Source organism: Aeromicrobium sp. IC_218 (genome assembly GCF_004336805.1).
Taxonomy (GTDB): Bacteria; Actinomycetota; Actinomycetes; order Propionibacteriales; family Nocardioidaceae; genus Aeromicrobium.
Window position 1 is genome coordinate 1 of the sequence record NZ_SJXM01000005.1, and the last position, 57,159, is coordinate 57,159.

The 57,159-nt window shown below is 73.6% G+C and carries 51 protein-coding genes, 1 rRNA gene and 1 riboswitch (1 of these 53 only partly in view); of the genes, 14 read left to right on the forward strand and 38 right to left on the reverse strand.

The genetic code is table 11. The features are described from left to right. The 3 genes from E0W78_RS07355 to E0W78_RS07365 all read right to left on the reverse strand — a co-directional run. Window positions 1–119, reverse strand: a 16S ribosomal RNA gene (locus tag E0W78_RS07355); the annotation flags it as partial. A 497-nt stretch (window positions 120–616) separates the two neighbouring features. Continuing rightward, window positions 617–1,135: a gamma carbonic anhydrase family protein gene (locus E0W78_RS07360; RefSeq protein ID WP_131403223.1), complete on the reverse strand. Its 519-nt coding sequence runs from the start codon at window positions 1,133–1,135 to the stop codon at window positions 617–619. A gap of 13 nt (window positions 1,136–1,148) precedes the next feature. Then, entirely contained in the window at window positions 1,149–2,159 is a 1,011-nt protein-coding gene (locus E0W78_RS07365) for a hypothetical protein (RefSeq protein ID WP_131403224.1), read from the reverse strand. A 60-nt stretch (window positions 2,160–2,219) separates the two neighbouring features. On the opposite strand from E0W78_RS07365, the gene E0W78_RS16850 reads away from it, so the two are divergent. Continuing rightward, a complete protein-coding gene (locus E0W78_RS16850) occupies window positions 2,220–2,633 on the forward strand; it encodes a DUF2530 domain-containing protein (protein ID WP_242686267.1) in 414 nt (137 codons plus the stop codon). 42 nt (window positions 2,634–2,675) lie between these two features. Here the strand turns inward: E0W78_RS16850 and E0W78_RS07375 are convergent, their stop codons facing one another. Beyond that, window positions 2,676–3,452: a DUF3027 domain-containing protein gene (locus tag E0W78_RS07375; RefSeq protein ID WP_131403225.1), complete on the reverse strand. Its 777-nt coding sequence runs from the start codon at window positions 3,450–3,452 to the stop codon at window positions 2,676–2,678. Between the two features lie 87 nt (window positions 3,453–3,539). On the opposite strand from E0W78_RS07375, the gene E0W78_RS07380 reads away from it, so the two are divergent. Then, entirely contained in the window at window positions 3,540–4,931 is a 1,392-nt protein-coding gene (locus E0W78_RS07380) for an MFS transporter (RefSeq protein ID WP_242686268.1), read from the forward strand. On the opposite strand, the gene E0W78_RS07385 is transcribed toward E0W78_RS07380, so the two are convergent. From E0W78_RS07385 to E0W78_RS07470, 19 genes are all read right to left on the reverse strand, one after another. Then, entirely contained in the window at window positions 4,928–5,323 is a 396-nt protein-coding gene (locus E0W78_RS07385) for a cold-shock protein (protein ID WP_019144760.1), read from the reverse strand. The genes E0W78_RS07380 and E0W78_RS07385 overlap by 4 nt on opposite strands. Before the next feature lie 69 nt (window positions 5,324–5,392). Beyond that, entirely contained in the window at window positions 5,393–6,400 is a 1,008-nt protein-coding gene (locus E0W78_RS07390) for a YihY/virulence factor BrkB family protein (RefSeq protein ID WP_131403226.1), read from the reverse strand. Beyond that, window positions 6,397–6,780, reverse strand: coding sequence for a type II toxin-antitoxin system PemK/MazF family toxin (locus E0W78_RS07395; RefSeq protein ID WP_242686269.1), 384 nt, complete (start codon window positions 6,778–6,780; stop codon window positions 6,397–6,399). Before E0W78_RS07395 ends, E0W78_RS07390 begins: the two co-directional genes overlap by 4 nt. A 38-nt stretch (window positions 6,781–6,818) precedes the next feature. Further along, window positions 6,819–8,408, reverse strand: a complete 1,590-nt coding sequence (locus tag E0W78_RS07400) for an AMP-binding protein (protein WP_131403227.1) — start codon at window positions 8,406–8,408, stop codon at window positions 6,819–6,821. Between the two features lie 105 nt (window positions 8,409–8,513). After that, complete coding sequence (locus E0W78_RS07405) at window positions 8,514–8,912, reverse strand: DUF779 domain-containing protein (protein WP_131403228.1); 399 nt, start codon at window positions 8,910–8,912, stop codon at window positions 8,514–8,516. A 4-nt stretch (window positions 8,913–8,916) separates the two neighbouring features. Further along, entirely contained in the window at window positions 8,917–10,440 is a 1,524-nt protein-coding gene (gene adh, locus E0W78_RS07410) for an aldehyde dehydrogenase (RefSeq protein ID WP_131403229.1), read from the reverse strand. A gap of 89 nt (window positions 10,441–10,529) precedes the next feature. Continuing rightward, on the reverse strand, window positions 10,530–11,813 hold the full coding sequence (locus E0W78_RS07415) for a GAF domain-containing protein (RefSeq protein ID WP_131403230.1): 1,284 nt from the start codon (window positions 11,811–11,813) through the stop codon (window positions 10,530–10,532). A gap of 51 nt (window positions 11,814–11,864) precedes the next feature. Then, a complete protein-coding gene (locus E0W78_RS07420) occupies window positions 11,865–12,566 on the reverse strand; it encodes a hypothetical protein (protein WP_242686270.1) in 702 nt (233 codons plus the stop codon). A gap of 95 nt (window positions 12,567–12,661) precedes the next feature. Continuing rightward, window positions 12,662–14,293 (reverse strand): chaperonin GroEL, encoded by a 1,632-nt coding sequence (gene groL, locus E0W78_RS07425; protein ID WP_131403232.1) that lies wholly within the window; start codon window positions 14,291–14,293, stop codon window positions 12,662–12,664. 190 nt (window positions 14,294–14,483) lie between these two features. Continuing rightward, window positions 14,484–15,740 (reverse strand): hypothetical protein, encoded by a 1,257-nt coding sequence (locus E0W78_RS07430; protein ID WP_131403233.1) that lies wholly within the window; start codon window positions 15,738–15,740, stop codon window positions 14,484–14,486. Further along, a complete protein-coding gene (locus E0W78_RS07435) occupies window positions 15,737–16,171 on the reverse strand; it encodes a hypothetical protein (RefSeq protein ID WP_131403234.1) in 435 nt (144 codons plus the stop codon). The genes E0W78_RS07430 and E0W78_RS07435 overlap by 4 nt, the downstream gene beginning before the upstream one ends. Then, window positions 16,168–16,329 carry a hypothetical protein gene (locus tag E0W78_RS16520; RefSeq protein ID WP_165570439.1) on the reverse strand — a complete coding sequence of 54 codons (162 nt, stop codon included), beginning with the start codon at window positions 16,327–16,329 and terminating at the stop codon, window positions 16,168–16,170. Before E0W78_RS16520 ends, E0W78_RS07435 begins: the two co-directional genes overlap by 4 nt. Continuing rightward, window positions 16,326–18,134: a hypothetical protein gene (locus tag E0W78_RS07440; RefSeq protein WP_131403235.1), complete on the reverse strand. Its 1,809-nt coding sequence runs from the start codon at window positions 18,132–18,134 to the stop codon at window positions 16,326–16,328. Before E0W78_RS07440 ends, E0W78_RS16520 begins: the two co-directional genes overlap by 4 nt. Before the next feature lie 105 nt (window positions 18,135–18,239). Beyond that, window positions 18,240–18,440, reverse strand: coding sequence for a cold-shock protein (locus E0W78_RS07445; RefSeq protein WP_131403236.1), 201 nt, complete (start codon window positions 18,438–18,440; stop codon window positions 18,240–18,242). Between the two features lie 112 nt (window positions 18,441–18,552). Beyond that, entirely contained in the window at window positions 18,553–18,831 is a 279-nt protein-coding gene (locus E0W78_RS07450; protein ID WP_131403237.1) for a MoaD/ThiS family protein, read from the reverse strand. A gap of 26 nt (window positions 18,832–18,857) precedes the next feature. Next, window positions 18,858–20,120 carry a threonine synthase gene (gene thrC / locus E0W78_RS07455; RefSeq protein WP_131403434.1) on the reverse strand — a complete coding sequence of 421 codons (1,263 nt, stop codon included), beginning with the start codon at window positions 20,118–20,120 and terminating at the stop codon, window positions 18,858–18,860. 16 nt (window positions 20,121–20,136) lie between these two features. Then, a riboswitch (SAM riboswitch) is annotated at window positions 20,137–20,249 on the reverse strand. Window positions 20,250–20,321: 72 nt separating this feature from the next. Continuing rightward, window positions 20,322–21,125: a trehalose-phosphatase gene (gene otsB, locus E0W78_RS07460; RefSeq protein WP_131403238.1), complete on the reverse strand. Its 804-nt coding sequence runs from the start codon at window positions 21,123–21,125 to the stop codon at window positions 20,322–20,324. A gap of 7 nt (window positions 21,126–21,132) precedes the next feature. Next, complete coding sequence (locus E0W78_RS07465) at window positions 21,133–21,702, reverse strand: LytR C-terminal domain-containing protein (RefSeq protein ID WP_131403239.1); 570 nt, start codon at window positions 21,700–21,702, stop codon at window positions 21,133–21,135. Between the two features lie 13 nt (window positions 21,703–21,715). Further along, window positions 21,716–22,003: a DUF3263 domain-containing protein gene (locus E0W78_RS07470; RefSeq protein WP_019144742.1), complete on the reverse strand. Its 288-nt coding sequence runs from the start codon at window positions 22,001–22,003 to the stop codon at window positions 21,716–21,718. A 109-nt stretch (window positions 22,004–22,112) separates the two neighbouring features. On the opposite strand from E0W78_RS07470, the gene E0W78_RS07475 reads away from it, so the two are divergent. From E0W78_RS07475 to E0W78_RS07495, 5 genes are all read left to right on the forward strand, one after another. Then, the gene (locus E0W78_RS07475; protein WP_131403240.1) at window positions 22,113–23,105 is read left to right on the forward strand and encodes a Gfo/Idh/MocA family oxidoreductase; all 993 of its coding nucleotides are present in this window, start codon (window positions 22,113–22,115) and stop codon (window positions 23,103–23,105) included. A gap of 9 nt (window positions 23,106–23,114) precedes the next feature. Further along, window positions 23,115–24,548 (forward strand): trehalose-6-phosphate synthase, encoded by a 1,434-nt coding sequence (locus E0W78_RS07480; protein ID WP_131403241.1) that lies wholly within the window; start codon window positions 23,115–23,117, stop codon window positions 24,546–24,548. Between the two features lie 49 nt (window positions 24,549–24,597). Continuing rightward, entirely contained in the window at window positions 24,598–25,920 is a 1,323-nt protein-coding gene (locus tag E0W78_RS07485; protein ID WP_131403242.1) for an MFS transporter, read from the forward strand. Beyond that, window positions 25,917–27,350, forward strand: a complete 1,434-nt coding sequence (locus tag E0W78_RS07490) for an aminotransferase class V-fold PLP-dependent enzyme (protein ID WP_131403243.1) — start codon at window positions 25,917–25,919, stop codon at window positions 27,348–27,350. Before E0W78_RS07485 ends, E0W78_RS07490 begins: the two co-directional genes overlap by 4 nt. A gap of 130 nt (window positions 27,351–27,480) precedes the next feature. After that, window positions 27,481–28,062: a GNAT family protein gene (locus E0W78_RS07495; protein WP_242686272.1), complete on the forward strand. Its 582-nt coding sequence runs from the start codon at window positions 27,481–27,483 to the stop codon at window positions 28,060–28,062. Here E0W78_RS07495 and E0W78_RS07500 read toward each other — a convergent pair. Continuing rightward, the gene (locus E0W78_RS07500; protein ID WP_131403244.1) at window positions 28,032–29,252 is read right to left on the reverse strand and encodes an MFS transporter; all 1,221 of its coding nucleotides are present in this window, start codon (window positions 29,250–29,252) and stop codon (window positions 28,032–28,034) included. The two genes, E0W78_RS07495 and E0W78_RS07500, sit on opposite strands and share 31 nt — an antisense overlap. A 66-nt stretch (window positions 29,253–29,318) precedes the next feature. On the opposite strand from E0W78_RS07500, the gene E0W78_RS07505 reads away from it, so the two are divergent. Genes E0W78_RS07505 through E0W78_RS07515 form a run of 3 tightly spaced genes read left to right on the forward strand, consistent with a single transcriptional unit; the run spans window position 29,319 to window position 32,290 of the window. Further along, window positions 29,319–30,467, forward strand: a complete 1,149-nt coding sequence (locus tag E0W78_RS07505; RefSeq protein WP_131403245.1) for an MFS transporter — start codon at window positions 29,319–29,321, stop codon at window positions 30,465–30,467. Further along, window positions 30,464–31,144: a uracil-DNA glycosylase gene (locus E0W78_RS07510; RefSeq protein ID WP_131403246.1), complete on the forward strand. Its 681-nt coding sequence runs from the start codon at window positions 30,464–30,466 to the stop codon at window positions 31,142–31,144. Before E0W78_RS07505 ends, E0W78_RS07510 begins: the two co-directional genes overlap by 4 nt. 9 nt (window positions 31,145–31,153) lie before the next feature. After that, complete coding sequence (locus E0W78_RS07515; RefSeq protein WP_131403247.1) at window positions 31,154–32,290, forward strand: AI-2E family transporter; 1,137 nt, start codon at window positions 31,154–31,156, stop codon at window positions 32,288–32,290. Window positions 32,291–32,493: 203 nt separating this feature from the next. Here the strand turns inward: E0W78_RS07515 and glgB are convergent, their stop codons facing one another. The 6 genes from glgB to E0W78_RS07545 form a co-directional block, all read right to left on the reverse strand. Next, a complete protein-coding gene (gene glgB, locus E0W78_RS07520; RefSeq protein ID WP_131403248.1) occupies window positions 32,494–34,455 on the reverse strand; it encodes a 1,4-alpha-glucan branching protein GlgB in 1,962 nt (653 codons plus the stop codon). Continuing rightward, complete coding sequence (locus tag E0W78_RS07525; protein WP_131403249.1) at window positions 34,452–35,831, reverse strand: phosphotransferase; 1,380 nt, start codon at window positions 35,829–35,831, stop codon at window positions 34,452–34,454. Before E0W78_RS07525 ends, glgB begins: the two co-directional genes overlap by 4 nt. A 5-nt stretch (window positions 35,832–35,836) precedes the next feature. Next, entirely contained in the window at window positions 35,837–37,651 is a 1,815-nt protein-coding gene (gene treS, locus E0W78_RS07530) for a maltose alpha-D-glucosyltransferase (protein WP_131403250.1), read from the reverse strand. A gap of 46 nt (window positions 37,652–37,697) precedes the next feature. After that, entirely contained in the window at window positions 37,698–39,662 is a 1,965-nt protein-coding gene (locus E0W78_RS07535; protein ID WP_131403251.1) for a maltotransferase domain-containing protein, read from the reverse strand. 62 nt (window positions 39,663–39,724) lie between these two features. After that, window positions 39,725–40,396 carry an alpha/beta fold hydrolase gene (locus tag E0W78_RS07540; RefSeq protein ID WP_131403252.1) on the reverse strand — a complete coding sequence of 224 codons (672 nt, stop codon included), beginning with the start codon at window positions 40,394–40,396 and terminating at the stop codon, window positions 39,725–39,727. Window positions 40,397–40,456: 60 nt separating this feature from the next. Further along, a complete protein-coding gene (locus E0W78_RS07545) occupies window positions 40,457–41,590 on the reverse strand; it encodes a helix-turn-helix transcriptional regulator (RefSeq protein ID WP_131403253.1) in 1,134 nt (377 codons plus the stop codon). A 254-nt stretch (window positions 41,591–41,844) separates the two neighbouring features. Here E0W78_RS07545 and E0W78_RS07550 point away from each other — a divergent pair, with 254 nt between their 5' ends. Beyond that, on the forward strand, window positions 41,845–43,224 hold the full coding sequence (locus E0W78_RS07550; protein WP_131403254.1) for an FAD-dependent oxidoreductase: 1,380 nt from the start codon (window positions 41,845–41,847) through the stop codon (window positions 43,222–43,224). A 48-nt stretch (window positions 43,225–43,272) separates the two neighbouring features. Here E0W78_RS07550 and glgX read toward each other — a convergent pair whose 3' ends face one another. The 4 genes from glgX to E0W78_RS07570 all read right to left on the reverse strand — a co-directional run bounded on the left by glgX (window position 43,273) and on the right by E0W78_RS07570 (window position 48,892). Then, window positions 43,273–45,396 carry a glycogen debranching protein GlgX gene (glgX, locus tag E0W78_RS07555; protein ID WP_131403255.1) on the reverse strand — a complete coding sequence of 708 codons (2,124 nt, stop codon included), beginning with the start codon at window positions 45,394–45,396 and terminating at the stop codon, window positions 43,273–43,275. A gap of 141 nt (window positions 45,397–45,537) precedes the next feature. Next, window positions 45,538–47,259: an AMP-binding protein gene (locus E0W78_RS07560; protein ID WP_242686273.1), complete on the reverse strand. Its 1,722-nt coding sequence runs from the start codon at window positions 47,257–47,259 to the stop codon at window positions 45,538–45,540. Between the two features lie 46 nt (window positions 47,260–47,305). Continuing rightward, the gene (locus E0W78_RS07565) at window positions 47,306–47,860 is read right to left on the reverse strand and encodes a DinB family protein (RefSeq protein WP_131403256.1); all 555 of its coding nucleotides are present in this window, start codon (window positions 47,858–47,860) and stop codon (window positions 47,306–47,308) included. A gap of 60 nt (window positions 47,861–47,920) precedes the next feature. Beyond that, the gene (locus tag E0W78_RS07570; RefSeq protein ID WP_131403257.1) at window positions 47,921–48,892 is read right to left on the reverse strand and encodes a DMT family transporter; all 972 of its coding nucleotides are present in this window, start codon (window positions 48,890–48,892) and stop codon (window positions 47,921–47,923) included. Window positions 48,893–48,931: 39 nt separating this feature from the next. Here E0W78_RS07570 and E0W78_RS07575 point away from each other — a divergent pair, with 39 nt between their 5' ends. Further along, window positions 48,932–49,474, forward strand: a complete 543-nt coding sequence (locus tag E0W78_RS07575; protein ID WP_131403258.1) for a CGNR zinc finger domain-containing protein — start codon at window positions 48,932–48,934, stop codon at window positions 49,472–49,474. Next, on the forward strand, window positions 49,471–50,256 hold the full coding sequence (locus E0W78_RS07580) for a GNAT family N-acetyltransferase (protein WP_131403259.1): 786 nt from the start codon (window positions 49,471–49,473) through the stop codon (window positions 50,254–50,256). Before E0W78_RS07575 ends, E0W78_RS07580 begins: the two co-directional genes overlap by 4 nt. A gap of 4 nt (window positions 50,257–50,260) precedes the next feature. Here E0W78_RS07580 and treZ read toward each other — a convergent pair whose 3' ends face one another. Next, window positions 50,261–51,988 carry a malto-oligosyltrehalose trehalohydrolase gene (treZ, locus tag E0W78_RS07585; protein WP_131403260.1) on the reverse strand — a complete coding sequence of 576 codons (1,728 nt, stop codon included), beginning with the start codon at window positions 51,986–51,988 and terminating at the stop codon, window positions 50,261–50,263. Continuing rightward, the gene (locus E0W78_RS07590) at window positions 51,985–52,989 is read right to left on the reverse strand and encodes an aldo/keto reductase family protein (protein ID WP_131403261.1); all 1,005 of its coding nucleotides are present in this window, start codon (window positions 52,987–52,989) and stop codon (window positions 51,985–51,987) included. The genes treZ and E0W78_RS07590 overlap by 4 nt, the downstream gene beginning before the upstream one ends. 112 nt (window positions 52,990–53,101) lie before the next feature. Here E0W78_RS07590 and E0W78_RS07595 point away from each other — a divergent pair, with 112 nt between their 5' ends. Continuing rightward, window positions 53,102–54,292, forward strand: coding sequence for a serine hydrolase (locus E0W78_RS07595; RefSeq protein ID WP_131403262.1), 1,191 nt, complete (start codon window positions 53,102–53,104; stop codon window positions 54,290–54,292). 233 nt (window positions 54,293–54,525) lie between these two features. On the opposite strand, the gene E0W78_RS07600 is transcribed toward E0W78_RS07595, so the two are convergent. Continuing rightward, window positions 54,526–55,113 carry a methyltransferase gene (locus E0W78_RS07600; protein ID WP_131403263.1) on the reverse strand — a complete coding sequence of 196 codons (588 nt, stop codon included), beginning with the start codon at window positions 55,111–55,113 and terminating at the stop codon, window positions 54,526–54,528. Between the two features lie 71 nt (window positions 55,114–55,184). Next, a protein-coding gene (gene treY, locus E0W78_RS07605) for a malto-oligosyltrehalose synthase (RefSeq protein WP_131403264.1) crosses the window boundary here: on the reverse strand, window positions 55,185–57,159 show its 3' portion. 305 nt of this gene lie beyond the right edge of the window; 1,975 of the gene's 2,280 nt are visible here — the last part of the coding sequence; its start codon lies off the right edge, out of view — the gene reads right to left on this strand; its stop codon occupies window positions 55,185–55,187.

The following is a 57,159-nucleotide window of genomic DNA, read 5'->3' on the forward strand; positions in this document are numbered from 1 at the left end:
TCACGTGTTACTCACCCGTTCGCCGCTCGTGTACCCCCGAAAGGGCCTTACCGCTCGACTTGCATGTGTTAAGCACGCCGCCAGCGTTCGTCCTGAGCCAGGATCAAACTCTCCGTTGAAAAACCCCACAAAGGGGCCAACATCGTTTTGATTCCTGACAAAAGGTTTGCTGACAAACAATTTGTCGGAATTAACCAACGCCAACAACAACCAGCAAGCTGGTCACTGCCGACGGGGGTTTACTACTAATTAATCTCGTCGACTATTGCACACTGTTGAGTTCTCAAGGATCAGACGCACACCACCCAGAAACCCCTCACAAAGAGAAGCCCTAGACGGGGCCAGACCACACGTCCCGCGTTTTCGGCGACCTGCCCAGAACACACCAAAGGTTCGGGATCAGCCGTTTCGGTTGAGACCTGCTACGCCCACCGGACAGCCGACCCTTTCAGGCCTTCCGCCCCGCCGTGCGGCGCAACAAAGAGAACATTACACGGGCCCCTGCCGGATCTCCAAATCGGGGTCGGTCCCCTGATGCGGTGGCCGTCCGATGCCCCGAAACGACCGGAATTCCGGCCCGCCGAGTCCCGATCGGAGGCGTCCGGGACGCCTGGGATCAGTCCGTCGAGCTCGCAGTGCGATGCAGGTCACGGTGCGCCTCGTAGATGCGCGCGTTCTCGTGCAGCTTCTCGACCTCGGCGTCCGAGAGCTCGCGCCGGACCTTCCCGGGGACGCCCGCGACCAGGGACCGGGGCGGCACGTCCATCCCCTCGGTCACGACCGTGCCGGCGGCCAGCAGGCACTCGTCACCGATGGTTGCGCCGTTCATGACGACGGCTCCCATGCCCACCAGGACGTGGTCGCCGATCGTGGCGCCGTGCACCACGGCGCCGTGCCCGACGGAGACGCCCTCCCCCAGCCGGACCGGCTTGCCCTTGTCGACGTGGAAGACGCAGTTGTCCTGCACGTTCGAGCGGGGGCCCACGACGATCGGCTCGTTGTCGGCGCGCAGCACGGCGCCGTAGAAGACGCTGGCGCCGGGACCGAGGGTCACGGCGCCGACGAGCGTGGCGTTCGGGGCGACCCAGGCCGTGTCGTCGACGTCCGGCGTGCGGTCGGGAAGCGGGATCAGCATGACCCCAACGTACTCAGGCGCGGCGTCGCCGCAGCCCCACCACGAGGAGGGCGACGACCACGAGGACACCCGCGGCGACCGCCGCCGCGACGACGACGTCACGGGTCTCGACGGGGTAGGCCGACGCCGTCTCCGAGACGGGCTCCGAGCCGGGCGCGGCGACGACGTCGGCCGTCCCCTCCGCGTCGGACGCCGGCAGGGCGACCCGCCACAGCGGCTGGGACGTGCCCTCGCTGCCCACCAGGACGCTGCGTCCGGACGGCTCGGCCGCGACCGTCTCCCCCTGCCGGGTGACGGGCGCCCTCAACGAGGTCACCGGCCGCCAGTCGGCGTCGAGCACGACCAGCGAGACGTACGTGCGCAGCACGACGCGGTCGGACTCCGGCACGGCGGTCGCGTCGGTGACCAGGCCCGGCACGTCGGCGGCCACCTCGCGTGCCTGGTTGCTGCTGTCGGCGTCCAGGTCGCCGACGGCGAGCTCGAAGCGGCTTCCCCCGGCCAGCGCCTTCTCCAGCAGCGAGACCGTGCCGTCACGGACGACGATCGCCTCGACGTCGGGCGACCGGTCGCCGTAGTCGACGCGGTACGTGGTGGGACGCACCCGGTGGTCACCCTCCCCGGGCTCGTCGAGGACGTGCAGGGCCACCTCGTCGCGGGCACCACGGTTGTCGCCGGTGTCGGCGACCCACAGCCGGCCGTCGTCGTCGAGGGCCATCGCCTCGACGTCGGTGGTCTCGGCGCGCAGCCGGGTGACGCCCACGACCTCGCCGGTCGAGACCCGGACGGCGAACACCTCGGCGTCGTGGCCGGAGTCGTTCACCGTGTACGCGAGGTCGGGGTGATGCCGGCTGACGGCCAGGCCGCTGGACTCGCTGATGCGCGGGTCGTCGACCACCGAGACCCGCTGCGGCTCGTCGGCGGGTGCGGACGCCTGGGCGTCCTGCACGAACGAGGCCACGACGACCACGACGAGCAGGAGCACGAGGAGTCCGGGGATCAGCAGCCGCCGGTAGCGAGGATTCATCCTCGCCAGTCTCTCAGGAGCCGCCGCGGACGTCGCGGGACGGGCGGTACTGTGTGGGGCGTGAGTGACGGCGAGGACTGGGAGATCCACGAGGGCGACGGACCCGCGACGATCGAGCGCAAGCTGGGTCACCGCGAGCGTGCCCGCCTGGAGCGCATCGCCCGCCGCCACGAGTTCGGCCGGCCGGAGCTCACCGAGCTCGAGCTCGGTCGCACCACGCACCGGGTCGCGCAGGTCGAGCCGATGGACCTCGACGGCGTCCGCACCATGACCGTCGGCACCATCGTCTGGGGCGTCGCGATCATCGGGCTGCTGCCGTTCCTGGGCACCCTGGACGACGACGGCCGCACCTGGTGGCTGTGGACGTGCGTGGCCGGCTTCGGGCTGGGCCTCATCGGCGTGGAGTACTGCCGCCGGCGCCGCAAGGCGCTGCGCTCGCAGGTGCCTGCCGGCGGTCGCCGCCGCCGGGTCTAGCCGGCCGTCCGGAGAGGTCCGGACGGTCCCCGCAGGGCGCGCTCAGTCGAGCTCGACGACGTCCGGCGTGGTCGTGTCGAGCACCGGGTCGGGCAGGGCCTGCGCCGACGTGCTGCGCCGCACCGTGGCACCGGAGTGCGCGCCACAGCCGTGCGACAGCGCCACGACGCGTCCGTCGTCGTTGGCCTGACCGTTCGCGCACACGCCGAAGCTGGACGACAGCGGGCCGGCCAGGCTCACCAGGAAGCCGCAGCCGCCGCAGACGCCCGGCGCCTGCTGGGCCAGCGGCACGTCGGGACCCTGCTCGCCGGCGTACCAGCGGTCGGCCGCCTGCACGCGGCCCTCGAGCGAGAGCACCACGCGGCGGCCGAGGCCGACCTCGCGGGCGAAGTAGCGGTCGGGGGTCTGCTCCTCGCCGTCGCCGGCGGTCCAGGACGGGACGAGCCGGACGTCGTCCTCCTCGGGCGGCAGCAGGTCGCCGGGGCCGAGGTCGCCGGGGCGGATGCGGTCCTTGTACGGCTTCCAGGCCGGGGCGACGATCGCCTCGTCGCCGGGCAGCAGCACGACGTCGTTGACGGTGACCTGCTCGCTGTCGGGCGCGCGGGTGACGTCGGCGGCCCAGTACCAGCCGCGGTAGCCCGGCAGCAGGCAGGCGAAGACGTGCGTGGCCAGCAGCGGGCCGGCGGCGCGGACCTCGCGGTGCTCACCGACCGCGGTCGCCTCGGTGCCGTCGAGGACGGCGGCACGGGCCACGTCGACGGCGGCGGCGAGCACGGGGTCGACGGACGCGCGGGCGTCGTCGTTCGCTGCGGCGGACATGTGTCGATTCTCCCCCAGGCACCACGGCCCGCCCAAACCGGGGCGTGGACGCCGCGCGCGGGCCGCGCGCTGCGGCAGGATGGACGCGTGCCCGAGTCCCCCGCCCCCGACGAGCGCACCTGGCCCGAGCGGCTCGGCGCGGCGACCACCCAGGCGGCCCGTGCCGTCGGAGCCGTCGGCCGGGGCACCGGACGCGGCACCCGGCGGGCCTTCGTCCAGGCCCGCCGCTTCACGCACGCGAAGGGTGCCGGCGAGAGCGGCCTGTCCCGGCTGCTCGAGCTGCACGCCTTCAACACCGCCGGCGACGCCGCCGTCGCCGTCTCGCTGGCCGGCAGCCTGTTCTTCACCGTGCCGACCGACGAGGCGCACGGCGACGTGGCGCGCTTCCTGCTGCTCACGATGCTGCCGTTCGCCATCGTCGCGCCGCTGATCGGCCCGTTCCTGGACCGGTTCCGGCGCGGACGCCGCTGGGCCATCGGCGCCACGCTGGCCGTGCGCGCGTTCTGCGCGTGGGTCGCGGCCGGCGCGGTCATCACCGAGTCCACCGCGCTCTTCCCGGCCGCGCTGGGGTGCCTGGTGGCGTCCAAGGCGTACGGCGTCACCCGGGCGTCCGCGGTGCCCCGGCTTCTCCCCCGTGAGTTCACGCTCGTGAAGGCCAACTCGCGCATCTCGCTCACCGGCACCGGCGCCGCGGCCATCTCCGCCCCGATCGCCGTGGGGCTGGCGGCGATCGGTCCGCAGTGGACGCTGCGCTACGCCTTCGGCCTGTTCGTCGTCGGCACGGTGCTGGCCGTCCTGCTGCCGTCGCGGGTCGACTCCACCGAGGGCGAGCAGGACGTGCTGGACGACCAGCCGCGCCAGCGCCGTCGCCGGGTGCGCATCAGCCCGGACGTCGTCGTGGGCCTGCGCTGCAACGTCGGTCTACGGTTCCTGTCGGGCTTCCTGACCATGTTCATGGCCTTCGTGCTGCGCTCGGACCCGTTCCCCGGCTGGGAGGACCGCGTCACGATCCTCATGGCGCTGGTGATCGGCGCCGCCGGGGCGGGCAGCACCGTCGGCGTGCTGCTCGGGTCGGCGCTGCGGACCCGCCGGCCGCAGACGACGGTGCTCGTGGTGCTCGCCGTCGACGTCGCGGTGCTCGCCCTCGCCGCGCTCGCGTACGGCCTGGCGACCGCCGTGGCGCTCGGGCTCGCGGTCGGCCTGTGCCAGTCGCTGGGCAAGCTGAGCCTGGACGCGCTCATCCAGCGTGACGTGCCCGAGACGGTGCGCACGAGCGTGTTCGCCCGGTCCGAGACGGTGCTGCAGCTGGCCTGGGTGCTCGGCGGCTTCGCCGGGCTCGGCCTGGCCCTGCAGACGCCGCGCCTGGGCCTGAGCGTCGTCGCCCTGCTGCTGGTCGGCTGGCTGGCTCTGGTGGTCTGGCAGCTGACGCAGCGCGAGCGGCGTCCCGCGGGGCAGGACGCCGCCGCGGCGAGCCGCTAGAGCTCGAGCTCGTCGGCCAGCGCGCGGAGCAGCTTGGCCGTCGGCTTGGCCGTGCGGGCGTCGGGGTGACGGCCGTGGCGGTAGCCCTCGCCGAGGCGGTCCAGCAGGCCGATGAGGTCCTCGACGATGACGACCATGTCCTCGGGCGCCTTGCGGCGGGCGGCCGCCTGGTTGCGCGCGACCGACGTCGCGGGCTCCAGCAGGCGCACCTGCAGGGCCTGGTCGCCGCGGCGCCCCTGGGCGATGCCGAACTCCACCCGCTGCCCGGGCTTGAGCGACGGCACGCCGGCGGGCAGGGCGTCGCTGCGGACGTACACGTCCGCGCCGTCGTCCTGGCTCAGGAATCCGAAGCCCTTGTCAGCGTCGAACCACTTCACTTTGCCCGTGGGCATGGCGTTCCTCACTCTCGGCTGGTGCGAAGCCTCAGCCTAGTGATCGGGTCCAACTCCCTCGACCCCGGCTCAGGCGGACCCGATGGGCGTGCTGGCGTCATGCTCGTCGTCCTCGTCGCGGAAGTGGACGTCGATGGACTGGAAGCCCTTGTGCCGCTGCGCCTTGGCGTAGAGCGCGTACGCCCGCCGGTCGGCCTCGGTGAGGTGGACGCGGTCGGTGAACGGGGTCAGCAGCGCCCGCGGGAACAGTCGCCGGGCGATGACGACGTTGATCTCCAGGCCGAGCACGACGGCGCAGGACGCGAGGAAGATGAACGCCATGAGGCCGAGGACGACCGCGAAGACGCTGTTGAGCTCGCTGGCCCGGCTCACGACGCCGCTCACGTAGGCCTGGCCGCCCTGCTGCAGCGCGATCCAGGCGGCACCGACGAACGCCGCACCGGGGGCCACGCGCATCCAGCCCGGACGCACGACGGCGAACAGCCGGAACAGCGCCATGAAGACGAACCAGATGAGCGCCCAGGTGACCGGGATGAGCAGCCGCGACACCCACGCGGCCTCGTCCTTGAACGGCTCGAGCGTGGGCAGCACGGAGGTCAGGACGGTCAGCGCCACGACCGCGAGGCCGACGATGCCCACGAGCAGCAGGCTGCGCAGCCGCATGAGGAAGGGGTTGGCCCGGCTGTTGCGCGGCACCGACCAGGCGACGTTGGACGCGTTCTGCAGCGACTGCCCCACGCCCAGCGAGCCGTAGAGGGCGGCGAGCACACCGACGACGATGGCCGACCCGCTGCCGCTGATGCCCTCGGGCCGGGCCAGCTGCGGCCCGACCACGGGGATCTGGCTCACCGCGCTGTCGAGCAGCGTCTCCTGCAGCTCGACGTCGCCCTGGAGCAGGAAGCCCAGCACCGAGGACGCGATGAGCAGCAGCGGGAAGATCGCGGTGAACGCGTAGTAGGTGATGACCGCGGCGAGGTAGGGGCCCTGGTCGTCGAAGTACTTGTAGACGACCGCGAGCGGGAAGCCGACGACGCGGTGACGGCGCTGGAAGCCGTCGACGGTCCCGACGGCGCTCACGGGATCGGCAGGTAGGGGCGCACCGCGGCCGCGACCTGGTCGAAGACGGGACGGGGCATGACGGCACCCTCGCGGCGGACGTCGCTGGCCTGTACCCGGACGAACCGGTTGAGCCGCACCTCGCTCGGGCGTCCGGCCGCGTCCCACGCGCCGGTGCCGACGTCCATCCAGAAGCGTCCGGCGCGGGCCTCCTGGGCGGCGTCGCGGTCGTGGTCGTGGCTGGTCATGGGCAGGACGACCAGCGCGTCGCCCTCGCGGGCCAGGACGAGCACCGGCCGGTCCTTGCCGCGGGAGGGGTCCTCCTCGTAGGGGACCCACGCCCACACGACCTCTCCCGGGTCGGCGTCGCCGTCCGGGTCGGGCGCGTAGACGATCTCCACGGCGGCAAGCCTGCCACAGCGGACCGGACCGGGCCGGTTCAGACGTGCGGCGGCAGCTCGCGGCGCATGACCTTGCCGGTGGGGTTGCGCGGCAGCTCGGCGAGGAAGACCACGTGCCGCGGCACCGCGAACCGCGCCACGTGCTGCTTGGCGTGGTCGACGACGCCGCCGTGGTCGAGCTCGTGCCCGTCGCGGACCACGACGTACGCGGCCAGCGTCTGGCCCCACTGCTCGTCCGGCACGCCCGTGACGACCACCTCGGCGACGGCCGGGTGCTCGGCGAGCGCGTCCTCGAGCTCGCGCGGGAAGACGTTCTCGCCGCCGGACACGATCATCTCGTCGTCGCGGCCAGAGACGAACAGGCGTCCGGCCTCGTCGAGGTGGCCGACGTCGCCGGTGCTCATGAGGCCGCCGGCGAAGTCCTTGGTGCGCCCGTCGGTGTAGCCGCCGAACGGCATGTCGTTGCCGACGTGGATGACACCGGTCTCGCCCGGGGGCACCTCCTGGCCGTCGGGGCCGAGCACCTTGACCGTGGTGCGCCTCGGCGGGACGCCCGCGGTGCCGGGGGCGGCGCGCAGGTCGTCCGGGCTCGCGATGGTCACCCACGCCGTCTCGGTGGCGCCGTAGAAGTTGTAGATGGAGTCGGTGAACCGGTCCATGAAGCGGATCGCCAGGTCGCCGGCCAGCGCCGAGCCGCTCGTGGCCGTGATGCGCAGGCTCGAGACGTCGAGCCCCCGGGTGGCCTCGTCGGGCAGGTCGGCCATTCGCTGCAGCATGATCGGCACCGCCACCAGCACCGACGCCCGGTGCTCGGCGACGTCGCGCACGGTCTGGGCGGGGTCGAACCGGCGGCGCATGACGTACGTGGGCGTCGCGATGAGGCCGAAGCCGAAGTTGAGCAGGCCCCAGGAGTGGAACAGCGGCGCCGCGACGACGACCGTCGCGCCGGCCTCGTAGGGGATGGCGCCGAAGAAGGTGAGGATCGGCCGCAGGTTCTTCGGCTCCTCGCGGCGCGAGCCCTTCGGGGCGCCCGTGGTGCCGGACGTGAAGATGATGATCTGGCCGTGCCGCTCGGGCTTGCGGACGCGCTTGGCCGGGTGGGCGGCGGCCAGCGACGAGACGGTGGGCAGCTCGGTGCCGCCGTCGGACCAGGCCAGCACGAGCATGTCGCGGTCGAGCGGCGCGCACAGGCCGAGGAACTCCTCGTCGAGGACGACCATGACCGCGCCCTCGCGCTGCACGAGCTCCTCGAGCTGGCGACCGCTGGCCATGGTGTTGAGCAGCAGCACCTTCGCACCGACCTGCATGGCGGCCACGAGGGTCTGCACCATGAAGCGGTGGTTGCGGCACAGCACGGCGACCGCGTCGCCCTCGCCCACGGCCCGGGCCCGCAGCGCGGCGCTGAGCCGGTCGACGTCGTCGGCCAGCTCGCGCCAGGTGGTCTCCCCCGCGTCGTCGGCGATGGCGACCTGCTGCGGCGCGCGGTGCGCGTTCGCGTGCACGCCCGACGGCAGGCCGGGGCCCCACGTCAGCAGCTCGCGGCCGGCAGCCAGCATCCGGTGCGGGGCCTGCGGCCGCAGCATCCCGATGCGGTGCAGGACGGTCAGGGGTCCGGCGGAGCGTCCCATGCTTCCCTCTCGTCGACGGTGACCTGAGTCACCGTAACAACGACGATGTCAGATGCCGGTGACGGCGAGGAGAGATGGGTCACGACGGGGCGTGCGTCCGAGTCGTCAGGCCTCCTGCGCGGCGAGCTCGGCCGTCTCGTCCTCGGTGAGGACGCGCGAGCGCACCAGGAAGCGGAACCCGGTCGGCGACTCCAGCGAGAACCCGGCCCCGCGGCCGGGCACCACGTCGATCGTCAGGTGCGTGTGCGACCAGTAGGCGAACTGCTCGCGCGAGATCCACACCGGCACGACGCCGGCCGCGTCGTTGTCGGCGGTCCCGACGTCGAGGTCGCCCAGGTGGACGTCGGCGGCGCTGGTCAGGAACGTCCCCTGCGGGAAGCACATGGGCGCCGACCCGTCGCAGCAGCCGCCGGACTGGTGGAACATGAGCGGGCCGTGCTGCGCCCGGAGGCCGCGGAGCAGGTCCGCGGCCTCCGGGGTCAGCGCCACGCGGCTGACGGTCATCGGCTCAGAAGAAGCCGGCGGCGTCGGGCGAGTAGCTCACCAGCAGGTTCTTCGTCTGCTGGTAGTGGTCGAGCATCATGTGGTGGTTCTCCCGGCCGATGCCCGAGGACTTGTAGCCGCCGAACGCCGCGTGCGCGGGGTACTGGTGGTAGCAGTTCGTCCACACGCGTCCGGCCTGGATGGCCCGGCCGGCCCGGTAGGCCCGGTTGGTGTCGCGCGACCACACGCCGGCGCCGAGGCCGTACAGCGTGTCGTTGGCGATGCTCATCGCGTCGTCGAAGTCGTCGAACCCGGTCACCGAGACGACGGGGCCGAAGATCTCCTCCTGGAAGATCCGCATCTTGTTGGTGCCCTGGAAGATCGTCGGCGCCACGTAGTAGCCGCCGGACAGGTCGCCGCCGAGGTCGGTCCGCTCGCCGCCGGTGATGACCCGCGCGCCCTCGTCGATGCCGATCTGGATGTAGCTGAGGATCTTCTCGAGCTGGTCGTTGCTGGCCTGGGCGCCGATCATCGTCTCGGTGTCGAGCGGGTTGCCCTGCTTGATCGCCTTCGTCCGGTCGGTCGCCGCGGGCAGGAACTGCTCCAGGATCGAGTTCTGGATGAGCGCGCGGCTCGGGCACGTGCAGACCTCGCCCTGGTTGAGCGCGAACATCGCGAAGCCCTCGAGCGCCTTGTCGTAGAACGCGTCGTCGGCCGACGCGACGTCCTCGAAGAAGATGTTCGGGCTCTTGCCGCCCAGCTCCAAGGTGACCGGGATGAGGTTCTGGCTGGCGTACTGCATGATCAGCCGGCCGGTCGTCGTCTCGCCGGTGAAGGCGATCTTGCGGATGCGGCTGCTGGACGCCAGCGGCGCTCCGGCCTCGACGCCGAAGCCGTTGACGACGTTGAGCACGCCCGGCGGCAGCAGGTCGGCGATCAGCTCGACGAGCAGCATGATCGACGCCGGTGTCTGCTCGGCCGGCTTGAGCACCACCGCGTTGCCGGCGGCCAGCGCGGGCGCGAGCTTCCAGGTGGCCATGAGCAGCGGGAAGTTCCACGGGATGATCTGGCCGACGACGCCCAGCGGCTCGTGGAAGTGGTAGGCCACCGTGTCGTCGTCGAGCTGCGACAGGCTGCCCTCCTGGGCACGGATGGCGCCGGCGAAGTAGCGGAAGTGGTCGACCGCGAGGGGCAGGTCGGCGGCCATCGTCTCGCGGACGGGCTTGCCGTTGTCCCACGTCTCGCCGACGGCCAGCATCTCCAGGTTCTGCTCGATGCGGTCGGCGATCCGGTTGAGGACGACCGCCCGCTCGGCCGGCGAGGTGCGGCCCCACGCGGGAGCGGCCGCGTGCGCGGCGTCGAGGGCCAGCTCGACGTCCTCGGCGGTGGACCGGGCCACCTCGCAGAACACCTTGCCGTTGACCGGCGACGGGTTCTCGAAGTACTGGCCCTTGACCGGGGCGACGTACTCGCCGCCGATCCAGTTGTCGTAGCGGGACTTGTAGCTGACGACGCTGCCGTCGGTACCGGGCTGGGCGTAGACGCTCATGGACGCTCCTCGGTGCGAGTGGGGGTACGTCCGGGTCAGGACGTGGCCGTGACGCTAGTCACAGCGACGTTGCGCGGACGTTGCAGCGCTCAGCCGAGCTCGGCGTCGAGCGCGTCCAGGTGCGCGGCGACGTGGGCGGCGCGCGGCGAGCCGGACGGCAGCACCCGGAGCGCGTGCTGCCAGACGTCGTAGTCGTCGCGTCCGTGCGCGGTGTCGGCGAAGGCCAGCACGGTGTCGGCGTCCGGGCAGGCCAGCACGTGGCTGCGCAGCCGCTCGTGCAGGCTCGCCCGCAGCCGGACGACGCCGGGTGCGTCCGAGGCGGGCAGCACCGGCCCGCGGTACCCGGCGACGGCCCGGCGCAGGCTGCCGTCGCGCAGCGCGTCGCGGACGTCGTCGAGATCGGTGCGCAGCGGCTCGGCCAGCCGGTACGGCCGCGACGTGAGCCGCACCGACGGCAGGGCGGCGCGCAGCCGCGAGAGCTCGGCCCGGACGGTGACCGGCGCGTGCTCGTCGTCGCTGAGCGCGACCCCCAGCTCGCCCGACGTGAGGCCGTCCGGGTGCGCGGCCAGGAGCAGCAGGATCTCGCCGTGGCGCAGCGACAGCCGGCTGGTCGAGCCGCCGTGCCGCAGCTCGGCGGTGCGCGCCCCGAGGACGTCGAGCCGGGCCGGGGCCGTCCAGCCGGTGACGTGACGTGGGCCGGAGCCGGACAGCCGCTCGATGCGCAGCTCGGCCTCGGCCGCCGCGACCGTGGCCCGCACCAGCGAGAGGCTCTGGGCGCCGGCGACCTCGTCGCCGCCGGTCAGGTCGAGGACCCCGAGCAGGGCGCCGGTGTCGGGGTCGTGGATCGGGGCGGCCGAGCAGCTCCAGGGCGTGACCGGGCGCGCGAGGTGCTCGGGGCCGAAGATCTGCACCGGACGGTCGAGGGCCAGGGCGGTGCCCGGGGCGTTGGTGCCCGCGCTGGCCTCGCTCCAGTCGGCGCCCTCGACGAAGTGCATGCCCTCGGCCCGCGCCCGCAGGGTCGGCGAGCCCTCCACCCAGAGCAGCCGGCCGGCGGCGTCGCTCACCGCGACGAGCAGCCCGGCGTCGGCGGCCGGGTCGACGAGCAGCCGCCGCACCACCGGCATCACGGACGCGAGCGGGTGCGCCGCGCGGACGGCGGCGAGCCCGGCGTCGTCCAGCCGGATGCTCGGCAGGGATGCCTCGGGGTCGAGCCCGGTGCCGACGCTGCGCCGCCACGACTCGGCGACGAGCGGTCTCAGGCGGGGGTCGGCGGTGCCGGTCTGCACGAACGCGTCGTGCGCGCGGCGCAGCTCCCGGACGAGCGCGACGGGGTCGGCGCCCGGCGGCACCGCGACGTCCTGGCTGCGTCCCATGACCGGAGTGTACGCACCCGTGTGACGTGGGTCACCCTCGCGAGAGGATGGTCAGGGCAGGTCGTCGTGGCTCCACGCGACGTCCTCGCGGACGACCCGCGCGGGCACCCCGGCGACCACCGCGTGGGCGGGCACCTTCTGGCCGCGGACGACGCTGCGCATGGCGACCACGGCACCGTCGGCCACGTCGGCGTGACCGGTGACGACCGCGTCGCGGCACAGCCAGACGTGCCGCCCGAGCCGCACGTGGGCACCGAACGGGTTGAGCCGCTCCCCCGTCGCCCGGTCGGCCAGCCGGTGCATGTCGTCGGTGGCGACGTAGACGTTCGCCGCCCACAGCTGGTCGGCGCCGGCCACGACGGTGCCGCCGTTGCGGGCGTCGACCACGGCGCAGCGGGTCGCGACCAGCGGGCCGTGCAGGACGACCGACGAGCCGCCGCCGCAGTAGATCTCGCCCGCGGTCAGCTGGACGCCGGCGTCCAGGAAGACCGTGGCCCCGTCGCCGCCGACGAGCAGCGAGGCCAGCCAGGTCATCGGTGAGCCGACGACCAGGACCGCGTCGTGGAACGGGATGAGGGTCAGCTCGCGCAGCACCCGCTCGGGCAGCGACGCGCCCTCGGCCAGGTACAGCGCGTTGCCGAGCTCGGACCACCACTCCGGGAGGCCGTCGGCGGCCAGCTGCCATGCGCGCGCGTCGAGCGCCTCGGCGTCCACGCCGGCGTCGCGCAGGCGCTGACGGTGCTCGGGATCCACCCGCGGCATCCTGCCACCTCGCGCGGCCGCGCGGACGCACGAGGGCCCCGGACGATCGTCCGGGGCCCTCGCGAGGTGGTGCTAGGAGACGGGGCTCAGAAGCCCATGCCGCCCATGTCGCCCATGTCCGGCGCACCGGCACCGGCGGCGGCCGGCTCCGGCTTGTCGGCGACGACGGCCTCGGTGGTGAGGAACAGGGCCGCGATGCTGGCCGCGTTCTGCAGCGCCGAGCGGGTCACCTTGGCGGGGTCGATGATGCCCTGGGCGATCATGTCGACGTACTCGCCGGTGGCCGCGTTGAGGCCGTGACCGGCCTCCAGGCCGGCGACCTTCTCCGCGACGACGCCGCCCTCGAGGCCGGCGTTGACCGCGATCTGCTTGAGCGGCGCGGAGGCGGCGGTGCGGACGATCGCCGCACCGGTGGCCTCGTCACCCTCGAGCGACAGCTTCTCGAACGCGGCCGTGGTGGCCTGGACGAGCGCGACGCCGCCGCCGGCGACGATGCCCTCCTCGACGGCCGCCTTCGCGTTGCGGACGGCGTCCTCGATGCGGTGCTTGCGCTCCTTGAGCTCGACCTCGGTGGCCGCGCCGACCTTGATGACCGCGACGCCGCCGGCCAGCTTGGCCAGGCGCTCCTGCAGCTTCTCACGGTCGTAGTCGGAGTCGCTGTTCTCGATCTCGGCGCGGATCTGGTTGACCCGGCCCTCGATCTGCGCGGCGTCGCCGCCACCCTCGACGATGGTGGTCTCGTCCTTGGTGGTGACGACCTTGCGGGCGGTGCCCAGCAGCGTCAGGTCGGCGTTCTCGAGCTTGAGGCCGACCTCCTCGCTGATGACCTCGCCGCCGGTGAGGATCGCGATGTCGGTCAGCATGGCCTTGCGGCGGTCGCCGAAGCCGGGGGCCTTGATGGCGACCGACTTGAACGTGCCACGGACCTTGTTGACGATCAGGGTGGCCAGGGCCTCGCCCTCGACGTCCTCGGCGATGACCGCGAGCGGCTTGCCCGACTGCATGACCTTCTCCAGGACCGGGACGAAGTCCTTCACCGAGGCGATCTTGCTGTTGACGATGAGGATGTACGGGTCCTCGAGCACCGTCTCCTGGCGCTCGGGGTCCGTGACGAAGTAGCCGGACATGTGGCCCTTGTCGAAGCGCATGCCCTCGGTCAGCTCGAGCTCGACACCGAAGGTGTTCGACTCCTCGACCGTGATCACGCCCTCCTTGCCGACCTTGTCCATCGCCTCGGCGATGATCTCGCCGACGGACGCGTCGGCGGCCGAGATGGAGGCCGTCGCAGCGATCTGCTCCTTGGTCTCGATCTCCTTGGCCATGCCGAGCAGCTGCGTGCTGATCGCCTCGACGGCGGTCTCGATGCCCTTCTTCAGGCCCATCGGGTTGGCGCCGGCCGCGACGTTGCGCAGGCCCTCGCGCACGAGCGCCTGGGCGAGCACGGTGGCGGTGGTGGTGCCGTCGCCCGCGACGTCGTCGGTCTTCTTGGCGACCTCCTTGACGAGCTCCGCACCGATCTTCTCGTACGGGTCCTCGAGGTCGATCTCCTTGGCGATGCTCACGCCGTCGTTGGTGATCGTGGGGGCGCCCCACTTCTTCTCCAGGACGACGTTGCGGCCCTTGGGGCCGAGCGTGACCTTCACCGCGTCGGCGAGGGTGTTCATGCCCCGCTCGAGGCCGCGGCGGGCCTCCTCGTTGAATGCAATGGTCTTGGCCATGTCAGTCTCTCCGCGTCATGTGCGTGGATGTGCGGCCGGGTGGTGCCCGCGACGGACGACTGCGTGCTGTCGGCGAACCCTGCTCGCCTGGGCGTACAGCCTCACCGGCCCGGCCGGAGTCTTGCTAGCACTCTCAATATACGAGTGCTAACCCAGATCTTGGCACTCGCCCCCGGCGAGTGCAAGCGCCTCAGACCGACAGCAGCAGGTACAGCCCGGCGAAGGTGTAGGCCACCATGAGCAGCATCATCGCGAGCTGGCCGGTAAGCCGGTTCCGCTCGGGCAGCAGGGCGATCGCCCGGTCGTGGGCGGCCAGCACGGCGAGCACGTGACCGGTCACGACGGCCGCCACCTTGAGCGTCGCGAGCAGCCCGGGACGGTCGCTGAGGACGTACGCGGTGCCCGGGTCGCCGAGCGGCTGCCAGCCGCGCCCGAACGGGTCGAGCAGGCCGAGCACGACGCCCTGGCCCTTCTCGACCAGGTAGCTCAGGTAGTGCGCCACGACGTAGCCGACGGCGATGGGGACGAGCGAGTGGGCGAGCTCGCCGGGCAGCGCCCGGCGACGGCGTGCGTCGACCCCGCCCGTGGCCATGGCGGCGGCGGTGAACAGCAACCCCACGACGAGGCAGAAGGCGACGAGCACGAGGGCGTCCACGCCGGCCGCGTGCGAGCGCGCCTGCCACCCGGGCGTGGCCGAGAAGGAGTCGAAGGCGGTCGAGCCGAGCAGCACGGCGAGCACCGCGACCAGGCCGGGCGCGACCGGCACCTGCGCGAGCGTGCGCAGCGGGTCGTGCAGCGACCAGCGTCCGTCGCGGACGAACGGCGACAGCCGCGCGACCAGGGCGCTGTAGACGTCGAACGGGTCGGCGCGGTCGAACCAGCGCGGGCCCATGAGCACGCCGCCGACCAGCGTCACGAGGACGTACCCCGCGACCCACACCCGCACGTCCGCCGCGTCGCCCGCACCCGGCCACACGAGCTCGAGCTGGACGAAGGCGAGCAGGCCGAGCGCGGCGGGCCAGTAGCCCAGACACGCCGGGTAGCGCACGAAGCCGTCCGGACGTCCGGTCGCACGGCCGACGAGGGCCTGGACGCTGCGCCACGGCGACAGGTCGCGCCACACGTGGCCGACGGCCAGGGCGAGCGGCACGAGGCCCACCCAGACCAGCACGTACAGCGCGCCGACGCCCGGGTTGGACTCGTCCGGCCCGAGGAACAGCGCGCCGAGCCACCACGCGGCGAGCAGCGCCCCGACCACCGCCAGCCACGGACGGCGCGCGGGCGGCTCGGGCACCGGGCCGGGGTCGTAGCGCGGCCGGCGCCACGCCAGGGCGACGACCGCGAAGGTCGCCGTCAGCGCCCAGGCGCCGCCGGTGACGGCGTAGACCAGCGGGATGGGCAGGTCGGTGGGACCGCCGATGCCGTGGGCCGCGAGTGGACCGATCACCGCGCGACGAGCTGGACGATCGTGACGTCGAGGTGGTGCGACTCGACCGCGACCTGGCCGGGCCGGTCGACGGTGAACGTCAGCTCGCCGGGCGTGCCCGCCTCGACCTCGAGCGAGTGCTCCGGGTCGCTGTGGACGTGGATCTCGTCGGCCTCGTCGCTGGTGACCCGCAGCGTGACGGGCTCGCCGACCTCGACCTCGACCCGGTCGCCCTGCGGCGTCACCTCGCCGCCGGCGATCGTCACGTCGACGACGACGCCCTCGGGCATGGCGGGCTCGGACGGCTCGGACGGCTCGGTGGCTGTCGGGGCGGGCTCCGACGACGCGGACGTCGTGGGCGCGCCCGTCGCGTCGGCGGTCGGCTCGTCCTCGGCGCAGCCGGCCAGGCCCAGGGTCAGGGCGGCGGCGGCCAGGGCGACGGGAATCCTCATCGGTCCTCCAGGGTGTCGTCGGGACGGTCGGCCTCGGCCTGCTCGCGGCGGTCCCTGCGGACGATCCAGAGCACGACCCCGGCCAGGATGACGGCGGGCAGCACCGCCGGCACGGCGACCAGCGCCGCGTGGTGCGCGAGCAGGACCTCCGGGGTCACGCGTCCACGCGCTCGGCCGGACGGGCGGCCGAGCCCTCGATGCGCGACGCCACCCGGCCGACCGACCAGCAGATGCCGGCGATCATGGCCAGGCTGCACAGCAGGACGACCGCGTTGGCCAGGGCCCACGTCCAGGCGGGGTGGTCGCTGGTGCGCTCGCGCTGCAGCAGGTCGATCTCGGGGCCGAGCGCCCGGGTCGCCTCGGCCTGGACCGGGATCTCCTCGGCGTCGATCGCGGGGTCGGCCGGCATGAAGATCGGCGCCGCGGTGAGCATCCGGCCGTCCTGGACGCGGAGCAGCGTCTTCCAGGTGCCGCCGACGGGAACCGGCCTGGTGGACGCCCAGGTGGTGCCGCCGACGTGCTCGAGCGCGTCGGTCACGACGCCGGCGCCACCGCCCTGCCAGGCCGTGACCTGCACCCAGGTCGGGTCGTCGTCGACCAGGCCCTCGGGCAGCTCGACCTGCACCCGCACCTCGGGCTCGGAAGCGGTGCCGGCCGGCGTCGTGGTGATGGCGACCTCCGCGTCGTCCGGGACGGTGGCCCACAGTCCGTTGGCCACGCCGAGCGAGACGACGGCCAGCGAGCCGACGACGATCGAGGCGCTGACCGGCCGCGCGGGCAGGCGGCCCTGCAGGCCCAGCGCGAACAGCGCGCCGCACAGGCCGGCGGCCACCGCGGTCGGGACGGCCATGGCCAGGCCCTCGGCCCACATGCCGCGGGTCCAGTCGAAGGCGAAGAAGCGGTCGTTCCAGAGCAGCTCGGTGGCCAGGCCGACCGTGCCGAGGGCCAGGCCGGCGACCGCGCCGAGCAGGAGCGGACGGCGGGCCAGCGCCGTCAGCGCGACCAGCTCCACCACGAGCGCCATGCCCAGGTACAGCGGGAAGACGTGGTGGGCCTGGCCCAGCACCTCGCCGACGACCAGCGAGACGAGGCCGCGCATCACCAGGAAGAAGACCGCCGCCACGACCGCCGCACCCGGGCCCACGTAGATCCGGGCCGCCACCAGGCTCACGCCGGCGGCGATGACGATGAGGAACGGGGCGAAGACCAGGCGGAACTGCGCGATGCCGAAGTCGAACTCGCCCTGGAAGACCGACAGGCCGATGAGCAGGGCGCCGAACGCGATCGACAGCAGGACGTAGCGGACGCGCGGCGGCATCGGCTCGCTCTGCCCGGACAGCTCGCCCTCGCGGACGAGCAGGACGATGCCGGCGGTGGCCAGACCGGCGCCGCCGATGAGCATGAGGTGCGTGGGGCCCCACAGCGTGACGTCCTGGCCGAACAGGCGGTGCCAGACGTCGTCCAACGGGAAGCCGATGAGGGCGTACAGGCCGCAGCCGGCGATGTAGAGGCCGGCGACCGGCGCGTACCAGTGCCGGGTGATCCGGACGGCCGCCGGGCCGGGACGCTCGCCGCGACGGCTGTAGACCACCGCGACCATGCCGGCCAGGAAGATCGCGAACAGCCCGTAGAGGATCAGGTAGTGCGCGGGGTTGGCGAGCGGGCCCTCGTCGCGACCGCGGCCGGCGTGCAGCGCGACGTCCCACATGTAGCCCAGCAGGGCGACGATGAGCGAGGCGCCGACGATGACCACCGGCACGGCGACCCAGCCGGGCTGGCGCATGCGGGCCCCGAGCCGGTCGCCGACGCGCTCGAGCCAGTCCGAGCGGTGGGTGCGGTGCTGCCAGGCGAGCACGCCGAGCACCGCGGTGATGACGGCCGCCGCGACGCTGAGCCCGACGACCTGGTCGAGGGCGGCGCCGCCGGTGGGGGCCGTGGACGCGGCCACGATGTCGTACGTCATGCCCCGATGATGACATCGGTCATGTGACATCGCAAGTGTCACGTTCGTCCGCAGGCCGGACGCGCGAGGAGGGCCCGACGGGTGTCGGACCCTCCTCGCGAAGACTCAGCCGGGCTTGACCTCGTGGGCCTCACGGCCCTTGGGGCCGGCGACGACCTCGAAGCTGACCGCCTGGCCGTCCTCGAGCGTCTTGTAGCCGTCGATGGTGATCTTGGACCAGTGGACGAACACGTCGTCCTCACCCTCGACGGCGATGAAGCCGTAGCCCTTGTCGGCGTTGAACCACTTGACGGTGCCCTGCACCATGCGCACTCCTGCGTGTCGTCGGACTCCCCTGCCCGGCAGCCCTGATCACCGCTGAGCGTACACGCCGCCCAGCAGCCCCCGTGAGCCCGGAGAACGGGACGTGAGGACGGTCTCAGCAGCCGCCGGCGACCGCGGGGATGATCGAGATCTGGGTGCCGTCCGGGGTCGCCGTGGCCAGGCCCTCGGCGAAGCGGACGTCCTCCTCGGCGACGTAGATGTTGACGAAGCGGCGCAGCGCGCCGTCCTCGTCGACGATGCGCGCCTTGATGCCCGGGTAGCTGGACTCCAGCGAGTCCACGACCTCGGACAGGGTCGCGCCGTCGGCGCTGACGGTCGAGTCGTCGCCGGTGTAGCTGCGCAGGATGGTCGGGATGCGGACGCTGACGCTCACGGTCGTTCTCTCTCCTCGGTGGGGTTTCAGGCGATGCCGGTGGCGACGAAGGCGTCGTACGACGGCGGGATCGTGACGGTGGGGCCGACCCGGTCGGCGATCGCGTCGAGCGTCTTCAGGCCGTCGCCGGTGTTGAGGACGACGGTCTCGGCGTCCGGGTCGAGCTGGCGGGTGGCGAGCAGCTTCTTGAGCGTCGCGACGGTGACACCGCCGGCGGTCTCGGCGAAGATGCCCTCGGTACGGGCCAGCAGCGCGATGCCGTCGCGGATCTCGTCCTCGCTGACGTCCTCGACGCTGCCGCCGGTGCGCCGCGTGACGTCCAGGACGTACGGGCCGTCGGCGGGGTTGCCGATGGCCAGCGACTTGGCGATGGTGTCGGGCTTCACCGGGCGGACGACGTCGTGGCCGGACTTGTAGGCCGCCGCCACCGGCGAGCAGCCCGTGGCCTGGGCGCCGAACACCTTGTACGGCGTCGGCTCGACCAGGCCGAGGTCGCCGAGCTCGCCGAACGCCTTGTCGACCTTGGTCAGCTGCGAGCCGGACGCCACCGGGATGACGACCTGCTCGGGCAGGCGCCAGCCGAGCTGCTCGGCGATCTCGTAGCCGAGCGTCTTGGAGCCCTCGGCGTAGTAGGGCCGCACGTTGACGTTGACGAAGGCCCAGTCCGGCTCCTCCCCCGCGATCTCGCTGGCCAGCTTGTTGACGTCGTCGTAGTTGCCGTCGACGGCCACGAGCGCGCCGCCGTAGACGGCGCTGGTCAGCACCTTGGCCTGCTCGAGGTTGGAGGGGATGAACACGACGCCGCGGATGCCGGCGCGGGCCGAGGCGGCCGCGACCGCGTTGGCCAGGTTGCCCGTCGACGGACAGGCCAGGACGGTGAAGCCCAGCTCGCGGGCGGCGGCCAGCGCGACGGCCACGACGCGGTCCTTGAACGAGTGCGTGGGGTTGCCCGAGTCGTCCTTGACCCACAGCGAGCGCATGCCCAGCTCGCGGGCCAGGTTGTCGGCCTTCACCAGGCGGGTGAAGCCGGGGTCGGTGTTGGGGAAGGTCGCCACGTCGTCGGGCACGGGGAGCAGCGAGCGGTAGCGCCAGATGCTGCGCGGGCCGGCCTCGATCTGCTCGCGGGTCACGGTGCCGAACTCGTAGCCGACCTCAAGCGGGCCGAAGCACTCGGTGCACGCGTAGTGCGGGCCGAGCTCCGTGCGGTGGCCGCACTCGCGACAGGCCAGGTGGGTCGCGGGGCCGAAGGCTCCGGTGCGGGGGGCGGGCTTGGTGATGGACGCGCCGATGGTCACGACAGGACTCCCGTCATCTGCCCCCGACGACCGTCGCCGGGGCCGGAGGTAGCACCTGGCTCGTGGTCGAGCTGGTTGCTGGAGCTTCAGCGGGCCGGGTCCCTCTGCTCCTCTTGATGAACGGGACGAGCGTAGAGCGGGTGTCTCACGATGTGCAACGAGCGTCCGGATCGTGGACGAATCGGTGAGACAGGGTCAGGCGCCGAGGTCGTCGGCGAGGTCCGTCAGCCACTGGGCGACGGCGTCCGGGCCGTCCAGGACGACGTCCGAGCGCGCCACCAACGCGTCCTGCTCGGCCGACGCCGAGCACAGCAGCAGACCGCCGAGCCCCTCCTCGCGGAGGGCGTCGACGGCGTCGAAGGCCGGCAGGTCGCCGAGGTCGTCGCCGCCGAAGACCACCTGGCGGGCGCCGGTCTCCGCGACGAGGGCGCGCAGGGCGTCGCCCTTGTCGACGCCGGGCTGGCGCAGCTCCACGACCTGGCGGCCGTGCTCGACCTGGAGGCCGTGCTGCTCGGCCAGCGCGGTCAGCGGGGCGCCGAGCTCGGGCAGGACGTCCTCGGGCAGGCCGCGCGTGTGGACCGCGACGGCGAGGCCCTTGTCCTCGATGCGGGCCGCCTGGGCGCCGTGCTCGGCCAGCCAGCCGGGCAGCGCGGCGACGACTGCGGCGACCGCCTCGGGCGCGACGACGTCCTGCACCGGGCCGTCGGCGGCCGACCAGCGCTCGGCGCCGTACTGGCCCATGATGCGCAGGTTCTCCAGGCCCTCCAGGCCCAGGAAGCCGCCGAGCTCGAGCGCCTGGGCGACCGGACGGCCGGTGACGATCGCGACCTGGCCGAGCACGCGACCGAGCCGCTGCAGCGCCGCGACCGAGCCCGGGTGGGCGTAGGCGCGGGTCGGGTCGTCGACGATGTGGGACAGCGTGCCGTCGAAGTCCAGGCCGAGCAGGGTTCCTGCGGGATCGGACAGCACGGCGTCACGACGGGTCAGCGCATCGGGCATGGGTCGATCATCGCGTGCCGGACAGGACGACCGTCAGGCGGTCCGCCCGCATCGGCGCCACGCGCTCGCGGACCCGGTCGAGGCCGAGGTCGCGGGCGAGCCGTTCGGCCGCGGCGCGCTGCCCGGCCGGGTGGTAGACGGTGCTGCTCGGGATGCTGCCCCGCCAGTTGCCGACGCCCTCGACCGTCCAGCCGGCGCCGCGGGCGCGACCGGCGTACTCGGCGGCCAGGCCGCTGCGACCGGTGTTGTTGAACACGACGACCGGGACGTCACGGGCCGGCTCGGGCTCGGCCGACGGCGTCTCGCTCGGGCTGGGGCTCGGGCTCGGCGTGGGCGACGGGCTCGGGGAGGGCGACGGCGTGGGGCTGGGCGTCGGCACCTCGCTCGGTGCGGGGCTCGACGTGGGGGCCGCGGTGGGCGACGCGCTGGCGGCGGGTCGCGGCGAGCCCGACTCGTCGTCGTCCAGCAGCGTCACCACGAGGTAGGCGGCCGCGGCGGCGAGCAGCAGGGCCGTGCCGACGATCAGCCAGCTCGGCAGGATGACCGCGCGACGGGTCGGCGTCCGACGATGGTCCACCGCAGGCGCAGCCTCAGGCGTCGAAGCCGAGGCGGCGGGCCGAGCGCGTGCGCTGACGCTGCTCGCGCACGCGGCGCAGGCGCTTGACCAGCAGCGGGTCGAACGCCAGAGCCTCCTCGGTGTCGATGAGCGCGTTGAGCACCTGGTAGTACCGGGTGGCGGACATGTCGAACTTCTCGCGGATGGTCTGCTCCTTGGCCCCCGCGTACTTCCACCACTGACGCTCCATCGCGAGGATCTCGCGGTCACGCTCGGACAGCGACGTCGTCGGCTCGACCACGGCCTTCTCCACAGCGCTCATGCGCACGATGGTACGGCATGAATGACAGGCGTGTCATTCATCCGGTCGGGCCGGTCCACGGGACCGCTCCCGGCGTGCCGCGGCCCCGCACCGTGGCCATACTGAGCCGGTGACCACCGACACCACCCCCGTGCGCTGGGGCATCCTCGCCACCGGCGCGATCGCCGAGAAGCTCGCCGCCGACGTCCCCCTCGTCCCGGGCAACGAGCTGGCCGCCGTCGGCTCGCGTCGGCTCGAGTCCGCCCAGGCCTTCGCCGACCGGTTCGGCGTCGCCCGCGCACACGGCTCCTACGAGGAGCTGGCCGCCGACCCCGACGTCGACGTCGTCTACGTGGCGACTCCGCACGGACGCCACCTCGAGGACGCGCTCATGTGCCTGGAGCACGGCAAGGCCGTGCTGTGCGAGAAGGCGCTCACCCTCGACGAGCCCGACGCCCGCCGCCTGGTCGAGACCGCGCGCGAGAAGAAGCTGTTCCTGGCCGAGGCGATGTGGATGCGCGTCCACCCGCTCGTGCGCCGCGTGCTGGAGATGGTCGAGTCCGGCTCGCTCGGCGAGGTGCGCCAGCTGCGCGCCGACCTGGGCTTCGTCGCCGGCGGCAAGTCGCGCCTGTGGGACCCGAGCCTGGGTGCCAGCGCGCTGCTCGACGTCGGCATCTACCCGCTGACCTTCGCCCACCTCGTCCTCGGTGCGCCCGAGCGCATCACCGCCGACGGCACGCTGTCCGAGCACGGCTTCGACCTGACCGGCGGCGCGACGCTCACCTACGCGTCGGGCGCGGTCGCGACCATCTCGTGGTCGCAGGTCACCCAGTCCGACAGCCGCGCCTCGGTCGCGGGCTCCGACGGACGCATCGAGATCAACGCGCCGATGCACCACCCGACGTCCGCCACCTACACGAGCAACGGCGAGGTCGAGACGCTCACCGCCCCGGTCACCGGGTACGGCTACGCGCACGAGGTCGCCGAGGTGGCGGCCTGCCTGCGCCGGGGCGAGACCGAGTCCGCCCTGCTGCCGCTCGACGAGACGGTCGCGATCCTCGGCCAGATGGACGCCATCCGGGCCCAGATCGCCGCCGCTGCGGGCTCCGCGACGAGTCGATAGGGTCGGGTCATGGCGTCGTCCGGTGCAGAGTTCGTGGTGATCGCCAACCGGCTTCCCGTCGACCGCGACGTGCTCGCGGACGGGACGGTCGCATGGCGCAAGTCCCCCGGTGGCCTGGTCACCGCGCTCGAGCCGGTGATGAAGAGCCAGGGCGGCGCCTGGATCGGCTGGCACGGCGCCCCCGACGAGACGCTCGAGCCGTTCGACGACGACGGCCTGCACCTGGTGCCGGTGCCGCTGTCGTCGCAGGAGGTCGAGGAGTACTACGAGGGCTTCTCCAACGCCACGCTGTGGCCGCTGTACCACGACGTCGTCGCCCCCCCGGCCTTCCGTCGTGAGTGGTGGGACTCCTACGTCGCGGTGAACCGGCGCTTCGCCGAGCGCGCCGCCGAGGAGGCCGCCCAGGGCGCCGTCGTGTGGGTGCAGGACTACCAGCTGCAGCTCGTCCCGACGATGCTGCGCGAGCTGCGCCCCGACCTGCGCATCGGCTTCTTCCTGCACATCCCCTTCCCGCCCACCGAGCTGTTCCAGCAGCTGCCGTGGCGCCGCCAGATCCTCGAGGGGCTGCTCGGTGCCGACCTCGTGGGCTTCCAGCTGCCCGGCGCGGCCCAGAACTTCGTCCGGCTCGTGCGCCAGCGCGTGGGCCACAAGACGCACCGCGACATGGTCTACCTGCCCGACGGACGCGGCGTGCTGGCCAAGGCCTACCCGATCTCGATCGACGCCCAGGGCTTCGAGGACCTCGCCCGCTCCGAACGGGTCACCCGGCGTGCGGCCGAGATCCGCGCCAGCCTGGGCAACCCGCGCAAGGTGCTGCTGGGCATCGACCGGCTCGACTACACCAAGGGGCTGCGCCAGCGCATCCGCGCCTTCGGCGAGCTCGTCCGCGACGGGTCGGTCGACCTCGACGACGCCGTGTTCGTCCAGGTCGCGACGCCCTCGCGCGAGCGGGTCGACCAGTACCGCATCCTGCGCGACGACATCGACCGGCTGGTCGGACGCATCAACGGCGACGTGGGCAAGATCGGCCAGCAGCCCGTCCAGTACCTGCACGCGTCCTACCCGCGCGAGGAGATGGCCGCGCTGTACCGGGCGGCGGACGTCATGGTGGTCACCCCGCTGCGCGACGGCATGAACCTGGTGGCCAAGGAGTACGTGGCCTGCCGCTACGACGACCAGGGCGCGCTGGTGCTGAGCGAGTTCGCCGGTGCCGCCGCCGAGCTCAAGCAGGCGTACCTGGTCAACCCGTACGACATCAACGGCACCAAGGCGGCGCTGCTGCAGGCCATGGAGGCCGGCGAGCGCGAGAACGGCAAGCGCATGAAGGCGATGCGCAAGCACGTCATGGAGCACGACATCGAGCGCTGGGCCCGCACCTTCCTGCAGGAGCTCAGCGAGGTCGGCTCGCACGACAAGAACCCCCGCCCGGCCAGCGTGTCCTGACCGCCGGGACGCGGCCGGGCTGACTCCCCCGGCCGCTAGCCTCCGGCGCATGACCACCACCGAGCCGCTCGCACCGGGCGTGCGCCGCGGCTACGCGCTGGGCAGCGTCGCGACCGGCACGTTCGGCACCGTCCCGGGCCTGCTGCTGCTCCCCTACCTCACCGACCACCTCGGCATCGCCGCCGTGGCGGCCGGCGCGATCGTGCTCGTCCCGAAGGCGTGGGACGTCGTGCTGAACCCGCTGGCCGGACGCATCAGCGACCGCTCGACCCACCCGGCCGGGCGTCGCCGTCCGTTCCTGCTGCGCGGTGGGCTGGCCCTCGCGGCGTGCTTCGCGCTGCTGTTCGCCGGGCCGACGTCGCCCGCCTGGCTGGGCGGCGCCTACGTCGTCCTGGCGTTCCTGGCCTGTGCCACGGCGTACGCGTTCTTCCAGGTGCCGTACGTGGCGATGCCGGCCGAGATGACGTCCGACTACGACGAGCGCACCCGGCTCATGAGCTGGCGCGTCGCGGTGCTGGCGCTGGCGATCCTGGTCAGCGGCGCCACGGCACCCATGGTGGTCAACGCCTTCGGTGGCGAGGAGACGACCGCGGGCTACCGGCTCATGGGCGTGTACGTCGGGCTGCTGCTGGCCGTCGGCGTCGTCGGCGCCTGGTGGGGCACGCGGGACGCCCCGCAGACCCGCACCGAGGAGTCGTCCGGCACCCTGCGCGAGCAGCTGCGCGTCGTGGCGCACGCCCGGGACTTCCGCGCGCTGCTGACCTGCTTCGTGGTGCAGGCGCTCGGCGTCGGCGCGCTGCTCGCCGGCGTCGCCTACGTGGCCGACGACCTGCTGGAGTCGACCGCCGCGTCGACCTTCCTGTTCGCGGCGTTCGTCGGGCCGGCGATCCTCGTGACGCCGCTGTGGGAGCGCTACGCCCGCACGCGGGGCAAGAAGTCAGGCTACGTGCTCAGCTCGGCGCTGCTCGCGCTCGGTGCCCTGGCGCTGCTGACCACCCGCACCGGCGAGGCCGGCTGGGCCTACGCCGCGGCCGTGCTCGTGGGCGTCGGCTACGCCGGGGCGCAGGTGTTCCCCATGGCGATGCTGCCGGACGCCGCGGCCCGCGACGCCGAGCGCACCGGCGAGAACCGCGTCGGCGTCTACACCGGCGTGTGGACCGCGGGCGAGACGCTCGGCCTCGCCCTCGGACCGGGCCTGTTCGCGCTCGTGCTGGCGCTCGGCGGCTACGTCTCGAGCACCGACGGCGACGCCGTGCAGCCCGACAGCGCGCTGGACGCCATCGCGATCGGGTTCTCGGTCGTGCCGGCCGTGCTCGTCGCCGCCGGCCTGCTCTGGCTGCGCCGCTATCACCTCGACGAGGAGACCCGATGACGATGCCCCACGACGAGATCCGCGCCCGGCTCGAGACGTTGCGGGCCGGCGACCTGCCTACGCACGGCGGACGCACGCTCGCCTACGTCTACGACTCCGGGCTGGCCGACGTCGACGTGCTGGCCAAGGAGGCGCTGGCGGCGTACGCCTCGACCAACGGGCTCGACCCGACCGCCTTCCCCAGCCTGCTGGCGATGGAGCGCGACCTGGTCGGCTTCGCCCGGACGCTGCTGCACGGACCCGGCTCGGTCGTCGGCACGGCGACGTCCGGCGGCACCGAGTCGGTGCTCCTGGCCGTCCAGTCCGCCCGCGACGCCCACCCCGGCGTCGAGCGTCCGGTGATGGTCGTGCCGAGCACCGCGCACGCCGCGTTCGCCAAGGCGTCCCACTACTTCGGCGTGGAGCGGGTGGCCGTGCCGGTCGACCCGGCGACCCACCGCGCCGACGTGGACGCGACGCGGGCGGCGCTCGACGAGCACGCCGGACGCGTGGTGCTGGTCGCGGTGAGCGCCCCGTCGTACGCCCATGGCGTCGTCGACCCGGTCGCCGAGGTCGCGGCGCTCGCCGCCGAGCGCGGCCTGCGCTGCCACGTCGACGCCTGCATCGGCGGCTGGGTGCTGCCCTGGGCGCAGCGGCTCGGCCGCGACGTGCCCGCCTGGAACTTCGCGGTCGAGGGCGTCACGAGCATCTCGGTCGACCTGCACAAGTACGCCTACGCGCCCAAGGGCGTCTCGCTGCTGCTGCACCGCACGCCGGCGCTGCGCCGCAGCCAGTACTTCGCGAGCGCCGACTGGCCCGGCTACACGATGCTCAACGCCACGATGCAGTCGACGAAGTCCGGCGGCCCGCTCGCCGCGGCATGGGCGACGGTGCAGGCGATCGGCGACGAGGGGTACCTCGAGCTCGTCCGGGTGGCGCTCGCGGGCACGGACGCCCTGGTCGCCGGCATCGAGGCGACCGCGCACCTGGCGCTGGCGTCCCGGCCGGACTCCACCCTCGTGGCGCTGACCACCGACGAGGCCCTGGACGTCTTCACGCTCAGCGACGAGATGCTCGAGCGCGGGTGGTACGTCCAGCCGCAGATGCGGTTCGGCGGGCAGCCGGCCACGCTCCACCTCACGGTGAGCGCGGCGACCGCGGCCGGCGTCCCGGACTTCCTGGACGCCCTGCGGTCGTCCGTGACCGCGGCCGTAGCCGCCGGCCCGGTGCAGGTCGATCCGGCCCTGGCCGAGGCCGCCGCGGCGCTCGACCCGGCGAGCCTGGACGACGGCACGCTCGACGCGCTGCTGGCCGTCGCCGGGCTCGCCGGCGACGGGGGCGAGCTCGCCCCGCCCAGCCGCATGGCCGAGGTCAACGCCCTGCTGGACGTGGCCCCACCGGCGCTGCGCGAGGCCCTGCTCGTCGCCTTCCTCGACCGGCTCAGCCGCTGAGGCCCTCCCCTCCGCGCTGGGCGTGACGTCGTGCACGCGACACGCCGATGCGAGCGAGCACGACGTCGCTCCCAGCGACGACCCGCAGCCTCGGGAGGAGGCGGGGAGCAGCCTGGGTAGGTTGGCCCGCGTGAGCGACTGGAACGTCACCCCCCATCTCGTCGGCACCCACGTCGAGCTGGTGCCGATGCGCCCCGACCACGCCGCCGGCCTGCTCGCCGCGGCCGACGACGACGAGGTCTTCGCCTGGCTGACGCTGCCGCGCCCCCGCACGCTCGAGGACGCCGAGGCGCTGGTCGCACGCGCCATGGCCCTCCCGGACCGCGCCTGGGTGCAGGTCGACCGCGCCAGCGGGGAGGTGGCGGGCATGACGTCCTACTACGACGTGAGCGAGTCGGCCCGCACCGTCGCCATCGGCTTCACCTGGCTCGGCCGGCGGTTCTGGCGCACCGGCATCAACACCGAGGCCAAGCTCCTGCTGCTGCGCCACGCGTTCGACGAGCTCGGCTGCGTCCGCGTCGTCTGGCACACCGACGAGCACAACCACCGCTCGCAGGCCGCCATCGCCCGGCTCGGCGCGACCCGCGAGGGCGTGCTGCGCAAGCACAAGCAGCGCCGGGACGGCTCGTGGCGCGACACCCACCTGTTCTCGATGCTCGACACCGAGTGGCCGGACGCGCGTCAGGCCCTGGAGCGCCGGCTCGCCCGCTGACCGGCGAAGGCGGTCAGCACCGCCAGGACGGCGGTGGCCACGGGGACGACGAACGCCCCGGTGTGCCCGTGCGCGTCGGCGAGCCGTCCGGCCACCGACGACCCGAGGGCGTAGCCGATCCCGGTCGCGCCGGCCAGCAGCGTCATGGCCGCCCCGATGCGGTGCTCCGGCACGATCTGCCCGGCCAGCGCGAAGTTGCTGATCATGTAGGGCGCCACCGCGAGGCCGAGGAACAGGACGACCACCACCAGCTGGGTGATCGTGTCGACGGCGGGCAGCGGGGTGGCCAGCACGAGCAGCGCCACGGCCGCCACCAGCGAGCGGGTCGCGTAGCCGATGCGCTCGGGGACCGCGGCCATCGTCAGCCCGGCCGCGACGCTGCCGACGCCGAGGACCGCGTGCACCAGCCCGGCCACGCCGGGCTCGCCCGCGGCGGTGGTCAGCGCGGTCGTGCCGGTCTGCACCGAGCCGAACAGCACGCCGACCCATGCCTGGGCCAGGACGAGCAGCACGAACGCGGGCACGAGCAGGCGTCCGGTCGCCGGCACCGCGCTGCGGTCGACCTTGGTGAGCGCCGCGGTGGGGTGGACGGCGAACAGCGTCCCGAAGACGGCCAGCAGCCCGGCACCCACGAGCAGGGCGACCGACGGCTCCCCGACGAACGCCAGGACGCCGATGAGCGCCGGCCCGAGCACGAACGAGGCCTCGTCGGCCGCGCCCTCGTAGGAGAAGGCGGCGTCCACGACCGTGCGCCGGTAGGCCGGGTCGTTCCCGCGTCCGGCGGCCGCGCCCTCGGCGATGGGACGCCAGCGCACCCGCGCGAGCGGGCCCACCTGCGGGATGAACAGGCCGGCCAGGCCGGAGACGGCGACCGGGACCCAGGGGGTCGCGTCCGCCACGGCGACCAGCGCGACGAGGGCGGCGGCGCCGGCGAGCGACTGGACGAGCACCGTGCCGCGCTGGCCGTGACGGTCGGCCAGGGTGCCCCAGAACGGCGCGCCGACGGCATTGGCGACGGCCAGGACGCCGGCGGCCGCGCCGCCGTACGCGTAGCGGTCGGTCGCGTCGCTGACCAGGACGAGGGTGCCCATCTGGCTCATGGCGAGCGGAACCCGCCCGAGGAAGGCTACGAGGACGTAGGCGGGCCCGACGATCCGCAGGAGCTCGCGGTAGGCGGCGACGGCTGACACAGCGCGTCGAGCCTAGGGGCTCACGCCGGGCAGGACGTCGCCGGGTCGCGTCGATAGGCTCGACGGGTGCCGCCGACCCACGCCCGCCGGGCCACCTTCGGACTGTTCGGCCTCAACGGCTTCCTGCTGGGCATGTGGATCGTGCACATCCCCCTGGTCAAGGACCGCACGGGCATCGACGACTCCACCCTCGGCGGGATGCTGCTGCTCGTCGGCATCGCCGCGCTCGTCGGCATGCAGGCCGGTGGACGGCTCATCGACCGCATCGGCTCCGCGCCCACCGTCGCGGTCGCCATGACCGTGCTCGCGCTCGTCCTGCCGTTCGTCGCGCTCGCCGAGTCCCCCGTCGTCCTGGCCTGCGTGCTGACGCTGCTGGGCCTGGCCAACGGCGTCGTCGACGTGGCGCAGAACGCCCAGGCCGTCGTGGTCGAGCGGGCCTACGGACGTCCGATCATGTCGGCCTTCCACGCCCTGTTCTCGATGGGCAACCTCGCGGCGGCGATCCTGGGCGGCCTGCTCATCAGCCAGGACGTCGGCATGCTGCCCACGCTGGTCACCGCCGCGGTGGTCGGCCTCGTCGGAGCCGCCGCCTGCCGCCGGCCGCTGCTGGCCGACGCCGCGCCCGCTCCCACCGAGGGCGGCGGCCGCCGCCGCGTGCCGTGGACGCCGCGCGTCGTGCTGCTGGGCCTGCTGGCCTTCGCGCTCATGCTCAGCGAAGGCGTCGCCTACGACTGGAGCACCGTCCACCTGCGCGACAGCCTCGGCTCGACCGAGACCGTCGCGGCCTGGGCCTTCGGCGCCTTCTCGGCCACCATGACGATCGTGCGCCTGGTCGCCGACCGGATCGTGGCGCGGGTCGGCTCGGCCACCTACGTGAGCGTCGCCGCACTGGTCGGGGCGGTCGCGATGCTGGGCGTCGTGCTGGCCCCGAGCGCGCCGGTCGCGATCGCCGCCTGGGCGCTGTTCGGCGTCGGCCTGGCCGGCTGCGTCCCGCAGTTCTTCAGCGCCGCGGGCAACGTCGACCCCACCGCCGCCGGCACCTACCTGGCCCGCATCACCAGCTTCGGCTACACCGGGCTGCTGGCCGGACCGTCGATCATCGGCTTCCTGCGCACGTGGGTGTCGCTGCCGACCGCTCTGCTGGTGCCGCTCGTCGGCTGCCTGGCCGCGGGCCTGCTCGCCCGCCGCGCCCTCGCGGGCAAGGTGCCCGCGTGAGGCGCCCGCTGTCCGAGCTCGTCGCGCCCGACTGGGCCGAGGCCCTGGCGCCGGTGGAGGACCGGGTCCACGACCTCGGCGACTTCCTGCGCGCCGAGACCGCGGCCGGCCGCGGCTACCTGCCGCCCGGCGACGCCGTGCTGCGCGCCTTCCAGGAGCCGATGGCGGACGTCCGGGTGCTCGTCGTCGGCCAGGACCCCTACCCCACGCCCGGCCACGCCATGGGCCTGTCGTTCTCGGTGCAGCCGGACGTCCGGCCGCTCCCCCGCAGCCTGGTCAACGTCTTCACCGAGCTCGAGGCCGACCTCGGCGTCCCGCCGTCACCGTCCGGCGACCTCACGCCGTGGGCCCGGCAGGGCGTCCTGCTGCTCAACCGCGTGCTCACGGTGCAGCCGGGCTCGGCCGCCAGCCACCGCGGCAAGGGCTGGGAAGCGGTCACCGAGCAGGCCATCCGTGCCCTCGTCGCCCGCGACGCCCCGCTCGTGGCCGTGCTGTGGGGCCGCGACGCCCAGTCGCTGACGCCGCTGCTGGGCGACGCCACGCCCGTCGTGGCCAGCGCGCACCCGAGCCCGCTGTCGGCCTCGCGGGGGTTCTTCGGCTCGCGCCCGTTCAGCCGCGTCAACGCCGCGCTCGAGGCGCTCGGGGCACGACCGGTGGACTGGCGGCTGGCCCCGTAGGGTGACGGCATGAGTTCATCGAGTGCCCGTGACAGGGTCGTCGACCACGGGTTCTCCGTCCTGCAGAAGTGGGGCATCCGCATCGTCGTGTACGCGGCGGCCGCGGTGGTCCTGGGCTGGGTCATCGGCCACACCTGGATGGTGCTGTACCCCGTCGCCATGGCGCTGGTCGTCGCCACCGTCCTGCAGCCGCCGGTCGGCTTCCTGCGCCGGCACGGCTGGCCGGACGCGCTGGCCGCCGTCGCGGTGATGCTGAGCTTCTTCGCCCTCATCAGCGCGCTCGTGGCCGTCATCGCCCCGCAGGTCGCCGGCCAGGCCGACGACGTCGCCGAGGGCGCGTCGGACGGCCTGCAGCAGGTGCGCGAGTGGCTGGTCACGGGCCCGTTCGAGGTCACCGACGGCCAGATCACCAACGCGATCTCCGCGGTCCAGGACAAGATCCAGGACAGCGCCACCCAGATCGGGTCCGGCGTCTTCTCCACGATCGGCGTCGCGACGAGCGTGATCGTCAACATCGTGCTGATCCTGGTGCTGACCTTCTTCTTCATGAAGGACGGCCACAAGTTCCTGCCGTGGATCCGCTCGATCGGCGGCGCGAACGTCGGCGGCCACCTCACCGAGCTGCTCACCCGCATCTGGAACACCCTCGGCGGGTTCATCCGCGCCCAGACGATCGTCGCGGCGATCGACGCGGTCATCATCGGCCTCGGCCTGATCATCCTGGACGTCCCGCTGGCCGTGCCGCTGGCGGTCATCACGTTCTTCGGCGGCTACATCCCGATCGTGGGCGCCTTCGTGAGCGGTGCCCTGGCCGTCCTGGTCACGCTGGTGACCAACGGCTGGCAGGAGGCGCTGATCGCGCTGGCCATCGTCGTCGCCGTGCAGCAGCTGGAGGGCAACGTGCTCTCACCGTGGCTGCAGGGCAAGAGCATGAACCTGCACGCCGCCATCATCCTGCTCTCGGTCACCGCCGGCAGCTCGATGTTCGGCATCACCGGCGCGTTCCTGGCGGTGCCGGCGGCCGCCGCCGTGGCCGAGACCCTGCGCTACCTGCTTGAGCGGGTCGACAGGGAGGCGGGCGTCGTGCCCGAGGACGCCGGACCGCCGCTGGACGAGCCGGGCAAGCCGGTCGCCGAGCAGGACTGACGGCGGCGGCCGCACGGCCGCGGACACACAAGAAGGGGCGACCAGCGCGTAGCGGTCGCCCCTTCTCGGTCCACCCCAGCGTGAGCGGTGAGGAGAGCCGGCTGACGTCCCCCGATCGCCAGCCGGCTCCTCTTCACCGTGGTGCACACCAGTGATGACTGAAGACTAGAGGACCCGGACTAGTCCCGTCTAGTCACAACGGACTAGGCCTTTCCGGACACGCCGTCGACGGGCTCCCCGTCCGGCTCCAGCGCGTCCTCGGCCAGGGTCGTCCCGACCGTCTCCGACGCCTCCTCGTGCACGAGCCACAGCACGCCCGCGGGCGGGATCTGCAGCACCGCGGACGCCGGCTGGCCGTGCATCGGCTCGTCCGTCGCCTCGACCCGGCCGAGGTTGCCCACGCCGGATCCGCCGTAGACCTCGGCGTCGGTGTTGACGACCTCGCGCCACGTGCCGGTGGCCGGCAGGCCCACGCGGTAGTCCGGGTGCGGAGCACCGGAGAAGTTGCAGACGCAGGCCAGCTGCGTGCCGTCCGACCCCACGCGCAGGAAGCTCAGGACGCTGCCGGCGGCGTCGGAGGCGTCGATCCAGACGAAGCCCTCGGGCCGGGCGTCCTGCGACCACAGCGCCGGCGAGGCGACGTACGTGCGGTTGAGGTCGCCGACGAGGCGGGAGATGCCCGCGTGCAGCGGGTCCTCCAGCTCGTGCCAGTCCAGCGAGCGGCCCTCGGACCACTCCCCCGACTGGCCGAACTCGCCGCCCATGAACAGCAGCTGCTTGCCCGGGTGCGCCCACATGTAGGCGAGCAGGGCGCGGACGCCGGCGGCCTTGTTCCAGGCGTCGCCCGGCGAGCGGCCCCACAGCGAGCCCTTGCCGTGCACGACCTCGTCGTGCGAGAGCGGCAGCACGAACTGCTCGCTCCAGGCGTACACCAGCGAGAAGGTGATCTCGTCCTGGTGCCAGGCGCGGTGCACCGGCTCACGGCCCAGGTACTGGAGCGTGTCGTGCATCCAGCCCATGTTCCACTTCATCGAGAAGCCCAGGCCGCCGGTGCCGGTCGGCGCGGTGACGCCCGGCCACGAGGTCGACTCCTCGGCGATGACCAGGGTGTCGGGGTGGTGCTTGGCCACCGTGCCGTTCAGCTCCTGCAGGAACTGGACGGCCTCGAGGTTCTCGCGGCCGCCGTGCACGTTGGGCTCCCACTGGCCGTCCTGGCGCGAGTAGTCCAGGTAGAGCATCGAGGCGACGGCGTCGACCCGCAGCCCGTCGACGTGGAACTCCTCGAGCCAGAACAGCGCGTTGGCGACGAGGAAGTTGCGCACCTGCGGGCGTCCGAAGTCGAAGACGTACGTGCCCCAGTCGGGCTGCTCGCCGCGGCGCGGGTCCGGGTGCTCGTACAGCGGGGTGCCGTCGAAGCGGGCCAGGGCCCAGGCGTCGCGTGGGAAGTGCGCGGGCACCCAGTCGACGATCACGCCGATGCCGCGCTGGTGCAGGTGGTCGACGAACCAGCGGAAGTCGTCCGGGCTGCCGAAGCGCGACGTCGGGGCGTAGTAGGACGTGACCTGGTAGCCCCACGAGCCGCCGAACGGGTGCTCGGCGACGGGCAGCAGCTCGACGTGGGTGAAGCCGTGCTCGAGCACGTACTCGGCGAGCTGCTCGGCCGCCTCGCGGTACGACAGGCCCTGGCGCCACGAGCCCAGGTGCACCTCGTAGATGCTCATCGGGGCGTCGGACCACGTGGTCGCGGCGCGGCGCTCGAGCCACTCGTCGTCGCCCCACGCGTGGGTGCTGGTGGCGATGACCGAGGCGTTGTCCGGCGGCACCTCGGTGGCGAAGGCCATCGGGTCGGCCTTCTCGAACCACTCACCGTCGGGGCCCTCGAGGCGCAGCTTGTAGCGCTGGCCGGGCTCGGCGCCGGGCACGAAGCCCTCCCAGATGCCGCCGTCGGCGTGCGCGAGCGGGTGCGCGTCGGAGTCCCAGTCGTTGAAGTCGCCGACCACGCGCACGGTGCGGGCGTTGGGGGCCCAGACCGCGAAGGACGTGCCCGCGACCCCGTCGACGGTGGCGGGGTGGGCGCCGAGCGCCTGCCAGAGCCGCTCGTGGCGGCCCTCGCCGATCAGGTGCAGGTCGAGCTCCCCGAGCCCGGTCTCCTTGGCGTGCTTCATGCGACCCCTTCCACGATGCGGGCGATGGACGACAGCGGGACCTCGAGCCAGTCCGGGCGGTTGGCGTGCTCGTAGCCGACCTCGTAGACGGCCTTGTCCAGCTCGAGCGCGGTGAGCAGGACGGCGTGCTCGCGCGGGTCGCCCAGGTCCGAGACCGAGGCGTAGCCCTCGCAGAACGCGTCGCGGTTCACCTGCGCCCAGTTCAGCGCGCCGTAGGTGAGCGCCTGGACGTCGTCGGGCTGGCCGACGAGCAGCTGGTGCGCCGCGTAGTCGAACGAGCGGAGCATGCCGGCGACGTCGCGCAGCGGCGAGCGCAGTGCGGCCCGCTCCTCCAGCGGAGCGGCCGGCTCGCCCTCGAAGTCGATGACCGTCCAGCCGCCGACGGTGCGCAGCACCTGGCCCAGGTGCAGGTCGCCGTGGACGTACTGGCTGCGCAGCGGGGTGGGCAGCTCCCGTACCCGCTCGAGCGCGGCACGGATGCCGGGCACGTGCGGCGCGAGCTGCGGGACGTCCGCGGCCACCGCGTCGAGCCGGGCGGTCATGGTGCGCACCTTGCCGGCGAGCTCGTCGGGCCCCACGTCGGCCGTGCCGAGCGCGCGGGCCAGGTCGGCGTGGACGTGCGCCACGGCCTGGCCGAGGCGACGGGCCTCCCCGGAGAAGTCGCCACCGTGCTCCTCGGGCGCGGTGCCCGGGTCGGCCATGAGGTCGCGGACGCTGGTGGTGGCCATCGCCCACCCGTCGGCGGCGTCGGGGAAGAACTGCTGGACCATGCCCAGCGTCGTCTCCTGGCCGTCGAAGCGGCCGGCGATCGAGCCGAGCGGCTGCGCGATGTGCTGGCAGCCGGCGTCACGCAGGGCACGGTGCAGGACGAGGTCCTTGTTCAGGCCCGGCGAGAGCCGGCGGAACAGCTTGAGGATGTACTGGCTGCCGAACACCAGGGAGGTGTTGGACTGCTCGCTGGTGATCGGGCGGCCGCGCAGGCCGGCGTCCAGGACGACGTCCGGCTCCAGCCGGAAGCTGACGTCGCCGATGGTCGCCTCGCGGGCCAGCAGGCCGAGCAGCTCGCTGGTCAGGTCGGCGTCGCCGGAGGCCTCGTACATGGTGACGCCGTCGTCGACCTCGATGACCGCGGCGGCCGGGACGTCCGGCGCCTGGGCACGGCGGGCGCCGACCAGCAGCTGGTAGACGTCGCGCCGATCGCCCTGGCGCACCTCCACCACCAGGTGCACGAGCGCCGGGTCGCCGTCGACCAGGACGGTCGTCTCGAGCGCCTGCACGGCGTCGATCGGGCGATCCTTGCCGGCGAACCAGCGCCGGGTCGCCAGCCAGTCGGGCAGGGCCTGCAGGACCACGTCCATCCAGGGGGTCGAGCTCATCGCGCTCACCTCGGGTCGTTGTCGTCGGAGTGGCACAGCTCGAACCAGTAGAAGCCGTGCCCGGGCAGGGTCAGGAGGTACGGCAGCTCGCCGATCTCGGGGAACCGGACGCCGCCGGTCAGCTCACTGGGCACCAGGCCCTGGAAGGCCGACAGGTCGAGCTCGACCGGCTGCGGGAACCGCGACAGGTTGTTGACGCACAGCACCGTGTCGCGCCCGCCGTCGGGCCGCTCGTAGGTGCGCTGGTAGGCCAGGACGCTGGGGTTCGAGCCGCCCAGGTCGACGAAGTCGCCCTCGGCGAACGCGATGTGCTCCTTGCGCACCTGGATCATCCGGCGGGTCCAGTTCAGCAGCGACGCCGGGCTGTCCTGCTGGGACTCGACGTTGATGGCCTCGTAGCCGTACGTCGGGTCCATGATCACCGGCAGGTAGATGCGTCCGGGCGTGCACGAGGAGAAGCCGGCGTTGCGGTCCGGGCTCCACTGCATCGGCGTGCGGACGGCGTCGCGGTCGCCCAGCCAGATGTTGTCGCCCATGCCGATCTCGTCGCCGTAGTAGAGCACCGGCGAGCCGGGCAGGCTCAGCAGCATCGCGGTGAACAGCTCGAGCTGGTTGCGGTCGTTGTCGAGCAGCGGGGCCAGGCGCCGGCGGATGCCGATGTTGGCCTTCATCCGGGGGTCCTTGGCGTACTCGGAGTACATGTAGTCGCGCTCCTCGTCGGTGACCATCTCCAGGGTCAGCTCGTCGTGGTTGCGCAGGAAGATGCCCCACTGGGCCTTGTCCGGGATGTCCGGCGTCTGCTGCAGGATCTCCGAGATCGGGAAGCGCGACTCGCGGCGCACGGCCATGAAGATGCGCGGCATGAGCGGGAAGTGGAACGCCATGTGGCACTCGTCGCCGCCCACCGACGGGTCGCCGAAGTACTCCACGACGTCGCTGGGCCACTGGTTGGCCTCGGCCAGCAGCACGCGTCCGGGGTACTCGTCGTCGACGACCTTGCGGCACTTCTTGAGGTACTCGTGGGTGCGCGGCAGGTTCTCGCTGCTCGTGCCCTCCTCCTCGAACAGGTAGGGCACGGCGTCGAGCCGGAAGCCGTCGATGCCCAGGTCGAGCCAGAAGCGCAGGACGTCGATCATCGCCTCCTGGACCGCCGGGTTCTCGTAGTTGAGGTCGGGCTGGTGGGAGAAGAAGCGGTGCCAGAAGAACTGGCCACGTACCGGGTCGTACGTCCAGTTGGACGACTCGGTGTCGACGAAGATGATGCGCGCGTCGCTGTAGGCCGAGTCGTCGTCGCTCCAGACGTAGAAGTCGCCGTACGGGCCCTCGGGGTCCGAGCGCGACGCCTGGAACCAGGGGTGCTGGTCGGACGTGTGGTTGAGCACCAGGTCGGTGATGACCCGGATGTTGCGCTTGTGCGCCTCCTCCAGCAGGTGGACGAAGTCGTCGACCGTGCCGAACTCGGGCAGCACCGCGCGGAAGTCGCTGATGTCGTAGCCGCCGTCGCGCAGCGGCGAGGCGTAGAAGGGCGGCAGCCACAGGCAGTCGACGCCGAGCCACTGCAGGTAGTCGAGCTTGCCGGCCAGGCCGCGCAGGTCGCCGGTGCCGTCGCCGTTGGAGTCGGCGAAGGCGCGCACCAGCACCTCGTAGAAGACCGCGTGCTTGTACCAGGACGCGTCCTTGGGCGCCGCGTGCGCATGGGCGAAGTCGTCGGCCTGGGGCTCGACGAGCAGCCCCTCGGACGTCACGGACTCACCGGTGTGAGGGACGTCCTCGAGGCCGTCGAGGGGGTCGTGTCGCTGGAGCTCGGAACCATCGGGCATGGCTCCTACCCTTGCGCAGGTCCGACGAGGCTGCGACCCGACGCGGTCAGGCCTGCGGCACGACGGCCGCGACGTGGGCCACGGCGACGGCCGGGTCGAGCCGGACGTAGTTGTGCTCGCCCCAGGTGAACGACGCGCCGCTGACCTCGTCCTGCACCACGAGCGAGCCGCCGGGCTCGACGCCGAGCGCCTCCAGGTCCAGGTGGAGCGTGCCCTCCTGCGGCTGGTGCGGGTCGAGCGTCACGACCACGACGACGGCGTCGCCGGTGGCCGGGTCGGTCTTGGAGTACGCCAGCAGCGCCTCGTTGTCGACCTCGTGGAAGCGCAGCGTGCGCATCTGCTGCAGCGCCGGGTGGGCGCGACGCACCTCGTTGAGCCGGGTGAGCCACGGCTCCAGCGAGCGGCCCTGCTCGAGCGCCGCGTCGAAGTCGCGCGGGCGCAGCTCGTACTTCTCGGAGTTCAGGTACTCCTCGCTGCCCGGACGCACCGGCTCGTGCTCGTACAGCTCGTAGCCGGAGTAGACGCCCCAGGTCGGCGACAGGGTGGCGGCGAGGGCGGCCCGGAGGGCGAACATGCCCCGGCCGCCGACCTGCAGCGACTCGTGCAGGATGTCGGGGGTGTTCACGAACAGGTTGGGCCGGCTCTCGTCCCAGCGGTCGCGGACCATCTCGCCGAACTCGACGAGCTCCTCCTTGCCCGTGCGCCACGTGAAGTAGGTGTAGCTCTGGGTGAAGCCCAGCCGGGCCAGTCCGAACAGGACGGCCGGACGGGTGAACGCCTCGGCCAGGAAGAGCACGTCCGGGTGCTCCGTCTTGACCTCCTCGATCAGCCAGGCCCAGAAGCTCGGCGGCTTCGTGTGCGGGTTGTCGACCCGGAAGATGCGCACCCCGTGGTCGACCCAGAACCGCGCGACCCGCAGCACCTCGGCGTAGATCGCCTCGGGCGCGTTGTCGAAGTTGACCGGGTAGATGTCCTGGTACTTCTTCGGCGGGTTCTCGGCGTAGGCGATCGTGCCGTCGGGCAGCACGGTGAAGTACTCGGGGTGCTCGCGCGCCCACGGGTGGTCGGGCGCCGCCTGCAGGGCGAGGTCGAGCGCGACCTCCAGGCCGAGCTCGTGGGCGCGGGCGACGAACGCGTCGAAGTCGTCGATCGTGCCGAGGTCGGGGTGTACGGCGTCGTGGCCGCCCTCCTCGGCGCCGATGGCCCACGGCGAGCCCACGTCGTCCGGGCCCGGGTCGAGCGTGTTGTTGCGGCCCTTGCGGTTGACGCGCCCGATCGGGTGGATCGGCGGCAGGTAGACGACGTCGAAGCCCATGCGGACGGCGCGGTCGAGCATCGGCAGGGACGTGGCGAAGGTGCCGTGCACGGGCTTGCCGGCGGCGTCGACGCCGCCGGTGCTGCGCGGGAAGAACTCGTACCAGGAGCCGAACGCTGCCCGCTCGCGGTCGACCCACAGCTTCTGCGGCGTGCCCTTGGTGAGCAGCTCGCGGACCGGGTTCTCGTGCATGACGGCGAGCACCGGCTCCGACAGGGCGGGGGCGAGCCGCTCGTCCAGCGCGAGCGTCGTGTCCCGGAGCGCGGCGGCGGCCTGCTGCAGCAGGGTGCGCGAGCGGCGGTCGGGGCTGGCGTCGAGCACCCGCGCGCCGACCTCCAGGTCGTTGGCCAGCTCGTCGGCGTCCTGGCCGGCGGCGACCTTCTTCTCGATGGCGTGCAGCCAGGTGGCCCAGGGGTCGCCCCAGGCGTCGACCCGGAACGTCCAGGTGCCCACGGCGTCCGGGACCACCGCGGCAGCGAACCGGTCGAGCCCGGGCGCTCCGTGCGGCTCCATGCGCACCGAGCGAGCGGTGCGGTCGCCCGGACCCTTCCAGACCACGGTGGCGGCGACGGCGTCGTGGCCCTCGCGCCAGACGGTCGCGGTCACCGGCACGTGCTCGCCGACCACGGCCTTGGCCGGAAAACGTCCGCCGGCGACCTGCGGGCGGACGTCGTCGATCCCCAGTCGTCCCTGCACAGGGTCCCCTCTCGTCGCGGTACCGCCAAGCCTGCCAGCGCGACGGCGGGCCGCAACCGGGCTCAGACCTGCAGGGCGTCCTCGCCGGCGAGCACACGGCCCGCCGTGCCCCTGGCCGGACGGCCCAGCAGGGTCGCCGCGAGGAAGCGCGCGGCCGTGCCGTCGAACTCGCCGGCCCGCCGCAGCATGGCGTGCTTGCCCCCGCGGACGACCACGAGCGCGACGTTCCCGGTGCGGGCCAGGCGGGCCACCACGGCCCGCGCGTGGGCGATCGGCGCGATCCGGTCCTGGTCGCCGTGCACGACCAGCACCGGCCGGTCGCCGGTCGGCACCCCGTCGTCCGGGTAGAGCCACGGGGCGAGCGCGACGACGGACGCGACCTCGGGACGTCCGGCCGAGAGCAGCGCCGCGCGACCCCCGAGCGAGTGGCCGACGAGCCCGACGGGCAGGTCGCCGTGCTTCTCGCGCACCTGGCCGAGCGCCCAGGCGACGTCGTCGACCGGGGTGTGCGAGGCGTCCCAGCCGCGCGAGGAGTTGAGCAGCCGGTAGACGGCCAGGCGTCCGCGGCCGGCGGCGGCCACGCGCTTGGCGACCGGGATCATCCGGATCACCGAGAGCTGCGTCGGGCTGACCATCGGCGAGCCCGGCTTGCTGGCGCCGCCGTGCAGCACGAGCACGACCGCGTCGGGGCGGGCGGGGACCCGGGTGGGGATGAGGCGGGCTCGGACGTCCATGCCGCGAGTCTGCCCGGGGGTGCCCAGCCGCGCCCGCCGGACGACCGGCGCGAGCGTGGGTCAGCCGGCCGGGCCGAACCAGCCGGACGCCCCGATCTCGTCGCCCATGCGCGGGACGTACTGGTCGAAGTAGATGCGGGCGACGAGCTCGCGGCGGCTCCGCACCCCGGCCTTCTCGAAGACCGACTTCAGGTGGTCCTGCACCGTGTACGCCGACAGGTGCACGGCCGCGGCGATCTCGCGCGTGTCCAGGCCCTGCAGCACGAGCTGGGTCACGTCGCGCTCCCGCGGCGTCAGGCCGAAGGCGGCGACCACGAGCGGGACGATCTCCGGCGGACGGGCCTCCTCGATCGTCACGACGACCTCGCCGCTCACGCCGTCCGGGCCGCTGAGCGGGGTCGCGTGCATGACCAGCCACATGCCGCTGGCCGCCCGAACCCGGCTGCGCGGCACGACGGACGTCTCGCCGCGCGCGAACCGCCGAGCGGCTCCGACGAGGGAGGCCACCGGGGCGAGCGGACCCCCGCTGGCCGGCCCCTGGGCGAGCTCGGCCAGCCAGCCCTCGGCCCCGAGCGAGGTGCGGACGACGCGGTCCTGGGCGTCCACGACGAGGACGGCCGGACCACCGATCGCCCCGCTCCGGCCGGCGGCCAGGGTCGCGAGCAGGCCGGCCCGCATGCCCAGCGCGAAGACGTGCGCCAGGCCCGCCGCGAAGTCGACCTCGTCGGCGTCGAAGGCCCGGTCGTCCTCGCGGAACAGGGCGAGACCGCCCCAGAGCATCCCCCGGTCGTCGGTGAACACCAGGCGCAGCTCGTCGCGGAAGCCGAAGTGCGGTCGCATGAACTGGTCCATCCGGGGCGACGCGTCGACGTCCCCCCGGGTCAGCAGGTGCACTCCGGCCGCCGCGACGTGCCGGTCGGCCAGGACCGTGAACGCCGTCGGGTCGTCCTGGCCGTACTCGACCAGGCCGAACTCCTGGTCGTGCTCGTTGCGTCCCACCAGCCCGCCGTACTTGCGGGCGCCGGTGAGCAGCCCGGTCGCCGGGTCCGTGGTGGCCAGGCACGCGGCGTCGAACCGCAGGACCCGCCCGACCGACGCGATCGCCTCCTCGGCGAAGGTCTCCACGTCCAGGCCGGCGCGCGCGACCACCTCGACGTCGCGGCGCACGCGCTCCCCCAGGAGTCCGGTGACCATGGCGCCCAGTGTGCGCCGCGACGGGGCCATCGGGAACCCCCCAGGTTCCTGGGACGACCAGGACCCCCAGGCCCGGTGGCAGAACGTTTTCCCACCGGGCAGGGATGGTGCGGCCGCGGGGAGCGGGCCGAGCCTTGACGTCGAGCGACGCCGCCCCGGCACCGACGGGACGACCGCGGGCCGGACCGGCCCCGGAGCCGCTCGTCCCCCGCCGCGGGCCCCGTCCCGGCTCCTCTCCCCCAGGAAGTGAATGCATGAGCACCCTCTCGCCCACCGACCGTGCCGCCGACGCCCTGCGAGGACTCTGCGGTGGCGACGTCCACCTGCCCGGCGACCCCGGGTACGACGCCGCACGGATCCCGTGGAACGTCTCGGTCGACCTGCGCCCCGCCGCGGTCGCCGTCCCCCGCTCGGCGCAGGACGTCGTCGACGTCGTCCGCGCCGCGCGCCGCGCCGGGCTGCGCGTGGCGCCGATGAGCACCGGGCACGCCGCCGCACCGCTCGCCGGCCGCGTCGAGGACGCCGTCCTGCTGCGCCTGCACGGCCTGACCGGAGTCAGCATCGACGCGGAGCGCCGGGTCGCCCGCGTGCTGGGCGGCACCATCTGGCAGGACGTCGTCGAGGCGGCCGCCCCGCACGGCCTGGCGGCGCTGCACGGCAGCTCGCCGGACGTCGCGGTCACCGGCTACACGCTCGGCGGCGGGCTGTCGTGGTTCGGCCGCTCGCACGGGCTGGCCTGCCACCACGTGGTGGCGATCGAGGTCGTCACCTCCGACGGCGTGCTGCGCCGCGTCGACGCGACCCACGACGAGGACCTGTTCTGGGCGCTGCGCGGCGGGGGTGGCGGGTTCGGCGTCGTCACCGCGATCGAGGTCGCGCTGCTCGCCGTCGCCGACGTCCACGCCGGGCTCATGCTGTGGCCGGGCCAGATGGCGTCGGAGGTGACCCACGCGTGGGCCCGCTGGACCCGCCGGCTCCCGGTGACGGTCACGAGCTCGCTGCGGCTGCTGAGCTTCCCGGCGATGCCCGAGCTGCCGCCGTTCCTGTCCGGTCGGCAGGTGGTCGTCATGGACGCGGTGCTGCAGGAGGACGACCACAGCGCGCGCCTGCTCCTGCAGCCGCTGCGCGACCTCGCCCCGGAGATGGACACCTTCGGACGCGTCCCGGCGGACAGCCTGACCCGGCTGCACATGGACCCCGAGGGTCCGACCCCCAGCGCCGGCGGACACGTGCTGGTGGACTCGCTCCCGCCCGCCGCGGTGGACGCGTTCGTCGCCGCGGCCGGTCCCGGCTCGGGCACCAGCCTGCTGGCCGCCGAGCTGCGCCACCTGGGCGGCGCGCTCGGGCGCTCGCCGCGCGGCGCCGGCGCGCTGGGCCACCTGCGGGGCGAGTACGCGGCGTTCTTCGTCGGCATCGCCGCGACACCGGAGATGGGCGCGGAGGCCGCGGCGGACGCGTCCCGTGCGGTCGCCGCGCTGGAGCCGTGGAGCCGGGGACGGGTGTTCCCGAACTTCGCCGAGGAGGGCACCCTGCTGCCGCACGCCCACCGGCGCCGGGACTGGGCGCGGCTGCGCAAGGTCGCCGCGTCCGTCGACCCGGACGGGCTGCTGGTGGCCAACCACCCGGTGCGCTGAGCCGGCAGCGGCGGCCGTCCCCGACACGCTCGGGGACGGCCGCCGCGCTCAGGCCTCGCGGGGGACGCGCAGCAGCAGGAGCGAGCGGGCGGCCACCGTGAGGCGGGCGCCGGGTGCGAGCGTCGTCGCGTCGGCCGGGACGCCGTCGAGCGACCGGGTGTCGAGCACCGGGGTGAAGGACGTGCCGAACTCCTCGCCGGGCAGGGTCGCCTCGACCTCCTCGGCCTGGGCGTTGAGCAGCAGCAGCCACGAGTGGTCGGCGACCAGCTCGCCCTCGCGGGTGCGCGACTGGCTGTTGGAGCCGTCGACCCACATGCCCAGGAACCGGCGCTCGGCGAACCAGTCGGCCTCGGTCAGCTCGGCGCCGTCGGGACCGAGCCAGATGAGGTCGGGGCGGCCGGTGGGCGTCTGGCGTCCGTCGAAGAACTCCGGCTGGCGCAGCGCGGGGCTCTCCGCGCGCAGCCGCACGACCCGGCGGGTGAACTCGAGCATCGCCTCGGCGTCGTCGGACGGGCTCCAGTCGACCCAGGACGTCTCGTCGTCCAGGCAATAGGCGTTGTTGTTGCCCTTCTGCGTGCGCCAGCGCTCGTCGCCGGCCACGAACATCGGCGTTCCGGTCGACAGCAGCAGCGTCGCCAGCAGGTTGCGGGCCTGGCGCGCCCGCAGCGCCCGCACCTCAGGGTCGCGGGTCTCGCCCTCGACCCCGTGGTTCCAGGAGCGGTTGTCGTCGGTGCCGTCGCGGTTGTCCTCCCCGTTCGCCTCGTTGTGCTTGCGGTCGTACGAGACCAGGTCGCGCAGGGTGAACCCGTCGTGGGCCGTGACGAAGTTGACCGACTGCCACGGCCGGCGCAGGTTGTGGTCGTACAGGTCCGAGCTGCCCGAGAGCCGCGACGCGAGCTCGCGGACGGTGTCCTGGCCGCGCCAGAAGTCACGCACGGTGTCGCGGTAGCGCCCGTTCCACTCGGCCCACTGGGCGCCGAAGTCGCCGACCCGGTAGCCCTCGCCCGTGGCGTCCCAGGGCTCGGCGATCAGCTTGCAGCGCGACAGCACCGGGTCGGCGGTGATCGCGGTGAGCATCGTGGAGTCACGGTCGAAGAACCCGCCGTGCGGACGTCCGAGCGTGCTGGCCAGGTCGAACCGGAAGCCGTCGACCCCCATCTCGGTCGCCCAGTAGCGCAGCGAGTCGGTGACCAGCCGGACGACGGTGGGCGACGCGGCCTCGATGGTGTTGCCGCAGCCGGTGATGTCGGCCATGTACCCGCGCTGGTCGTGCAGGTAGTACGCCGGCGCGTCCAGGCCGCGGAAGCTCAGGGTCGGCCCTTCGGGCCCGGCCTCGCAGGTGTGGTTGTAGACGACGTCGAGGATGACCTCGATGCCGGCGGCGTGGAGCGCCGCGACCATGGTGCGGAACTCCTCGACCTCGCGGCCCGGCTCGCTGGCGTAGGCGGCGTGCGGCGCGAAGTAGCCCAGCGGCGAGTAGCCCCAGTAGTTGTGCCGGCCGCGGCGGGTCAGCGACGGCTCGTCGACGAACGAGTGGACCGGCAGCAGCTCGACCGCCGTGACGCCGAGCCGGGTGAGGTGCTCGATCGCGACCGGGTGGGCCAGGCCGAGGTAGGTGCCGCGCAGGTGCTCGGGGATGTCCGGGTGCTGCTTGGTGAACCCGCGGACGTGCAGCTCGTAGACGACGGTCTCCTCGAACGGCACCTCCGGCTTCACGCCGGTGTCGGGGCCACCCGGCGAGGTGACGACCGAGAGCGGGACGCTGCCCAGCGAGTCGGTCGGCGACGGACGTCCGCGCCCGGGGTCGCCGACGTAGCCGCGGGCGGCGGCCGGCGAGCTGAGCGTGCCGCTGATGCGCCGGGCGTAGGGGTCGACGAGCAGCTTGTTCGGGTTGCAGCGCAGGCCGCGCGAGGGGTCGTACGGGCCGTGGACGCGGTAGCCGTAGCGCTGGCCGGGCGTGACGCCGGGGACCAGGCCGTGCCAGACGCCGAACGTCCGCTCGGTCAGCTCGACCCGGCGCTCGCTGCCGTCGTCGTCGACGAGGCACACCTCGACGCGCTCGGCGACGGCGGACGTCACCGCGAACCGGACGCCGCCGGCCTCGGGGTGGGCGCCCAGCGGGAACGGGCGGCCGGGGAGCACCTGGGTGTCGGACGCGGGTCGGATCGCCATGGCGTCCATCCTCGCAGCCGGTCCCTCACCCCGCAGGTGGTGCGAGGTTCCCGCTGAGTGTGACGTTCCGGGGGCCGATCGGCCCGATCCACCCCCGGAACGTCACACTCAGCGCGAAGGTGACCCTCGCGGGGACGTGGGTCAGTCGCGGTGGAGGAGCTTCTCGCGGACCAGGCGGCGCAGCACCTTGCCGATCTGCGAGCGGGGCAGGTCGTCGAGCACGTGCACCGAGCGGGGCAGGGCGTAGCGCGGCAGGCGCTGCTCGGCCCACGCGCGGACGGCGGCCAGGTCGGGGGTCGGCGCGCCGGTCTCCATGACCAGGGCCGCGGCGACCTCCTCGCCGTCGTCGGTCGGCAGGCCGACCACGGCGACGTCCTGCACGCCGGGCATCGTCCGCAGGTGGTCCTCGACCTGCGACGGGTAGACCTTGAACCCGCCGACGATGATCATCTCCTTGACCCGGTCGACCAGGGTCGTCCAGCCGTCGGGCTCGACCACGACGACGTCGCCGGTGCGCAGCCAGCCGCCCTCGAGCAGCTGGTGCTCGGTCTCCTCGGGCCGGTTCCAGTAGCCCTGGAAGACCTGCGGGCCGCGCAGCAGCAGCTCGCCGCGGAGCGTGTCGTCGTCCTCGGCCGAGACGTCCACGGTGGGGTCGTCCTGCGACACGACGCGGATGTCGGTGCTCGGGAACGGCAGGCCGAGCGTGCCCGGACGGCGGCGGTCCGAGCACGGGTTGCCCAGCGCGATCGGCGAGGCCTCGGTCATGCCGTAGCCCTCGATGAGCAGCCCGCCGGTGGCGGACTCCCAGCGGTCGGCCGTCGCCTTGCTGATCGGCATGGCGCCGGCGAACGAGACCCGGATCGAGCGGACGCCGTCGGCCGGCTTCTTGCTCGCCGCGTCGAGCGCGTCCAGCACCCGGTCGAACATCGGGGCGACGCCGGGCAGGAAGGTCGCCGGGCGGCGGCGCTGGGCCGCGACGACGGACGCCGGGTCGAACTGCGGGAAGGCGACCAGCGTCGCGCCGATGTAGCCCGGCAGCGTCAGGCAGAACGTGAGCCCGAAGGCGTGGAAGAACGGCAGGATGCCGTAGACCGTCTCCTCGCCCTGGCGGAAGCCGGCCCAGGTGAAGCCCTGGACGACGTTGGCCACGAGGTTGCGGTGGGTCAGCACGGCCGCCTTGGGCGTGCCGGTCGTGCCACCGGTGTACTGCAGCAGCGCGACGTCGCCGGACGCGGGCGGCTGGACGTCCAGGGGCGAGGCCTTGGCGACGAGCCGGTGCCAGTCCGGGACGCCGTCGGGCACGGGGCCGGTGAGCGCCTCGCGGGTCTGACGAGCCTTGGCCACGGGCAGCTTCAGCGCGACGCGGGACGCGCGCGGCAGGTCGCGCGAGACGTCGACGGAGACGACCCGACGCAGGTCGGTGCCGTCCTGGGCGTCCACGACCGTGCCCACGACGTGCTGCCAGACGAGCGCGGTGGTCGCGCCGCTGTCGGCGAGCTGGTGCCGCAGCTCGTCGGCGGTGTAGGTCGGGTTGTGCTCGACCGCCACGGCGCCGAGCCGCAGCACGGCGTGGAAGGCGACGACGTGCGAGGTGCAGTTCGGCATCACCAGGGCGACGCGGTCGCCGCGCTGGACGCCGAGGGCGCGCAGGGCGCCGGACGCCTTGCGGATGCGCTCGTCCAGGTCGGCGAACGTGGTGCTCGCGCCCAGGAAGTCGACGGCGACCCGGTCGGGCCACTGCTCGGCAGCACGGCGCAGGCCGGCGGTCACCGGCTCGTCGGGCACCTCGACGTTCGCGGGCACGCCCACGGGGTAGCTCGACAGCCAGGGACGGTCCTTCAGCACGGTGGTGCTCCTCTCCACCCGGCCGAGTCTAGGGACGGGGGCGCTGTGACCGGCGTCTCGCCGTTCACTCGCCGGTCGCCCCGTCGATGCACTCGCGCAGCAGGTCGGCGTGGCCGCAGTGCCGGGCGTACTCCTCGATCATGTGCACGAGCACCTCGCGCAGGTTGATCGCGGCGCCCGTGCGCGGGTGGTGGCCCACGACGTCGAGGCTCTCGGCCCGCTCGACGAAGCGCTCGGCGTGCTCGATCTCCTCGTGCCAGAGCCGGAAGGCCTCGTCGACCACGCCGTCGTCGGCCACCGCGCCGTCGAACTCGGGGTCGCTCGCGCCCTCGCGCTCGAAGTGCCGCGCGACGTCCTCGCCGTTCATGACGACGTGGAACCAGTGCTGCTCGACCCACGCCATGTGCCGGACGAGTCCGAGCAGCGACATCGTCGACGGGGGCACGGAGCGGCGGGCGAGCTGCTCGGAATCCAGGCCGTCGCACTTCACCGCGAGGGTGAGCCGGTAGTACCGCAGGTACTCCTCGAGCGTCTCGCGCTCGCCGCCCATGACCGGGTCGCCGGGGCGGGGGTCGGTCTCGGGATCGACGGTGAAGCCGGGGTACCTGGAGCCAGTCATGGGCACAGCGTGGCGGAACCGCCGGTCGCCTGCACCCCCGGGGCCGGGGATCCGGCGGGGTCAGTCGACCGGCGTCGCCACGGGCGGGGCGACCGGCCGCGGCTCGCCGAGGCGGACGAGCACGACGCCGGCCAGGACGAGCGCGCCACCGGCGACCTGCACCGCGCGGGGCTGCTCGCCCAGCAGCAGCCAGGCCAGCACCACGCCGGCGAGCGCCTCGCTCAGCCCGACGAACGACGCCAGCCGGGAGCCGAGCCGGCGGACCGCCGCGATGCCCAGCACGTAGGAGAGCGCCGCGGTGACGACGCCGAGCGCGCCGACCGCGAACCACCACGGCAGCGACGTGTCGGCCAGGACGACGTCGGACGCGGACACGTCCAGGTGCAGGACGCCCACGAGGCCGGCCACCAGCAGGGCCAGCCCGCCGACCAGCAGCCCACCCGCGGCCAGGACGACGCCGGGCAGGTCGCCGTCGTCGCCGGCCGAGACGATCCAGTAGACGGCGGCGCCGGTCATGGCACCGAGCGCCCACAGCACGCCGACGACGTCCACGGCCGCGCCCGACAGCAGGTCGATGACGAGCACCAGGCCGGCGATGGCCGCCAGGGCGCCGGTGACGGTGAGCCGGCCGGGACGCTGACCGTGGCGCAGCCACAGCCAGCCGATCACCGCGACCGGCGACATGAACTCGATGAGCAGGGCCGGGCCGACCTCCATGCGGGCGACCGCCTGGAAGTACGCCAGCTGGCAGCCCGCCACGGCGACCAAGCCGTAGGCGGCGATCGTCGCACCGTGGCGGCGCAGCACCGTCCAGCGTCCACGCAGCGCGAGCAGCGCCGGGACCAGCAGCACGCCGGCCGCGACCAGCACGCGCACGAGCACCGCCGAGCCCGCCGACCAGCCGGTCTCGATGAGGCTCTTGGCGAGCGGGCCGGACAGCCCGAAGCTGACCGCCGACAGCAGGGCCAGGCCCACGCCGGAGGCGACGCGGGACGTCGGCGTCGACGTGGTGTCATCGGTCAAGGCGGTCATGACACATGACACTAGGACCGCGCCTTGTAAGGTGTCAACATGCATTTCGCCGATGACACGAGCGAGGCCCTGCGGGCGGCCGTCGAGCTGGCCAACTCCGCGCTGGAGCCGGACACGCTGACGACGGTCGACGACCTGGTGGCGTTCTACGAGGGGTACGAGTACACCGGCGCCCTGACCCGGGACGAGGCCGAGCTCGCCGCGGTGCGGGCCATCCGCCCGGCCCTGCGCGTCCTGCTCACCAGCCCGCGCGACGAGGCCGTCGAGCACGTCAACGCGATGCTCCGCGACAACGCGGCGCTCCCCCAGCTCGTGCGGCACGGCAGCACCGACTGGCACCTGCACGCGGTCGACGACGAGCGTCCCCTGGCCACGCGCATCCTGGTCGAGACCGCGATGGCGATGATCGACGTCATCCGCGCCGACGAGACGTCCCGCCTGGGCGTGTGCGCCGACGACACCTGCGAGGGACTCGTGCTCGACCTGTCGCGCAACCGCTCCCGGCGCTTCTGCAGCACCGCGTGCAGCAACCGCAACGCCGTCGCCGCCTACCGGGCCCGTCAGGCGAGGGCGGAGCAGTGATCCTGCGGACGTGGCGCGCCACCCTGGCGCCCGGCACCGAGGACGTCTACGACGACTTCGCCCGCACCCGCTCGCGCCGCATGTTCCAGGACGCGGCGGGCTGCGAGGGGTTCGCCTTCGCCGTGGCGGACGGGCTCGACCGGGAGGTCGTCACGTTCTGGCGCGACGAGGCCGCCCTCGCCGCGTTCGAGGCGAGCCAGGGCTACCGCGAGACGGTCGCGGCGCTGTCGGCCACCGGGTGCCTGGCCGCCAGCGGCGACGTCACCGTGCGCCGGGTCGAGACCGCCGCCGACCACTGGTGGCGCGCCCGGCCCGAGCCGGCGTCCCGCCCGGCCCGGGCCGGCGACGCCGAGCAGCTCATGGACGTCGAGCGGTCCGCGATGACCGCCGCCCTGCCGCACGTCTTCCCGCCCGACGAGTACCCGTACCCGTCGGCGGAGGTGCTGGCGCGCTGGCGGCACGAGCTGGCCGAGCCGGCCGTCGACGTCCGCGTGGTCGACGACCCGGCCGGCGGACGTCGCCTCGCCGCGTTCGTCGCCTGGCGCGGCGAGCGGGTGCTGCACCTGGGCGTGCGGCCCGAGCACTGGCGGTCCGGCCTGGGCACGCGCCTGCTGGCCGAGGCGACGGCGACCGCACAACGTCCGGCCCTGTGGGTCCTGGCCGAGAACCACCGGGCGCGTCAGGTCTACGAGCACCGCGGATGGCGCCCGACCGGACGCACGCAGCGCGCGGAGTTCCCGCCCTACCCCACCGAGATCGAGCTCGAGCTCGTCCGCGGCTGAGCGGTCAGCGGCGCACGCGCACGACCGCGAACGACTCCGCCCCGAGACGGACGCCGCCGTCGCCGGGCTCCGCGCCGTCGGGGGCCAGCAGCACCCCGTCGACGACGGCGTCGAGCGGGACGACCGCACCGGGCCCGAAGCACACCGCGACCCGCAGGTCGCCGCGCTGCAGGACGAGCCAGGAGTCGTCGTCGGCCGTCTCGACCGCGAACCGGGTCAGCGACGGGTCGGCCAGCTCCGGGTGGGCGCGCCGCAGGGCGAGGAGCGCGCGGTAGACGCCGAGCACGTCGGCGTGGACGCCCTGCTCGCGCTCGTCCCAGCGCAGGGTCGAGCGCTCGAACGTGGCGACGTCCATGGGGTCGGGCACGTCGTGCTCGTCCCACCCGTGCCGGCCGAACTCGCGCCGCCGGCCCGTGCGCACGGCCTCGCCCAGCTCGGGGTCGGGGAAGGAGGCGAAGAACTGCCACGGCGTGCTGGCCGCCCACTCCTCGCCCATGAACAGCATCGGCGTGTACGGCCCGAGCAGGACGACCGCGGCCGCGCAGCCGAGCAGCCCGGGCGACAGCGTGGCCGCGAGCCGGTCGCCGGTGGCGCGGTTCCCGACCTGGTCGTGGGTCTGGGTGTAGACCACGAACCGCGCGCCGGGCACGGTCGTCACGTCGACCGGGCGGCCGTGGGTGCGGCCACGGAAGGTCGAGTAGGTGCCGGCGTGGAAGAACGCCTGGCGCAGCGTGGTGGCCAGCGCGCCGTGGGCGGCGAAGTCGCCGTAGTAGCCGGACGTCTCGCCGGTCAGCCGCACGTGCAGCGCGTGGTGGACGTCGTCGGCCCACTGGGCGTCCATGCCCAGGCCGCCGCGCTCGCGCGAGGTGACCGTGCGCGGGTCGTTGCGGTCGGACTCGGCCACGAGCGACAGCGGACGTCCGAGGCCGGCCGAGAGCGCCTCGACCTCCTCGGCCAGCTGCTCGAGCACGTGCACGGCCCGCTGGTCGACCAGCGCGTGGACCGCGTCCAGCCGCAGCCCGTCGACGTGGAAGTCGCGCAGCCACGACAGCGCGTTGTCGACGACGTAGCGACGCACCTCGTCGGAGTGCTCGCCGTCGAGGTTGAGGCCCGGGCCCCAGTCGTTCTGGCCGGCGAAGTAGGGCCCGAACCGGTCCAGGTAGGCACCCGACGGGCCGAGGTGGTTGTAGACGACGTCGAGCACCACGCCGAGGCCGCGGGCGTGGCAGGCGTCGACGAAGCGCTTGAAGCCGTCCGGCCCGCCGTACGGCTCGTGCACCGCGCCCCACAGCACCCCGTCGTAGCCCCAGCCGCGCGGACCGTCGAAGGAGTTGACCGGCAGCACCTCCACCAGGTCGACGCCCAGGTCGACCAGGTGGTCGAGCCGCTCCACGGCGCTGTCGAACGTCCCGCCCGTTGTGAACGTGCCGACGTGCATCTCGTAGAGCACCGAGCCGGCCAGCTGGCGTCCGGTCCAGCCGTCGTCGGTCCAGGCGAACGCGTCGTGGTCGTAGACCTCGGACGCCTCGTGGACGCCGTCGGGCTGGCGGCGCGAGCGGGGGTCCGGGAGCGGCTGCTCGTCGTCGCCGAGCAGGTAGGCGTAGCGCGCCCCGGCCCGCTCCGGCACGTCCGTCTGCCACCAGCCGGCGGTGTCACGGCTCATCTCGTGGACGTCGCCGTCGACCTGCACGCGGACGCGCTCGAGCAGCGGCGCCCAGACCCCGTACGTCATGCCGGGCGGGTCTCGGGCGAGACCGTCTTGGCCGGGTCGGTCTCGGGCAGGTCGCCGAGCACCTCGTCGACCGCCTTGAGCACGTCCGCCTCCAGCTTCAGCCCGGCGGCCGCGGCGTTGGCCGTGACCTGCTCGGGCCGCGAGGCGCCGACGATGGCGCCGGCGACGTTGTCGTTGGCCAGCACCCAGGCGACGGCCAGCTGGGCCAGCTCGACGCCGAGGTCGTCGGCGATCGGCCGGAGCCGCTGGACGGCCTCGAGCACCTCGTCGCGCATGAAGCGCGAGATCATCTGCGCGCCGCCCTTCTCGTCCGTGGCGCGCGAGCCCTCCGGCGGGGCCTGGCCGGGCTGGTACTTGCCGGTCAGGACGCCCTGGGCGATCGGCGACCAGACGATCTGCGAGACGCCGAGCTCGCGGGAGGCCGGGACGACCTCGCCCTCGATGACCCGCCAGAGCATCGAGTACTGGGGCTGGTTGGAGATGAGCTGGAAGCCCAGGTCCTGGGCCAGCGCGTGCCCGGCCCGCAGCTGCTCGGCGTCCCACTCGCTCACGCCGACGTAGAGCGCCTTGCCGGACCGGACGACGTCGGCGAACGCCTGCATCGTCTCCTCCAGCGGCGTCTCGTGGTCGTAGCGGTGCGCCTGGTAGAGGTCGACGTAGTCGGTGCCGAGACGGCGCAGGCTCGCGTCGATGCCCTCCAGGACGTGCTTGCGCGAGAGGCCGACGTCGTTCTTGCCCTTGGGCCCGACCGGCCAGTAGACCTTCGTGAAGATCTCCAGCGACTCGCGGCGCTCACCCTTGAGGGCCTCGCCGAGCACCGTCTCGGCGGCGCCGTTGGCGTAGGTGTCCGCGGTGTCGAAGCTGGTGATGCCGGCGTCGAGCGCGGCCCGCACGCAGGCGATGGCCGCGTCGTTCTCGACCTGCGACCCGTGGGTCAGCCAGTTGCCGTAGATGATCTCGCTGATCTTGAGGCCGCTGCGGCCGAGGTACCGGAAGTCCATGCGTCCAGGCTAGGTGCGCCCGGCGCGGTCGGCGCGGCGACGAGCTCTCGCACTTCTGGACACTCTGTCCAGTATCGTCGCCACGTCCGCCGTCCCCACCGGAGAGGTCCGCATGCTCCCCACCGCCCCGCTGAGCGACCTGCGCTGGAACCGCGGCTACACCGACCCGGCCTGGGTCCGCCGGTTCACCACCGCCGGGCGCGAGCTGTCGCCCACCCGCCGGGTCTGGCGCGGGACCGGGCCCGCCCGGCCGCTGCCGGAGCGCCCCGTCGCGGTGGACGACCTGGACCTCGTCGACACCCCGTCCGGGCCGCTGCGGCTCGAGCCGCTGCTCGCCGCCGCCCACACCGACGCGCTCGTCGTGCTGCACCGCGGCGAGGTGGTGCACGAGCAGCACCGGCACGGCACGCGGCCGCACGACCCGCACTTCAACGCGTCCGCCGCGAAGTCCTACCTCGGGCTCGTCGCCGCCACCCTGGCCCACCGCGGCCTGCTCGACCGCGAGCGGACGGCGGCGCACTACGTCCCCGAGCTCGCCGGCACGGCGTTCGGCGAGGCTCGCGTGCAGGACCTGCTGCACATGGGCACCCGGGTCTCCTACGCCGGACGCCCGTTCGACAAGCCGATGGAGGCGCTGCGCTACCAGGCGGTCATCGCGCCCGGGCTGCGTCCGCACGACTACCGCGGGCCCGAGACGATCCGCGAGCACCTCATGACGGCCCGCGCGACCGGCGCTCCCGGCGAGGAGTTCTGCTACGAGAACGGCAACGTCGAGGCGCTCGCCGCCGTGCTCCGCGCCGTGAGCGGGACGACCACGTCCGACCTGGTGTCGCAGGTGCTGTGGTCGCGCCTCGGGGCGGAGGAGGACGCCTACTACGTCGTCGACGGCGACGGGGTCGAGGCGGCCTGCGGCGGGTTCAGCGCCACCGCGCGCGACATGGCCCGGCTCGGCGAGATGCTGCGCACCGGTGGCGCCGTGGGCGACCGGCAGGTCGTGCCCGAGGAGGTCGCGACCACCATCGTCGACGGTGTGCCGCCGGGCTACCCGCAGCGCGTCCGGCTGCCGGCCGCGCCGGCGGACTCGCCGGCCACGCTGTCGTACCACGACCTGTGGTGGGTGCTGAACGATCCGTACGGCTCGTTCATGGCCAGCGGCATCCACGGCCAGCGGCTGCTCGTCTCGCCCGGCCTCGACCTGGTGGCGGTGCACCTGGCGTCGCAGGTGGTCTCGCCCGCCGTGCCGCAGCCGCCGGTCGTGCCGGCGCTGCTGCGGCTCGGCGAGCACCTGGCCGGACGGACCTGACCGCTCGGGCGTCCCTTCGACAGGCTCAGGGAGCGGGCCGGCGGCTCAGGGAGCGGTGCGGGTCCGCTCGCCGAGCCTGTCGAGGCGTCCCTTCGACCGGCTCAGGAAGCGGAGTGGCACCTCAGGGAGCGGTGCGGGTCCGGTCGTCGAGCCTGTCGAGGCGTCCCTTCGACAGACTCAGGGAGCGGAGTGGCGCCTCAGGGAGCGGGCCGGCGCCTCAGGGAGCGGGACCCTCAGTGGGCGTAGGTGGCCTCGAGGAACTGGCGCTCGTGCTGCTCGGCGGCGTCCGCGCGGGTCGCGACGTCGGTCAGCTCCTCGGCCGGGATGATCGCGACACCGTCGGCGTCGGCGACGACGACGTCACCGGGGCGGACGACCTGGCCGCCCACGCCGACGATGACCTGGGTCTCGCCGTCGTTGCCGGGCAGCGGGCCGGCCGGGCACGTGGCCCGGGCGTAGACCGGCAGGCCGAGCATCTCGAAGCCTGCGACGTCGCGCACCGCACCGTCGACGACGACGCCGATGACGCCGGCCTCGAGCAGGCGGCGGCCGATCAGGTCGCCGACGACCGCCCGGCTGGTGAAGCCGGCGCCCGAGACGACGAGCACCTCGCCGGGCTGGGCCTCGGCGGCCGCCGCGCGGACGGCCGCGTTGTGGCCGGCCGGGGCGATCACGGTGCGGGCCGGACCGGCGAACGAGGGGCCGCGCCAGACCGGTCGGATGCCCCCGTCGAGGGCGCCCTCGCCACCGCGGACGTCGCACACGTGCGAGGCTCCGACCTCGGCGAGTCGTTCCATGGACACGGGGTTGGGGGCAGTCATCACGCTCTCCTGATCGTCGGGGACCCCACCACGTTACGCCCGCCGTTCCAGGGGAAATCGGGCCGGGTCGGTTACTTGCGAGTCACCAGGGCCACCGGGTACACGGCGGTCAGGTCGGCCAGCGGGACCCGCGGTCCGGCGTGCTCGCGGCCGGTCAGGACGTCCGTCCAGGTGCCCGCTCCGAGCTCCAGCGCCGCGTCCTGCCAGCCCCCCGCGTCGGCCAGCGCGCCGCTGCCGACGGTCGCCACGGCGACCAGGTCCGGGTGGCGGCGGAAGGCCAGCGCGTGGCCGGCCGCGGCGCCCATCGCCGGGACGTGCTCGAACCCGTCGAACAGGTCCGGCCGCTCGCGGCGCAGGCGCAGGACGCGGGCGGTGAGCAGCAGCTTGGCCACCCCCTCGTCGTCCACCTCCGGCTGGGCCCCCGCGTCGATGCCGGCGAGCAGATCGCGGCGGACGGCGTAGTCGACCGGGCGCCGGTTGTCGGGGTCGACGAGCGACAGGTCCCACAGCTCGGTGCCCTGGTAGACGTCCGGCACGCCGGGTCCGGCGAGCTGGAGCAGCTTCTGTCCCAGCGCGTCGGACCAGCCGAGCGGACGCAGCCGGTCGACGAACGCCTCGACCTCGCCGACCAGCGCGGTGTCCTCGCGGACGCGCGCGGGCCAGGCCCGCACCTGCTCCTCGAAGGCCTCGTCGGTCTCGGTCCAGGTGGTGCGCACCTTGCCCTCGCGGGCGGCCTTGAGCAGGTAGTCGGCGAGCCGGTCGTCCGACGCCGGCCACGCGGCCACGAGCGTCTGCCAGGCGAGCGCGTCCAGCGACGGCTCGTCGAGGCCGGCCCGCTCGGACCAGGCGCCGACGGCGTCGCGCCACGGCTCGGCCAGCTGCGACAGGGCGTTCACGCGGGCCCGGGTGTCCTCGGAGCGCTTGGTGTCGTGGGTGGTGAGCGCGGTCATCGCGGCCGGCTCGTGCTCGGACCGCCGCGTCGCGGCCCGCTCCCAGCCCTCGCGGTCGTGCGCCCACCAGCCACCCGTGCCACCGACCTCGTTGGCGGCGGCGAACGTCGTGGCGCGGTAGAACGTCGTGTCCTCGGTGCCCTTGGCCACGACCATGCCGGACGTCTGCTGGACGCGGGTGGCCAGCTCGCCGTGCGGGTCGCGCGTCACCTGGGCGTCGAGGGCGTCCAGCGCCTCGGCCAGGTCGGGGCGCCGGTCGCGGGCGGTGCCGATCGCAGCCGCCCAGTCGTCCGCGCCCTCGGGCAGGTACGACCGGTAGACCCGGTGGGCCACGAACGTCTCGGCGACGGCCTGGCGGGCCGCCTCGGCGTCGACGCCGTCGAGCAGGGCGGCGATGCGACGCACCTCGGCGACGAGGATCCTGTCGGTGACCATGCGGCGGGCGTCGGTCTGCACCGCGCCGAAGTCGGCCGGGACGCCGAGCCGCTCCCCCGCCTCGGCGAGCGCGGCACGCCCGGTCGGGTCGAAGAACGCGCCGGCCACCTCGTTCAGGGCGTCGTAGCCGGTGGTGCCGTCGACCGGCCAGGACGCCGGCAGGTGCTCACCGGGGTGCAGGATCTTCTCGACCACGATCCAGGCGCCGGGCGCCCGCTCGCGCAGCCGCTGCGCGTACGCGGTCGGGTCGGCCAGGCCGTCCGGGTGGTCGATGCGCAGTCCGGTGACCAACCCCTCCTCGACCCAGCGCAGGATCTCGCCGTGGACGGCGTCGAAGACGTCCTCGAGCTCGACCCGCACCGCGGCCAGCGACGTGATGTCGAAGAAGCGCCGGTAGCCGAGCTCGGCGTTGCCCCGGCGCCAGCCGACCAGCTCGTAGTGCTGGCGGTCGTGGACGTCCTGGGGGCTGCCGCCCTCGGTGCCGGGCGCCACCGGGAAGCGGTGGTCGTAGTAGGCCAGCCGTCCGTCCTCCAGGCGCAGCTCCGCGACGTCGGCGTCGTCGCCGAGCACGGGGAGCAGCAGCCGCGGGCGCGACCAGTCGACGTCGAAGTAGTGCGCGTACGCCGAGTCGCGGCCGTGCGTGAGGACGTCCCAGAACCAC

Bases quoted from the DNA above. Each gene is read 5' to 3' on its own strand.
- E0W78_RS07360 (WP_131403223.1), bottom strand. From the start codon at position 1,135: ATGCTGATCCCGCTTCCCGACCGCACGCCGGACGTCGACGACACGGCC.
- E0W78_RS07365 (WP_131403224.1), bottom strand. From the start codon at position 2,159: ATGAATCCTCGCTACCGGCGGCTGCTGATCCCCGGACTCCTCGTGCTC.
- E0W78_RS07375 (WP_131403225.1), bottom strand. From the start codon at position 3,452: ATGTCCGCCGCAGCGAACGACGACGCCCGCGCGTCCGTCGACCCCGTG.
- E0W78_RS07385 (WP_019144760.1), bottom strand. From the start codon at position 5,323: ATGCCCACGGGCAAAGTGAAGTGGTTCGACGCTGACAAGGGCTTCGGA.
- E0W78_RS07400 (WP_131403227.1), bottom strand. From the start codon at position 8,408: ATGGGACGCTCCGCCGGACCCCTGACCGTCCTGCACCGCATCGGGATG.
- E0W78_RS07405 (WP_131403228.1), bottom strand. From the start codon at position 8,912: ATGACCGTCAGCCGCGTGGCGCTGACCCCGGAGGCCGCGGACCTGCTC.
- adh (WP_131403229.1), bottom strand. From the start codon at position 10,440: ATGAGCGTCTACGCCCAGCCCGGTACCGACGGCAGCGTCGTCAGCTAC.
- E0W78_RS07415 (WP_131403230.1), bottom strand. From the start codon at position 11,813: ATGGGACGCAGCCAGGACGTCGCGGTGCCGCCGGGCGCCGACCCCGTC.
- groL (WP_131403232.1), bottom strand. From the start codon at position 14,293: ATGGCCAAGACCATTGCATTCAACGAGGAGGCCCGCCGCGGCCTCGAG.
- E0W78_RS07435 (WP_131403234.1), bottom strand. From the start codon at position 16,171: ATGAGGATTCCCGTCGCCCTGGCCGCCGCCGCCCTGACCCTGGGCCTG.
- E0W78_RS07440 (WP_131403235.1), bottom strand. From the start codon at position 18,134: ATGACGTACGACATCGTGGCCGCGTCCACGGCCCCCACCGGCGGCGCC.
- E0W78_RS07445 (WP_131403236.1), bottom strand. From the start codon at position 18,440: ATGGTGCAGGGCACCGTCAAGTGGTTCAACGCCGACAAGGGCTACGGC.
- otsB (WP_131403238.1), bottom strand. From the start codon at position 21,125: ATGCCCGATGCGCTGACCCGTCGTGACGCCGTGCTGTCCGATCCCGCA.
- E0W78_RS07470 (WP_019144742.1), bottom strand. From the start codon at position 22,003: ATGAGCGCTGTGGAGAAGGCCGTGGTCGAGCCGACGACGTCGCTGTCC.
- E0W78_RS07480 (WP_131403241.1), top strand. From the start codon at position 23,115: ATGGCGTCGTCCGGTGCAGAGTTCGTGGTGATCGCCAACCGGCTTCCC.
- E0W78_RS07485 (WP_131403242.1), top strand. From the start codon at position 24,598: ATGACCACCACCGAGCCGCTCGCACCGGGCGTGCGCCGCGGCTACGCG.
- E0W78_RS07490 (WP_131403243.1), top strand. From the start codon at position 25,917: ATGACGATGCCCCACGACGAGATCCGCGCCCGGCTCGAGACGTTGCGG.
- E0W78_RS07515 (WP_131403247.1), top strand. From the start codon at position 31,154: ATGAGTTCATCGAGTGCCCGTGACAGGGTCGTCGACCACGGGTTCTCC.
- glgB (WP_131403248.1), bottom strand. From the start codon at position 34,455: ATGAAGCACGCCAAGGAGACCGGGCTCGGGGAGCTCGACCTGCACCTG.
- E0W78_RS07525 (WP_131403249.1), bottom strand. From the start codon at position 35,831: ATGAGCTCGACCCCCTGGATGGACGTGGTCCTGCAGGCCCTGCCCGAC.
- treS (WP_131403250.1), bottom strand. From the start codon at position 37,651: ATGCCCGATGGTTCCGAGCTCCAGCGACACGACCCCCTCGACGGCCTC.
- E0W78_RS07540 (WP_131403252.1), bottom strand. From the start codon at position 40,396: ATGGACGTCCGAGCCCGCCTCATCCCCACCCGGGTCCCCGCCCGCCCC.
- E0W78_RS07545 (WP_131403253.1), bottom strand. From the start codon at position 41,590: ATGGTCACCGGACTCCTGGGGGAGCGCGTGCGCCGCGACGTCGAGGTG.
- E0W78_RS07550 (WP_131403254.1), top strand. From the start codon at position 41,845: ATGAGCACCCTCTCGCCCACCGACCGTGCCGCCGACGCCCTGCGAGGA.
- glgX (WP_131403255.1), bottom strand. From the start codon at position 45,396: ATGGCGATCCGACCCGCGTCCGACACCCAGGTGCTCCCCGGCCGCCCG.
- E0W78_RS07565 (WP_131403256.1), bottom strand. From the start codon at position 47,860: ATGACTGGCTCCAGGTACCCCGGCTTCACCGTCGATCCCGAGACCGAC.
- E0W78_RS07570 (WP_131403257.1), bottom strand. From the start codon at position 48,892: ATGACCGCCTTGACCGATGACACCACGTCGACGCCGACGTCCCGCGTC.
- E0W78_RS07575 (WP_131403258.1), top strand. From the start codon at position 48,932: ATGCATTTCGCCGATGACACGAGCGAGGCCCTGCGGGCGGCCGTCGAG.
- treZ (WP_131403260.1), bottom strand. From the start codon at position 51,988: ATGACGTACGGGGTCTGGGCGCCGCTGCTCGAGCGCGTCCGCGTGCAG.
- E0W78_RS07590 (WP_131403261.1), bottom strand. From the start codon at position 52,989: ATGGACTTCCGGTACCTCGGCCGCAGCGGCCTCAAGATCAGCGAGATC.
- E0W78_RS07595 (WP_131403262.1), top strand. From the start codon at position 53,102: ATGCTCCCCACCGCCCCGCTGAGCGACCTGCGCTGGAACCGCGGCTAC.
- E0W78_RS07600 (WP_131403263.1), bottom strand. From the start codon at position 55,113: ATGACTGCCCCCAACCCCGTGTCCATGGAACGACTCGCCGAGGTCGGA.